The following is a 55,711-nucleotide window of genomic DNA, read 5'->3' as shown; positions in this document are numbered from 1 at the left end:
GTCGCAGCATGACGTTCAAGCCGACAGTCTTGGTCGCCACCCCCGGGCGCGAGCTGCGCTGGCTCGGCAAGCTCGGCTTCGGCGGCCTGTTCGACGGCGAGCACTTCTTCGTGTTGGACCGCGATCCCGATGGCGGCACCCGGATGACGCACGGCGAGAAGTTCAGCGGCATCCTCGTCAGCCTGATGGGAGGTGTCAAGAAGAACGCCGGCGATGGCTTCGACGCATTCAATCACGCTCTCCAGCACCGGGCGGAATCGGTCGTCTCGAGATGACCCCGCCGAGCGAGGCGACTCCCGCCGGTCGCGCAGACCGCAGCGACATGCGCCCCGCACCGGCGACGGGGATGCCCGTGGTGGAGAGGAGCTCCGCGCGCAAGGCTCAACTCGTCGCCGCTGCACGGCACCTCCTCGAGACGGAAGGTGTCGAAGCGGTCACCATCCGACGACTCGGAGCCGCCGTCGGTATGCGTGGCCCCTCCCTCTACAAGCATGTTCCCGACAAGTCAGCCATCGAGGCCGCCGTGGCCATCGAAGGGCTGACCGAGCTGTCCGAAGTCGTCCGAGGCGTACCCGCGACCTTCACCGACGTATCCCACGCGTACCGCACTTGGGCCTTGGCCCACCCCCACCTCTACCGCCTCCTCAACAAGCACCCCGTGGACCGCAGCCGCGTGCCCCCGGAACTGGAGGACCGCGCCGCCGATCCGCTCATCGTCGCCACCGGCGGCGACCGCGACCTCGCCCGCGCCGCCTGGGCGACCATCAACGGCCTGATCGAGCTCGAACTCGCTCGACGCTTCCCACCTGACACGGACGTCGACGCGGTGTATTCGGCCGCCGCTCGCGCCTTCGATACGGCTCGGGCCGACTGACCCGGAGATCGCAGGGTCCAACGCCGTTGGCGCACGACAAGCGATGCGCGTTCGCCGAGCCCCGCTAGCGATCAGTTCCAGCGTCGAACGACATCGTCCGAGCGCGCCATCCCCTAAAGGGGATCCCACGCCCGGCGTACGGGTTCTCTGTTCTGGAGGCAGGTTGCAGGTGGACGGCCTCAGGCGATGGCGTGGGTGTGGTCGGCTCTCTCAACCGCGCGGCGGGATGTTGTTGTTCATCCGGAACAGGTTGCCAGGATCGTACATCATCTTGGCCGCCACCAACCGGTCGTAGTTCGCACCGTACGAGGCGCGCACGAGCGCCTCCTTCTCTTCGCCGAAGCCGACGAAGTTCAGGTACGGACGGTCGGTGGCGAATCGCTCCTGCATCGCCGCCCAGGTCCTTCGGGTCCAGTCGATGCAGCGCTCGGTTGAGTCGGGATCGAACCACGAGGTGTCGAGGCTCAGCAGGTACTTGGCGTCGCGCTGGGCGAACGCCGTGGCATCCGGAGCGACCCGTTCGATCTCGCCGCCCAACTGCCAGAAGTTCACGATCGCGTCAGGCGACGGCCGGTCGGCAGCAGCTTCGACGACCGCGTCCAGCAGGTCGTCGCTCGGCTCGCCTACAAGCAGTGACTTCCAGTAGTAGTACCCGCCGAAGGGGAAGAACGCATCGAATGAACTCTGGGCGAGCGCCCAGGGCGAGCGCCCACTGAGGTCGAGAATCGGCGTCGCCCAGTCGAGAACCGGCGCCAGCAGCTGCTCCCCCTCGTCAGGGTCGCCCGAGTAGACGACCAAGGCGAGGACGATCGGCATCCCGTGCAGCTCCGCCGGGAAATCGTCGACCGCCGGCACGCTCCAGAACATCGCCTGCGGCCCGAACTCGTCGGGCGCGGTCGCGCAGAAGTCCCGGTACTTGCGCAGCACGGCCGGCGCATCGTCGAGCGAAAAGATCGGGGCCGCCTGGTAGATCTCGGGCCCGACCGGATGCAGCGCGAACTCGAACGACGTGACGACGCCGAAGTTGCTCCCGGCACCCCGCACCGCCCAGAAGAGCTCGGGGTTCACCGACTCGCTCGCCGTGCGCACCTGACCGTCGGCCGTGACGATCTCGACCGAGCGCAAGTTATCGAGCGCCAGCCCGTACTTGCGATGCAGCGAACCCAGACCGCCGTGCAGGGTCAGGCCTGCGACGCCGGTGGTGCTCACCTGGCCGCCCGGCGCGGCGAGACCCCACAGCTGCGTCTCACGGTCGACGTCGCCCCACGTCGCACCGCCCTGCACGCGCGCGACGCGGTGCTCGGGATCGACGTGCACGCTGCGCATCTCGGATAGGTCGATGACGATCCCTCCGTCGTTGACGGCGTTCCCGGCGACGTTGTGCGCGCCTCCGCGGATCGACACGAGCAGGCCGTGGTCACGGGCGAATCCGACAGCTTCGACCACGTCGGCCGTTCCATGGCACTGCACGATCAACGCCGGGCGCCGGTCGATCAGCCCGTTTCGTACGGCGCGGGCATCGTCGTAGGCGGCATCGTCCGACTGGAGGACGACACCGCGCACCCCCGCTGCGAACTGTTGGATCCGTTCCGCGTCGATCGACGCCGCTGATTCGGTGCTCATCTCAGGCTCCTCAGGCACTCGTCAGGACCTGTCCATACGACGGTTGAACCGGGCGGGGCGCCGTGAGCCAGTGCGTTTCCCGAGCGTGACCGCAAGGGCGCCGATCGCGGGATCCAACTCGTCGCCCATCATCCTCTTCCCCGGCCTGCGGAGTCCAGCTACCAGGAGAACTAAGCCTTGATGTCACCGACACCTGAACGTACATCCCGGTGCACCGAGCCGTGCGGTAACGCGTGTTCGGTGGGAGTGAGATCCCCTGGGACCCGCCCGCGATCGGGCTGATTTCGGTGTTTCCGGGTCGGCCTGCCAGGTCGGCGCTCTCGAAGCATCGTCCCCGAGCTTGACCTTGATGCGGTTCGTGACGCCGGGCCGCACCCCGCACCGACCGGGTGCGATCCTTCCAAATCATCACGGCTCCGGGCACGCCGGCGGGACTCAACCTGTCAAGTAGTCGAGCGGTGTCGCGCTCGTGCTGGTCGTTTCTCGTTCTCTTCGATTGAGGATGGCATGCGGTCTCCTGTTCGGATCAGGAGGTCGTGCCCGTTGTTCCGCCGACTTGATTGCCAGCGGCAATCTGCTCCTCGAGTTCCCTGATTCGCTCTCGCAGCGGGGCGAGCCGCTGTTCCACGTGTGCGAGCGTGAAACGCTGGGGTATGTGTTGTGGGCAGTTCCAGTCGAAGGCTGTCACGGTGACGACGATGGCGGCCTCGACAACCGCGTTGTAGCCGGGAACCGCTACAGAAGCGACGAGTGCCGGGTCATCTTGGATGCGAATGACTCGTGCCATTCCGAATAGCTTGAGTCGCTGGCGCCTCGGATAATCCACGGCGATGATCGCGACGCGACGGTCACCGACGAGGTTGCCTGTCGAAACGTGTTGCAGGTTGCCTCTGAAGTCTGCCCAGGCGATCGTGTGGTCGTCTCTCACGGTCAGAAAGCCTTGCGGCCCTCCGCGGAACTGAACGTACGGCCATCCCGTCTCGCTGACTGTCGCGAGGTAGAAGCCGTCTCGCTCGGTGAGGAACGCAGCTTCCCTGGGACCCAGGGCGTCGGACTGTTCCGAGCCATCGGCTCGGCGGCTCATCCTGTCGTAGAACGCGGCGCTGCCGTATTCGGCTTGGAGGCCGCGCACGTCGTCGGTGAAAGCGATGCACCCATACTGTCTGCTCATCTACTACCTTCCGATTCGGTCACGGCCCGACGTGCCTGACGGACTCCCTGCGACGCCTTCCGCGCCCAAGCTGTCACTGCTCCAGGGTTGCGATCGGCTGGCCCGTCTCGACGATCGGTCGTTCCTTTCGAGCTCCTTCCCGGTCGGTCAGGATTGGCGGCCGACAGGTGGCTTTCCGACATGTTCATGCGCCTCGCGCGCCAGTTCGGACCACAGTTGCAGGTCGCTCACTCTCACCCAGTTGCGGCTGGTTCGGCCGCCGCCATTGAAGGAACAGACGACGCCGCGGCTCAGGAGATCGCTCGCCCGGGTCGCCTGGACCTGCACGACGAGTTCTGTGCCGTCGAGGAATGCGAAGAGTCTGCCTCGAACCAGCAGACCGTCCGGCGTGAAGTCCACGTCGACATCCTCGTCCGCGAGGAGCTCACGGGTCACCCGGCGGTACATCCTCTGCGAGTCGTCATCGTTCACGATCGCCCTCGCCCTCGCCCTCGATTCGCTCATCGTCTCGTGCCAGCCGGCAGCAGTGCGATGCAGTCGATCTCGACCAGGTAGCCGGGAAGGTCTGCACCGACCGTTGTGCGTGCGGGCAGTCGTGAACCGAACCTGCTCGCGTACTCCTCGTTGAACTCGGAGATGGCGGTGAGGTCTCCCAGGAAGACTCCGCAGCGCACGACGTCGCCGAGTGTTGCGCCGGCGGAATCGAGAATCGCCACGATGTTGTCCATGACGGCTCGGGTCTGCTCACGCATGGTTCCAGCGATGAGCCTGCCGTCTCTCACCGGGATCTGGCCGGAGACGAAGACGAATCGCCCTTCGGCGACGACCGCCGCGGCGTAGGGCCGTCCCGGTACTGCCTCGTGTCGCACGACGTCCATGATGCGCTTGAGTCCGATCCGCAGTTCAGTCCGCGGTCGTCGAGGCTTCGACGGCTTCGCGGATGAGGTCGACGACCGCCGCGGCTTCGGGGATGCCGACAGTGTGCGAGCCGCCCTCGAGTTCGACGGTGTGGTGCGAGCCCGCGCGCTCGGCCATGTACCGGTGACTCTCGGCGGGGATGTTCTTGTCCTCCGAACCGAACAGGAACCACGACGGAAGCGACTTCCAGGCAGGAGCACCGGAAGGTTCGTTGAGGGCCGCCTCGACGATCGGGCGTTGCGTGACGGCCATGACCGCGGCGACGTCAGGGCTGGAGTCGGCCGCGAATTGCGCGTGGTACTTGGCCTGCTGGATGTAGAGATCAACGTCGTCGTCACCGAGCGGCACGGCGGCGAGCGTCTCGCCGAGTGTTCCGCCCTCATACTTGCCGGCCAGCTGCGCTGCGCTCTCGCCGGCATCGGGAGCGAACCCGCCGATGTAGACCAGCGCCGTCACGTTGTCGACGCCCGTCGCCGCGTTCGTGATGACCGTGCCCCCGTAGGAGTGTCCGACGAGCACGATGTCGCCGGTGACATCCGCCAGCACGCTTCGAAGATAGCCGGCGTCCTTGCTGACGCCGCGCAGGGGGTTCGCGACGGCGATGACCGGGTAGCCGACCTGCTGGAGCAGACGGATGACACCGTCCCAGCTGGATGACTCGGCGAACGCGCCGTGCACCAGCACGATGGTGGGTCGCCCGGGTACGGGCTCAGTGATGGACATGACGGTCCCTTCCTCGTCGTGCCGCTCGCCGCGGTTGCGGCGTCGGTACGGCCAATCATGGGCGCCGGCGCGTCCGGCCGCGACCCGTCCAGCGCCGCTCGGATGTACCAGCAGAGTCGCCACGAGACGTGGAGGCCAGTGTGGTGTGCACATACCCGCTGGTGTGGTCGCGCCGCGTCAGTGCGACCTCCGCGGATGGGCTCAAGGCGGGGATCTGCTGCACCCGTAGTGTCGCGGCGATCGGACTGCGTCGGACGAAGCCGCGGAGCGCACGGGCGAGACCGCCCTCGGAGACGATCGCGGGGTGGATGCCACGCGAGAGCTCTCGGAGGCTGTCCAGTGCGACTGACCGAGCTGCAAGCCGACCTGCTCGATGGCCGACCTGACGAGTTCGAGGTCAGGGGGCAGGAGGGCGTGGATCCGGGCGAGCTCGATCTGCTGTGCGACGAGCCGCTGCTGGATTCCGTCGTGCAGGTCTCGTTCGAGGCGGCGGCGCGTCTCGTCGACAGTCATCACGGTCGGATCGCCCGTCGCCGCCCAGGCGGCCCGGACTTCGACAAGGTCGCCGGGATGAGGCCTACAGTGTCAGGATTGGCAGGGAAAACCCGGGGAGACGGTATGGCGGGACGCAGGGTGGTCGTCGCCGACGACGACGTCCTCCTTCGCGAGGGTCTCGGATCGGTACTGGAACGTGCAGGTTTCGACGTGGTCGCGCTCGTGCCCGACGCGGAGGAACTTCTCGCCCTCATCGATGGCGACATCGATCTGGTCGTGGTTGACATCCGGATGCCCCCGACCCACACCACGGAAGGACTCGACGCGGCGCGCACGATTCGCCTTGCGTATCCAGAACTGGGCATCGTCGTGCTCTCCTCGTACATCGAAGTCGAGCATGCGCTCGACCTGCTCGCTACGGGATCGGGCATCGGCTACTTGCTGAAACAACGCGTCGCGGATCTCGACGAGTTCGCGGCGTCATTGCAGCGGGTCATGTCAGGCGAGTCGGTGATCGATCCCGCACTGGTGCAGGAGCTCATCCTCGCCCATCGCGCGACGGATCCCCTCGCGGGGCTCACAAGTCGGGAACGCGAGGTCCTGGCGCTCATGGCCCAGGGCCGTTCCAACGCCGGGATCGCGCATGCGCTCTTCCTCTCGGAAGCCACTATCGAGAAGCACGTCCACCGGCTGCTCGCCAAGCTCGGGTTGAACGAAGTCGATGGCGAGAGCCACCGCCGCGTCCTCGCAGTCCTCACCTACCTGGATCACGTCGGTCTTCAGGGGTGATTTCGCCTGCCGGTGCCGACAGGTTGCAGGTCGCAGGTTGGGATCAGCGACGCTGATCTGAACGAGCGAGGCTCCGGATCGGCCCCGGAGTGAGCGACCGGAGAAAGCAACCATCCTGCTGGCATGGCATCAACGGTCCGGAGAAGCGGGTGAAAGGGCGGCGGCCAGCAGGGTCGAGCTCTGACGGAGCTTCAGCGACACTGGTGCTCGGCCAACCGATCATTTCGGCCACCATCGCAGGCCCAGCTACGGCATCACGCCGGTCACGAAGTGAGACGAACCATGCACATGCCCATCCTCGAGCCGGACGCCCAGCAGATCGCCGACGCGACATCCAGGCCACCATTCCTGTACCAACTCGGCACCGACGGAGCACGGAAGGTTCTGGACGATCTGCAGGCCACGCCCAACCACCAGCACGACGTCGTCGAAGAATGGGCGACAATTCGGGCCGAGGTCGGCGACGTGCGGGTGCGCATCGTCCGGCCGGCGGGCGCCGACGGCACCCTCCCGGTCGTGCTCTACATCCACGGAGGAGGCTGGGTCCTCGGCAACGCCCGAACTCACGACCGCCTCGTCCGCGACCTCGCCGTCGGTGCGCACACCGCAGTGGTGTTCGTCGAATACGATCGCTCGCCCGAAGCCAAATACCCTGTCGCCATCGAACAGGCCTACGCCGCAGCGCGGTGGATCAGCAGCAACGCGGCCGAACATGGCATCGACGCGTCACGCCTTGCCATCGCCGGAGACTCCGTCGGTGGCAACATGAGCATCGCCGTCTGCTTGCTCGCCGCCGAGCGCGGCGACGTGACCTTCGTGCACCAGTCGCTGTACTACCCGGTGACCGACGCGGCACAGGACACCGACAGTTATCGTCAGTTCGCGGACGGACCGTACCTCACCGCGAAGGCGATGGCCTGGTTCTGGGACAGTTACCTTCCCGACCTCTCGCGCAGGGTGGAGGTCACGGCATCCCCGCTGCGTGCCACCCTCGATCAGCTCAGCGCACTGCCCGAGACCTTCCTGATCACCGACGAGAACGACGTTCTCCGCGATGAAGGCGAGGCGTTCGGGCGGCAGCTCACCAAGGCGGGTGTGCGCACCACCTCCGTCCGCTACAACGGCACACTGCATGACTTCATGCTTCTCAATCCGCTGCGCGCCACGGCAGCGACCACGGGCGCCGTCGAGCAGGCGGTATCCGTGCTGCGCACTGCGCTCGAGCGACGCGCGGTCGCCGTCGCGCCGGGCTGACGGGGTGCCAGATGTCCGACTGGTCAGCGGTTCGCACCGGGTTCGGGGAGGACGGTGTCACCCGCTGCGCATGGGCAGTCCCCGAGCATCCGGACCCGACGCTCCTCGACTACCACGACAACGAATGGGGCAAACCCGGCCGCGGGCCCGCTGCGGTGTTCGAGGCGCTCTCGCTGGGTGTGTTCCAAGCCGGGCTCGGATGGCTGACGGTCCTTCGCAAGCGCGCAGTGTTCCGCTCCGCGTTTCGCGACTTCGAACCCGCAGCCGTCGCGGCGATGGGTCTCGGCGCAGCGGACGATCTGCTCGCGCACCCCGGAATCATCCGGAATCGATCCAAGATCATCGCCACCATCCATAACGCGATCGTCATCGTCCGAGGCGGCATCGACCTCGAGAGCCTCGCCGCCGGATATCGCGACCCAGCCCGCCCCAGGATCGTCGATCACGTGTCGTCGCAGAGCGTCGAGTCCGCCGCCCTGAGCGCGATGCTCAAGTCGCTCGATTTTCGATTCGTCGGCCCGACCAGCATCTACGCATTCATGCAGTCGATCGGGACGGTCAATGATCACGTCGCCGGATGTCACCGCGGCGACCGGATCGATTTCGAGCACGACCGATCCAGCGCATCGTGAGAGCGGGATCCCGCGCGAGGAACCGCGAAGGTCACGGAACTCCCCCGGGAGTTGGAGCTTGCGACCGGGTGCGCTCCGCCAGATCTGCCGCCAGTTCGACGAAGGGGCAGGCATCCCGGCGGCCCGGCAGCACGGCCATCAATTCCTGGCGTGCGTCGACCAGCGGCGAGACTGCGGTCGTGCGTGGTGCCCCGGTCGAAGTAGCGCAGGGCGAGCGGCGCGCCGAAGACCAGCCGGATGCCCGCGATCTCGCCCCGGTGGAGGCGTTGGAGTCGCTACTCGGGTAGTCGTTCGGACGAACCCAGACCGATCTCGACGACGGCGCTCCGCCGCAAGTTCTACCCGCCGGCGCAACCACAAGCCCAGCGGTGCCGGCCGGCGACCCAATACTTGTTGGATCGAGCGGATCCTGCGGCTGCTCCGATCTTCCGGATGGCCGATCGGGTACGTCGCGTGGTTCGAAGTCATGAGATGAGATCCGTCATCCGGATACCAACGCCCGAGAAGGCGCCGCCCCGAGGGCGGCGCCTTCTCGGGTTCCGAAGCGGTACTCAGCGGGCGGTGTAGCCGCCATCGATGCTGAACGAGGCGCCCGTGACGAACGCCGACGCGTCAGAGGCGAGCCACGCGACGGTCTCAGCAATGGCACGCGGTGTGCCCAGTCGCCCGATCGGATGCACGCTGACGAGTCCATCGATGAAGCCGGGCTGCTGCCGCTCGATGTCCTGCACCATCGCGGTGTCGATGAGTCCCGGAAGGACGGCATTGACCCGGATGCCCTGCGGAGAGTACTCGAGAGCCGCGGCCTTGGTGAGCCCGATGACGCCGTGCTTGGAGGCGATGTATGCCGCTTGGCCGGGCAAGGCGGTGAGTCCCAGCGCGGATGACATGTTGATGTTCGAACCACCCCCTGTCTTGAGCATGGCGGGGATCTCCGCCTTCATCGAGAGGAACTCACCGGTGAGGTTGACCGCGATGACCTTGGTGAAGTCAGCGGGCTCGACATCCGCGATGTTGTGACCGGTGGACTCGATGCGTTGACATGTATTGGTTCTCCATTTCGATTGCGCTTCACGATCCGTGAAGTGGCTGCTGCGCGTTGCGTTTCAGCTGCGCTGGCGGAGGCTCGTCAGTAGGACCCCGCCGACGATCGCCGCGATACCGCCGGCGACCAGCGGCGCGGTGGGAGCGGCTCCGTCCACCAGAACACCGCCGACAACCGCACCGACGGCGACGGCGAGATTTGCCATCGTCACGATGACGCCGCCGATCTGCTCGAGACGCTTCGGCTCGACCCGAGCGCCCCAGCTCAGCGCGGTCGTCGGGATACCACCGAAGCCGAAGCCCCACAGGACGCCGGCGATGAAGAGGCCGACGGTCGAGCTTCCGGTCAGGAGCATGACCAACATCCCGATCCCCAGCACCGTCGGGAACAGGAGCACGCCCACCCGCGGTACGCGGTCAGCGAGGGGTCCGGCGAGTGCCGTACCGAGGAAGTTGGCCACACCGAACGCGAGCAGCAGCAGTGCGAAACCACCCGGATCGATGTCCGACAGCGCCTCAACCGCGGGACGGATATAGGTGAATCCGCCGAAGTGACCACTGAAGATCAGCAGGGTCGCGAGCAGGCCGGCGAGGACCAGGCCTGAACGCAGCACCGATCCGAGTGCCCGCAGTCCACTCCCTGCGGTTGGGGTCACGCGCGGTAGGGACGCAGCCTGCACGATCAGCGCGAGCAGTGCCACGCCGGCGGCGAGCACGAAGACTCCACGCCATCCCCAAACCTCGCCCAACCATGCCCCGAGCGGGACCGCCGCAACCGTGGCGAGTGCGACGCCGGAGTTGATGACGGTGAGCGCCCGCCCGACGTGGTCGGCGTGCACGAGGTGCGCAGCCATCGCGGTCGCCATCGCCCAGAACCCGCCCAGGGCGACGCCGAGCAGGAGTCGCGCGGCGAGCAGGATCCAGAGGTTGGGGGCGAATGCCACGATCAGGTTGGAAACGATGGCGAGCAGTGTGAGGCCGATCATCACGCGTCGGCGATCGGCGTGCGGTACGACCACTGAGATGAACAGCGCCGAGAGCGCGGCTGCGAAGGCCGTGACACTCACCGCTTGCCCCGCTGCGCCTTCCAGCACTCCCAGGTCGCCGGCGATGCGCGGGAGCAGGCTCGCGGGCATGAACTCGGACATGACGATGGCGAAGATTCCGAGGCCGAGGGAGACTACACCCGCCCAGGATCCGGGCTTGTGCACGTTCGGCGTGTCAATTTTTCGAATTGTGTCTGTCAAGAATCATCCTTGGGTTGCGGTTTTCGAGATTGGCCGTATTCAGAACCCGACCATGCGATGTGCAACGCGACGCTCTGCACACTGATGTCACCGCCCCAGGGCCCCCTTCAGCCTGAGTCCTGACAGGACCCCCTCTACTCAGCCCTCGTGGCCGATGGTGAGGAATTTGCCGCCCGACCGCATCGTTTCAAGACGCTATGCACCCTCAATCGCGCCGATCAGACCTCTCGACAGCCCTGGTTGCAACAGATCTCCCTGGTGATCGCTTCGATGCGACACACGTCGGCGTCGTGAACGAGACGACGAACCCCCTGGGTGCCTATCTGCGGGCACGTCGCGACCAGGTGACGCCCCAGCAGGCCGGTATCCCCGATGGAGGAGTGCGCCGTGTGCCGGGGTTACGGCGAGAGGAAGTCGCCATGCTCGCCGGTATCAGTGCCGACTACTACCTGCGGTTGGAGCGCGGCCGCGATCGGCACCCTTCCGTGCAGGTACTGGAGTCGATCGGTCGCGTGCTGCACCTCGACGACGATCACATGGCGCACCTGATGACGCTGGTCGCAGAGGTTCCCCGGCAGCGCAAACGCCGGTTCCGGAAGGAGACCGTGCCGTCGGGCGCACTCAAGCTCTTGGACTCGCTCGTCCAGCCCGCGTATATCGAGGGACGATACTTCGACGTCCTGGCCTCGAACGGGCTCGCCACGTCGCTCTCCCCCAGTCTCGCTGTCGGAGGCAACCAACTGAGGGACATGTTCCTGGACCAAGCCGAGCAGGAATTGCAGCCGGACTGGGAAGACGTCACGGAGTGCTTCATTGCGAGCCTGCGGCAGGCGGTGGGCACCGACATCGACGCCCCTCGCTTCATCGAGCTCACCGGAACGCTCTCTCTTGCCAGTCCGCGATTCCGTCAGCTTTGGGCGCGCCATGAAGTGAGACGCCAATGGGGCACGCGGATCCGGTTCAACCATCCGGAGGTCGGGGAGATGACGCTCAACCGTGAACGTCTGAGCATCGGCGGCGCCGAGGACCTGATGCTCGTCATCTACCACGCGGATGCGGGTTCCGGCGATGCGGAGAAGCTTGCCCTTCTGGCATCCGCGGCTCTTCCCACCCGAGGCGCCGCAGAAGTACTCGGTGTCACACCACCTCGTGAAGGACCACCGGCGTCGATGACCGCGACCCCTGCCTGATCGACCCACCATCAAGGAGAGACACATGACGACCATCGGAATCCTCGGCGCCGGCCAGGCAGGAAGCACGCTGGCGCGAGTTGCCATCGCGGCAGGCTACGACGTTGTGATCGCCAACTCGCGCGGGCCCGAGACGTTGAAAGGACTGGTCAGCGACCTGGGTCCGCGAGCGCGCGCCGCGTATGCAGCGGATGCCGCAGCTGCGGCCGACTTCGCAGTGACGGCGTTCCGCTACACCCCCGACGACAACCTTCCCGTCGAAGAACTCGCGGGGAAGGTGGTCATCGACAACAACAACTACATGGTCTGGCGGGATGGGAACTATGCCGAGGTCGACTCCGGCCTCAAGACGATTCACGAGTTGCGTCAGGAACGGCTGCCAACCTCAAAGGTCGTGAAAGCCTTCACGCACATCCAGTTCCACGAGCGCTTCCTGATCCGTGTCCCGAGCGACACGCTGCCTGCCGTGTCGCGGCTGGCCAGACCAGCTGGCGCACCCGACCGCAAGGCGCTGGTCGTCTCGAGCAACTACCCGGAGGCCGTCGAGCTGGTAACCCGGTTCTATGACGATCTCGGGTTCGACGCAGTCGACAACAGCCCCTTGAGCGAATCTTGGCGCAGTGCTCCAGGTACGCCGATGTGGCGCCTTCACGTCGACGGACAGAGCCGCGAAGACCTCATCCGCAACCTGCAGCGCGCACAACGCATCATCCTCTGAGCTTTGAGAGGTCTCGCCGACGCACGAGAACACAGCCGGGCGGGCATGGAGTCGGTGTTCGGTTTGCCCGCACTCGGAGGAGAAGCTCATGCACGGAGATCGCGCTGATCAGGCATTTCAAGAGTAAGGCGGACGGGACTTGAACCCTCGACCGATGGATGACGGCAGCGCCGATTCGATCCGCTACTCTGTGCTCGGAAGCCTCGACCCCTCTCCGCTGATCTCGATCTGATCAGGGATTCCTTGCCAGTTGTGCGCAAAGTCTACCTCGACACCTCGACCTGCCTCCGCCAGTCTCGAACGGATAAACGGTGAATAAACGTGCACGCATCAAGTCGCGAGCGCGCACGCCGGGGTCCCACCTACGGCTACCAACTGGTGGTGCCCCGCGTTGAAGCACAACAGGGACGGATGCCAGCTAAACGACAGGCGGCACTTCATTGACGAAGGCGCGCTGCCCGCCGACAGCTGGTGGCACAGCCCCCAGTGATGCGATGCGTGGCGAGTGGGAACGTTTAGAAACCGGTGAAGACGCGCCGATAGACCGGTCGATCCCGCACCGCCCTGTCCTTGAGTTCGACCGGGTCGAGGTCGACCGCGGTGATGTAGACGTCGAACACGTCGCCCTCGACCTGGCTGCCGAGCACCTCGCCGCGCGCACGATAGACCGGAACGAGGTATCGCTGGAATGCAGCAGGGCCTGCTGCGTAGAACGCCAGCGCGAACTCCTGGACTTCGACGATCATGCCGCTGTTCGGGACGCCGGCAAACCTGGGGTCGTCGGCCAGCCGCTGGACCGCCTGAGCCGGATCGATCAGGCGAATCGAGCCCGTCTCTTCCGGGCGTCGCCAGAATCGGGCGAACTCAGCGAGCTGCCCTCCCCCGGAGTACGTCGCCCGGATGCGTGCGCCGGGCCCGACGACCGGAAGGTCGGCGAGTGCGTACCCGAACGTCACGGTGACCGCCGTTGGCGTCAGCTCGCCGCGCTCTTCGGGTGATCCAACGGTCGCCGCGTTGACGGTGCTCACGCCCCGCGGACGGACAGCATCCTCCTGAACGTCCAGCTCCCGAAGCAGGCGACGAGCCAGTTCTTCCGCCTCGCCGGGCGACGGCAGAGGGTCGCTCGGCGGTGTCTCCGCGAACGCCGTCGTGCGGTCGCTCCACCAGATCGACTCGCTCGGCACGAACACCTCGAGCGAGGCGCGATCGTTCAGGTACAGGATCCGGTCGCCCAGCTCCCGCCGCTCGCCGTCGACAGGGAACGCGTTCGTCCACCGCTCGACGCGCTCCTCGAGCTCACGCTGGAAGTCCTCAGCGCGGCGGGACAGGGATCGGGTGTGGGTGACACGGAGCACGGGTACCGATTCGGGGATGCTCGGCGGCTCGGGCACCCGTAGGTCCTTGCCGATCGTGAGGCTCATGGTCGGACTCCCTTCAGCAAGTTCCGTCGAGGTAGAAGAATTGTGTAGCGGGTCTCGGGTCGTTGCTGACGCTCCCCTTACCCCACCAGTGGTCGCTGAACGTGTCGGCGCCGTCTCCGTTCGCGCGGAGGTAGGCCCACTTCACGTCTGCACCTTCGGACTCCACGCAGGCGCGGATCCAGGCATCCCGAACCGTCCAGCCTGCGTTGAGCCGGTCGGCGAGCTTCTCGCCACGGTCCTTCCTGTCGTAGCAGTTGGTCGAGAAGCCAAGGATGAAGTGCAACCCGGAGAACACTGGCCAACCCCAGCGATTCCAGATCGCACCGTTGTCCCAGGCCAATGCTTGGCAGCCGTCGAAGACGATCCACTCGAGATCTCCGTCCCCCAAGCGCATCTCGGTGTTCCTCGCCAGGCCGTCATCGAAACTCTTGTTGCCGAACGCTAGAGACGCCCTCGAGCCGTGCCCGGAGAAGAAGACGATGTCCACATCGTCCGCATAGAGTTGATCCGTCCCGGCCGGTGGGGAGCCGACTCCGCTCTGCTCGAAGTCGCGGTCCCACGCAAGGTCGTCCCCGTATTCGAACTGCCTCACCCCGTGCAGGCGGTTATAGAGGCCACGAGCGTTGTCGTCGTTATTGCTGAGATTCCCTGCTGCGCTGTGGTAATCGTTCACCCATTCGATACCCATGGACACGGGGCTCTCCCTTCTGGTCGCCATGCCGACGGCGTCGTCGCGCTCTCGAAGGGCGTCAGCGGGCCACGTCCGATTGCCTCGCGCCTCCCCCAAGGTGCGTGCGACGCTTCCTGCGGCAGTCTCCACCTGAGCAAGCCCACTGGGCAACCGGCACGAGACCTCGTCCCCTTCTTACTCCCCTCGCGAATGACTGACTAGTCCTCAGTTGTGAGGACTAGTCACGCGTGAGTGGGTGGGCGTGCTCGAAACCGACTTCTCGCAAAGGCGCTCACTGACTTTCCCTGGCTGTGCTCACACGCCACTGGCGGGCGGCGAAGGCGTCCTCTTTGGAGACCGTGTCGACGACGGTCGAAAACTGGACAGTAGCGGCGGTCGAAAAGTGAACACTCAACGATTGGAGAGTAATCACTTTGGAGCCCCCATCGTGGATGGCTTTGCCTATGAAAAGTCGGATGAGGCAGCAGTGGACGCGTTGCACCGGAACGCGTGTTGTGCGGTCGAAATCCAGACGAGGACATTGTCACGGATCGTCTGGGACGATCCCTATCCGGACTCTCGATTGTTCGGCCACAAACTCAGTCGGGATGAAGCACTCACCCACCCACTCTTACCGGAGTTCTGGATACTCGTCGACCACATCCTCGAGCATGACCCTGTTGTCCACGCGCACTTCTACGACTGACCGCGTCGCCTGGCCTTGGGGAGGGGGCCTCCGTCAGCCTGCAAGCGCCCGATGAGCGGTGCTCTCGAGGGAGCGCGTGTTCCGCGGACTCAACGTACGGTTTCTCCGTGGTTGAGATTCGCAGTTGCCCTGCACGCTAGAGAATCGCGTTCAGGTGCCTCTTGCGCAACATGCGTGCGAGGCTTTCGTGCACTCCGTGGGACTCGCACACCAGCATCTGTCGCAACGCCTTGCCAGCCATTCATCGTTTACCGCGATTCGCGTGTAGTTCCCGGCCACGTCCGATCCCGCTCTCCCAACTCGCTGGTTAGCTTCCTATGTCTGCGTCGTCACTGAAGTGAACTGAGCGTTGTGGGGTCGTCGCCGCAGCTTTGGCATCTTCAAGACGACGGGAGTGCTGATGTTCGAGGACGAGCGATGGATTCGAAATCGTCCTGCCAGGCCGAGGCGACTCGAGTCGAACCGCGCTGAATCGAGTACCTCGCGCGACCCTTCGCAAGCCCGGGATTCGGGTTCACATTCCCCGACTGGAATGCTCGTTCACTGGGAAAATACCTGATCAAGTGGTATTTGTAGGGCGGACGGGACTTGAACCCGTGACCGATGGATTATGAGTCCACTGCTCTGACCAGCTGAGCTACCGCCCCGCGCGCCGCATCACTCGGGAAGCGCCGCCGGCGCGACATAGGTGACCGGGTCGGTCACCGGCTTTCCACGATACAGGCTCTCGAACGTCGAGATCGTGCGCTGGATGTCGTGTGCACCGATCAACCTGATCGACCCCTCTTTGAGGGCGCGATACTCCTCGGGGGTGGCCTCGAGCACCTGACGCAGCTTCGCCGCAAGGTCTTCGGGGCTCGACGGCTCGAAGAGATAGCCGTTCTCGCCGTCGTGCACGAGGTGCGGCAGTGCCATGGCGTTCGCGGCGACGACCGGCAGCGCGGAGGCCATCGCCTCCATCGTCACGATGCTCTGCAGCTCGGCGATCGACGGCATGGCGAGCACCGAGGCGCGGTGGTATGCCTCACGCAACTCATCGTCGGTGACGTAGCCCGTGAAGTGCACGCGATCGGCGATGCCGAGTTCGAGGGCGAGGTGCTCGAGGTTGCGCTTCTGGTCGCCGCCGCCGACGATCTCGACCTTCGCGTCGAGTTCGGCGGGCAGCAGGGTGAGCGCACGCAGGAGCACGTCGATCTGCTTCTCGCCGGTGACTCGGCCGACGAAGAGGATGCGGTTCTCGCTTCGCGGCTCCCAATTGGGCGAGTACTTGTGCGCGTCGATGCCACACGAGATCGCATGTACACCGGGCAGGCCGGTGTGCTTCTCGAGGAACTGCGCAGCCTTGCGCGTCGGAGTCGTCACCGACTCGGCGCGCCCGAACGTACGTCGCGCCGCCTTCCATGCGAGCCCCACCGCCCAGTCCTGCCAGGCCTTGGGCAACAGGGTGAACTCGAGCATGTTCTCGGGCATGAAGTGATTGGTGCCGACGATGCGGATGCCCCGCTTCTCGGCCTCGATCGAGAGGCCACGGCCGGTGATGATGTGCGACTGGAAGTGCACCACGTCGGGCTTCACTGCGTCGATCACCCGGGCGCTGTTCTGCTTGATGCGCCAGGGCAGCGCGAAGCGCAGCCAGTCATGGGGGAACCAACGCCAGCTGTACAGCCGGTGCGCGGTGATCTCCTGTCCTTCGTGGATCTCCTTCCACGTGCCGTGCTTGCGGCTCGCAGCGGGTGCCATGACGTGCACTTCATGGCCGCGCTCGACGAGCCCTGCCGCGAGTCGCTCGGCGAATCGGGCAGCACCGTTCACGTTGGGGGCGAAGGTGTCGGCGCCGATCAGGATTCTCAGGGGGCGTTCTCCCGTCTCAGCGGCGCCGGCGGGCGTACTCGCACCGGGGGTGTCAGACACGTTGACGTCGTTCCTCACAGTTCTTGGGGGCGGGACGGTCGGTCCCGTCGAGCTCGGCGGCGCGCGGATGGGCGCTCGTCGGCTTCATCCGAAGATAGTCTACGCAGCGTAGTGCGGTGGTTCCTGACCTGCATGTCGCCGGTCAGGGGCGAATCGCGCGGCGAATCCGCACTACAGGCGGGTCTGGGGATGGTTCTTGGCCAGCAGGAACACTCCCCATACCGCGACGATGCCCGAGACGAGGAAGATCGGCACGGCCCAGGGCGGCGCCTGCGACGCCTCACCGAGCACGATGATGCCGATCGCGACCGCAACCATCGGGTCGACCACGGTGAGACCGGCGATGACGAGGTCGGGCGGGCCAGACGCGTAGGCGTTCTGCACGAAGTATGCGCCCAGCGCCGTTGCGAGCAGCAGGCCGAGGAGGCAGGTGAACGTGAGCCATTCGAACTCGCCCTGCTCGATGCGACCGAGCACGACCTTCGCGAGCGTGGCCACGAAACCGTAGACGATGCCCGCCATGATCACGTAGAAGATCGCCCTGATGCGTTGCCGGAGCAGTGCGAACGCAACTCCGGAGAGCGTCAGAACGACGGCGAGGATGATCAGGATCGTGATCAGTTGGTGATCGGTGACCGGCTTGTCGACCGCGGTGAAGGCGGCGACGCCGACGAACAGGAACACGCCGCCCACGCACATGACGATCGCGATGATCGACTTGCGGTTCAGCTGCACGTGGTTGATGCGCGAGTTGAGGATCGAGGTGATCACGAGTGCGATCGCCCCGAGCGGTTGCACCACGATGAGCGGCGCGAAGTACAGGCTCGAGAGTTGGAAGACGATCGCGAGCCCGAGCATGGCGGTGCCGAGCACCCACGATGGGCGCGCGAGCAGGAGGGCGAGCTGTCGGCCGTTCAGCCCCTTGCCGAGCGTGTCGGCGGTGTGCGCCTCGACCTTGACCACGCCGCGGTGCTGGAACTGCGCGCCGAGCGAGAGGAAGACCGCACCGATGAGGGCGAGCGGAATGCCGATGAACGTCGACGGGTCGAGCGGGATCTGCTCGGCGAGATCGGACAGCGGTTCCACGCAACGACCCTACCCGCTGACCGCCCGTTATCCTTTCCGAATGGCCGTGCTCCCCATACGAATCGCCGGTGACCCGGTGCTGCACTCCCCCGCCCTGCCCGTCGAGACCATCGACGATGAGTTGCGCACGCTCGTCGGCGACATGTTCGAGACGATGGATGCCGCTCCGGGAGTCGGCCTCGCTGCACCGCAGGTCGGCGTGGGGCTTCGCATCTTCACCTACGGATGGGTCGACGACGACGGAACGCGGTGGCGTGGCGTGGCGATCAACCCCGAACTGTGGATCACCCCGCCCCCGGCCGGTGAGGCCGATGTCGACGACGAATCCGAGGGTTGCCTGTCGTTCCCAGGCGAGCGCTTCGGCCTGCGACGAGCCGAGCGCGCGATCCTGCGCGCGACCGACCTCGACGGGGCACCGTTCGAGATCGAGGCCGAAGGCTGGCTCGCGCGCATCTTCCAGCATGAGTTCGACCACCTCGACGGCACCCTCTACGTCGACCGCCTGGGCGAACGCGATCAGAAGCTCGTGCAGAAGATCAGCCGCAAACTCGGCTGGGGCAAGCCCGGCGTGCAGTGGATGCCCGGCGTCGACGATCTCGAGGGCTGATCGCGCGCGCCGCAACAGCGGCGGTGATCGGATGCCCCGTGGCACGCAAGAGGCGGAGCCGGGACATCCGCTCAGCTGAAGGCCCTGATGCCCGCCGCGACCGCGGCGGCGACGATGACGACCACGACGAACGGCACCCGCAGGGCGTAGAGAGCCGCAGCGACGATGACCGCCGGGACCCGCGCATCGATGACGATCGACGACCCCGCCGCAAGGGTCTGCACCGCGATGAGGGCCGAGAGCAGGGCGACGGTGAGCAGATCCGCGATACGAGCGGGCCGCTCACGCTCGAGGAATCCGGCGGGCACGAGATGGCCCGCGAGCTTCAGCGCGAGCGTCGCGGCCGACGCGATGAGGATGATGTGCCAGGTCGTCATGACTCACTCCTGCGGCGGAACAGGTCGAACCAGCCGACGACGACGGCGACCACGGCGGCGACGAGCACCGGCAGCCCCGGCATGAGCACGGGCGTCGTGAGGGTTGCGACGACGGCGGCGCCGACCGCGACCGCCCCGGCCTGGACGCGCTTGAGTCGCGGCCAGAGCAGCCCCAGGAACGCCGCCGCTGCGGCGGCGTCGAGCCCCCAGGCCCGAGTGTCGCCCATCGCGTCGCCGATGAGTGCACCCACGAACGTCGTCAGGTTCCAGCCGACGAAGATGACGACTCCGGTCACCCAGAACCCGACGCGGGCTGCGCGGTCGTTCGACTGTGCGAGCGCGACCGCGGTCGACTCGTCGATCGTCACCCACGCCGCGGCGACCCGACGCCACACGGGTGTCGGGTGTCCGCTGGTGGGCGGACCCTCGACGATCGGCTTCATGCGCATGCCGTAGACGACATTCCGGATGCCGAGCATCGCCGCCGTCGCGATCGCCGAACCGCCCGCAGCGACACCGCCGCTCGCGAGCACGCCGACGAGGGCGAACTGCGACCCGCCCGTGAACATCACGAGGCTGAGGAAGCAGGTCTGCCAGATGTCGAGGCCCGCCGCGACCGCGAGAGCACCGAACGAGATGCCGTACACCGCGGTCGCGAGACCGACGGCCAGGCCGTCGCGAACGGCCTTATCGGGTACTCGGCCGCCGTCGCGCCAGGTCGCATCGGCGCGAACGGCATCAGCGCCCGGGCCTGCGTCGGTGCCCTGCGTCGACGGATCTGCGCCCGGCTCCGGGGCATCCGTCAGCTCGTTCACCGCGCCTCCTGAACTGCAGAGGGCCGCCCGGTTCGCCCGGACGGCCCTGATCGCTCCCCCACTTGGACTCGAACCAAGAACCTATCGGTTAACAGCCGATTGCTCTGCCAATTGAGCTATGGAGGATCGCTTGTTCAGCATCGATACTCTAGCAAAGGGTTGCCCCGAGTCCCAATTCGGCCACCGCCCGGGCGCCGCGGCGGCGTGAGCTCGCGACATATGCCCGGATCAGTATCCGACGGACGGGTCGATACGGCCGACGAAGTCGCCCTCACCGTGGAACGCACGCACGTTGAAGGCCACGCGTTCGGCGAACAGCGGCGCCGTCATCTCGTCGGTGTCGGCCACATGGGGCGTGATGATGCAGTCGGGCGCCGACCACAGCGGGTGTCCCGCGGGGAGCGGCTCGGGGTCGGTCACGTCGAGGCCGGCACCGCCGAGGCGCCCCGACTCGAGCGCCTCGAGCACTGCATCGGTGTCGACGAGTGCGCCGCGAGCGACGTTGACCAGAATGGCCCCTGGAGCGAGCGTGGCGAGTTCGGCCCGGCCGATGAGACGGTGAGACGCGTGCGTGAGCGCGGCCGCCACGAAGACGACCTCGGCACCGTAAAGCGCCTCGGCGAGGCGGGTGCTCGGCAGCGTCCTCGCGGCGCCCGACACCGCCGCGTGCTGCCGTCGCACGATCGTCGCATCGACGTCGAAGGGCATCAACAGGCGCAGCAGCTCGAGCGCGACACCGCCCGCTCCGACGATGACCACGCGTGCGCCGTAGAGGCTGCGACCGACCTCGTCGGCCTGCCAGCTCGTCGCGCGGATGCGGCGCGGCAGTGCCCGCATGAGCCCGAGTGCGAGCGTGAGCGCGTGCTCGGCGACAGGTTGCGCGTAGGCGCCCTTCGCACTCGTCCACACCCGGCCATCCTCATGGAAGGCCTGCAGCACACTCGAGAACGCGTCGACGCCGGCCCACGGCAGCTGCACCCAGCCGACCGACGGGTTCGCGTCGAGGGCCGCCGCGAGGTCGTCGGCACCGGATGACGCGACCCAGACGACCCCGCGAGTCGCAGGTGAGAGCGGGGCGACGGTGCCGCCGCCGCGGAGAACCGCATCGGCCACGACCGGGTCGGGTGACGGCAGGATGGCGATCGGACCCGGTTCCACCTGCGCACCCGGAGGCCTTGCGACACCGGGCGCACCCGCGACGGCGCGGTGTCGCGCGTGGGGTGCTGAACCCGGGTCGTTCGTCATGACGGGGTGTCGGACGCGAGGTCGTCGATGACCGCGTGCCCGTCGTCGAGTGCTCCGGCGAGAGCCTTGACGTACGGATGATGCGGGTCGTGGAACACGTCGTCGATCGTGCCGATCGCCGCGAGCTCGCCCCGGTCGAGCACGGCGATGCGGTCGGCGATGCTGCGCAGCACCGGCAGGTCGTGGCTGATGAGCATCGCCGAGAAGGCGTGCTGCTCGCGCAGTTCGCCGATGAGCTGCGCCACGACGTCGCGCACGCTGAGGTCGATGCCCGCCGTGGGCTCGTCGGCGATGAGCACCGATGGGCCGAGCACGAGCGCTTGCGCGAGCGCGACCCGCTGTCGCTGACCCGCGCTCAGCTCGTAGGGATAGCGCTCGAGCATGCTGAGGGGCAGCCGGACCCCGTCGAGCATCGTCGCCACGCGGGTCGTCAGCGCACGACGGTTGTAGCGGTGGTCGCGCTCGAGGATGGGCGCGGCGATGATCTCGGCGACGCTGCGGTCAGCCGGCAGCATCGACGAAGCACCCTGCGGAAGGTACCCCACTCGGAACCGGTACTCGGCCAGCCGGCGCTTCGGCATGCGCCGCAACGCCTGGCCGAGCACGGTCGCCTCGCCCCCCGTGATGACCGGGCGCACCTCGCCGCCGCGTGGCTCGAACGCGTCGCCCGAGAGCACCTTCGCGAGCGTGCTCTTGCCGCTGCCGGCGCTGCCGAGCACGCCGAGCACCTCGCCGGGCGCGATCGTGAGCGTCAACCCGTGCAGGGCGACATGGGCAGGACTCGGACCGTGCGGCGGATACTCGAGCGACAGGTCGCTCAACACCATCGGATATCCGTGTGCGGCCCGTTCCATCAGTCGCCCTCTCGCAACCGCCACAGGTGCTCCCGACGCTCTGCCTGTGCCACGGGGTCGGGCACCGGCAGGGAAGCGAGAAGCCGTTGCGTATAAGGATCTACTGGCGAGCCGAGCACCTCGACACCGGTGCCCTCTTCGACGAGCGAGCCGCGGTACATGACGGCGATGCGGTCGGCGAGCAGGTCGACGACCGCGAGGTCGTGGCTGATGAACAGCGACGCGAAGCCGAATTCGAGCTGCAACTCGGCGAACAGCTCGAGCACGCGAGCCTGCACCGAGACGTCGAGCGCCGACGTCGGCTCGTCAGCGATGAGCAGCTCGGGTTCGAGCGCGAGCGACCGCGCCAGGCTCGCGCGCTGTCGCTGACCGCCGCTCAGTTCGTGCGGGTAGCGGTCACCGTAGGCGCGCGGCAACTGCACCGCCTCGAGCAATTCGTCGACGCGCTTCCGCGCGGCCGAGGCATCTCTCGCCCGCCCGTGGATGACGAGGGGCTCGGCGACGCAGTCGGCGATCGTGAGCAGCGGGTTGAAGCTCGATGCCGGATCTTGGAAGACGAACCCGATGCGGCTGCGCGAGGGGCGGAAGTCGCGCTCTCGAATGCCGTTCATCTCGTGCCCGAGCACCGTGAGCGAACCGCCGGTCACCCCGGTGAGCCCCGCGATCGCACGGCCGATCGTGGTCTTGCCCGACCCCGACTCGCCGACGAGGCCGAGGACCTCGCCGGGGCGGATCACGAAGTCGACGCCGTTGACGGCGCGGAAGCCAGGGCGGCCGAAGCGGCCGGGGTAGACGATCTCGAGGCCCTTCGCCTCGACGACCGGCGGCTGCTCGGCCCAGTTCGTGGGGCGTGCGGCAGCGCGCTCGGCGGCGCGAACCGTGCCGTGACCGACATACGGCACGGCCGCGAGCAGTGCCTTGGTGTAGTCGGCCTGCGGCGACGCGAAGAGGGTCTGCGCGTCCGCCTCTTCGACCACCCTGCCCTGGTACATGACCACCACACGATCGGCGAGGTCGGCGACGACGCCCATGTTGTGCGTGATCAGCACGATGCCCATGCCGAACTCGTCACGGCAACGCCGCAGCAGGTCGAGGATCTCGGCCTGCACCGTGACGTCGAGCGCCGTCGTCGGCTCGTCGGCGACGATCAGGCCGGGATCGAGCACGAGCGCCATCGCGATGACGATGCGCTGCTTCTGCCCGCCTGAGAACTGGTGAGGGTAGTGGTCGATGCGCACTTCGGGATCGGGGATGCCGACGCGGCGGAGCGCATCGACGGCCTTGATCCGGGCATCTTTGCTCGAGATGTCGGTGTGCGCCTGCAGGCCCTCGATGATCTGCCACCCAACGGTGTACACCGGGTTCAGTGCCGTGGAGGGCTCTTGGAAGATCATCGCGACATCGGTGCCGCGCACGGATCGCAGCTGCTTCTTCGAGATGGAGATGACGTCATGCTCGGCCGTGCCGGCCTTGTTCGAGAGGATCACCGCACCGCGTGTCGTCGCCGTCTCGGGCAGCAGCCCGAGAATCGTCTTCGCCGTGACCGTCTTGCCGCTGCCCGACTCACCGACGACGGCGAGCACTTCGCCGCGCTCGACCGACAGCGACACATCATCGACTGCCTTCACCGCACCGGCGTCGGTCGCGAATGAGACGCCGAGTCCCTTGATATCGACCACCGTGCTCACGGCTTGACCTCGATTCCGTGCTCGTCGAACGTCTCTCCGTCTTCAAGTCCGCGGAGCCCGCCGGGCCCGGCGGTCAGCGTGCCGCCGGGAACCACCGACGTCTCAGCGACATCACCGGCAGACTGGGCCACCCTGCGTCGTCCGCGCAGTCGCGGGTCTGCGAGGTCGTTCAGGCTCTCGCCCACGAGCGTGATGCCGAGCACTGCGAACACGATCGCAAGACCCGGATAGAGGGCGGTCCACCAGATGCCGCTCGACACGTCGGCGAGCGATTTGTTCAGGTCGTACCCCCACTCGGCTCCTGACGTCGGCTCGATGCCGAATCCGAGGAAGCCGAGTCCGGCCAGGGTGAGGATCGCCTCGGACGAGTTGAGCGTGAAGATGAGCGGCAGCGTTCGCGTCGCGTTGCGCAACACGTGACGGAACATGATGCGGCTGCTCGGTGCACCAAGCACCTTCGCCGATTCGACATACGCCTCTGCCTTGATGCGCACCGTCTCTGCGCGGATCACCCTGAAGTACTGCGGGATGAAGATCACCGTGATCGAGATCGCCGCGGCCAGCACACCGCCCAGGAGGCTCGACTGCCCACCCGAGATGATGATCGCCATGAGGATCGCCAGCAGCAGAGCCGGGAACGCGTAGATCGCATCGCAGACGACGACGAGCACCCGGTCGAGCCACCCCCCGAAGTAGCCCGAGAAGAGACCCAGCAGCACGCCGACGAAGAGCGAGAGCACGACCGCGACGATGATGACGAGCAGCGCAGTCTGTGCGCCCCACAGCACCCGCGACAGCACGTCGTAACCGCCGACCGTCGTGCCCCACACATGTTCGGGCGACGGCGGCTGCGAGCTGCCGAACGACCCCTGGTCGTTGCGCAACTGCGCGAATCCGTACGGTGCGAGCCACGGCGCGAGGAGCGCGACCAGCACGAAGACCGCGGTGATCACGAGGCCGGCGACGAGCATGCCCCGCTGCAGCCCGACGCTCTGCCGCAGCTGGTGCACGACGGGCAAACGGTCGCGCAGCCGGCGCTTGGGGGCGCGGGAGGCGATGGTTTCGGTCGTCATCTCAGTACCTCACCCTCGGGTCGATGAGCGCCGCGATGATGTCGACGATGAAGTTCGTGATCGCCACGAGTACGGCGAGCAGCACGACGATGCCCTGCACGGCGACGAAGTCGCGCGCCTGCAGGTACTCGGTGAGCTGGAAGCCGAGGCCCTTCCATTCGAAGGTCGTCTCGGTGAGTACCGCACCGCCGAGAAGCAGTGCGATCTGCAGACCCATGACCGTGATGATGGGGATCAGTGCGGGGCGGTAGGCGTGCTTGCGCACGAGCCGGTACTCGCTGACGCCGCGCGAGCGAGCCGCGTCGACGTAGTCGGTCGACAGCGTGCCGATGACATTGGTGCGCACCAGCCGCAGGAACACGCCTGCGGTGAGCAGCCCGAGCGCGATGGCCGGCAGCACGGCGTGCGCGAGCACGTCGCCGAGCACAGCGGGATTGCCGGTCATGATCGCGTCGATCGTATAGAAGCCCGTCTTGTTCGGCAGGGTCTCCATCTCGATCGTGGCGCCGGTCGAGGCGCGGCCGGCGACGGGGAGCCAGCCCAGCCACACCGAGAAGATGAGCTTGAGCAGCAGGCCCGAGAAGAACACCGGCGTGGCGTAGCAGAGAATCGCGAAGACGCGCAGGCTCGCGTCCTGGCCCTTGTCGCGATGGTATGCCGCGAGGAGCCCGAAGGGGATGCCGATCGCGAACGCGACGATGAGCGCGTAGAACGCGAGCTCGAAGGTGGCGGTGCCGTAGGTGAGGAGGACTTCGATGACCGGGCGGTTGTCGCTCAGCGTGGTACCGAAGTTGCCCGTGAAGATCTGCCCGATGTACTCGAAGTACTGCACGATGACCGGGCGGTCGAAGCCGGCCTCCTGGATGCGCTCCTGCAGCTGATCTGCGCTGAGCCGGCCACCGAGCGCCGCGGTGATCGGGTCGCCGGTCGTTCGCATGAGCACGAACACCAGGGTGACGAGGATGAACACTGTCGGGATGATGAGCAGTGCGCGGATGAGGATGTAGCGGCCGAGGGTGCTGCCCGACGACGATCGTGATGGTCGTCGGGACTTTCCGCTTGTGGCGGGGGCCGTCGTCGTTGAGGTCAAGGTCAGCCAATCGGGGGTGGGCTCGAATGCGGGTGGCCCGCTCCGAGAGGAGCGGGCCACCCGTTCCGTGTAGAAGTGACTCTAGTGGCCGTTCAGACGGCTCAGCCCTTCGACAGCGCCGCGAACCGGAACTTGAACGAGGCGTCGAGCGTCTGGTCGACGCCCTCGACGTCGGTACCGGTGACCACGACCTGGGCACCCTGCAGGTAGGGCACCGTCGACAGGTCGACCGCCTCCTTCGCCTGGATCTCCTCGATCAGCGCCGTGCGGGCCGCCACGTCTTCGGTGACCGCCTGCTCGAGAATGAGGTCGTTGACCTCCTGGTTCTCGTAGTGGTTGCCGAGGAAGTTGTTGATCAGGAAGAACGGCGTCAGGTAGTTGTCGGCGTCGGAGTAGTCGGGGAACCAGCCGAGCTGGTACGCAGGATACACGTCGGCCGTGCGGTCCTCGGAGTACTGAACCCACTCGGTGGTCTGCAGGTTCACCGTGAACAGGCCGCTCGCCTCGAGCTGGTCCTTGATGAGCGCGTACTCATCGGCCGACGACGGGCCGTAGTGGTCGTTCGAGTACTGCAGGTTGAGCTCGACGGGGGTGGTGACACCGGCGGTCTCGAGACGCTCGGCGGCCTTGTCGGCGTCGGGCGCGCCCGCACCGTCGCCGTACAGCTCGATGAGCGGCTCGATGGCGCCGGCCATCCCACTGGGGACGTGAGAGTACAGCGGGGTGTAGGTGCCCTTGTAGACCTGCGTCGAAAGCTCGTCGCGGTCGATCAGGTCGGCCACTGCCTGACGCACGGCGAGCGCCTTGGCCGGGTCGGCCTCGGCAGTCGTCGCACCGTAGGGCTGGGTGTTGAAGTTGAAGACGATGTAGCGGATCTCGCCACCGGGGCCCTCGACGACGTTGACCGCGTCATTGCCCTTCAGGTCTTCGATGTCGGTCGACGACAGGCTGCGGGTGGCGACGTCGATGCCGCCCTCCTGCACGTCGAGCTTCAGGTTCGACGACTCGGCGTAGTACTTCAGGTTGACCGTGTCGGTCTTCGCCTCGGCGAGCAGACCCTGGTAGTCGGGGTTCTTCTTGAACGAGATGAGGTTGTTGAAGTCGTAGCTCGTGATGACGAACGGCCCGGCGAAGGCGTTCGCTTCGACGATGTCTTCATCGGGGGTCAGCGCGTCGGCCGCGAAGACCTCGTCATCGACGATCGCACCCGGGAAGCTCGTGAGGATGAGCGGGAACACCTGGTCGTTCTCGGCCTTGAGCTTGAACACGACGGTCGTGTCGTCGGGCGTCTCGACGCTGTCGAGGTTGTAGAGCAGGCTCGAGGCGCCGTTCGGGTCGGCGATCGCGAGGTTGCGGTCGAACGAGAACTTCACGTCGGACGAGGTGAGGTCGTTGCCGTTGGCCCACTTGAGCCCCTCGGGAAGCGTCACGGTGTACTCGGTGGGCGACGTGAACTCGGCGGTCTCGGCGAGATCGGGGACCACGTCGGTCGACTGGTAGTCGGTGTTGAGCAGGTAGGGGAAGACCTGCGTCTGCACGGCGAGCGAGCCGTTGTCGTACGAACCGGCCGGGTCGAGCGTCGTCACCTTGTCGGTCGTGCCGACCGTGATCGAGTCGCCCGCGGTGCTGCCGGTGTCGGTTCCGGCCGCGCAGCCCGCGAGTGCGAGGGCGGCGACCGAAACCCCGGCCGCCGCGATGAGGCCGCGACGCCGGTTCTTGGATGCGGATGTCATATCCGTCTACCTCTTCCTGATCAGGACTGAAGCGCGCCGCGTTGCTCGGGCGCGTTTCTCGTATCCCCAAGGACTAGCACACGGCCTCGAAAGGCTGCATGGGATGCCCGTTCGACGGCGCAATATTTACCGATCTGCAACCTTGCACGCAACCGATCCGCGTTTCGGGCGCGGATTTCGCGTCAGTCCTCGCGCAATGCCCGGCGCTCGGTCTCGAGCTCGACGAGGGCGCGCTGCAAGACGGCGAACGTCGCCTGGTCGGCCCGGTCGAGCCGTTGCAGCCGGCCGAGCAGTTCGGCCTTCTGTCGCAGGAGTTCGCGGTCGACGAGCGAACTCACCACGCCACGGGCGTACACCTCGAGCTCGGCCTCGCTGCGTTGCGGCACGGGCGCGACGGCGAGTTGCTGCACGACGCCGACGAACGGCTGCGGCACTTCGGCCATGACCCGGTCGACCCGCACGACCGGGTCGGGCGAGCCGAGCACTGACGCGATGCCATCGCGCACGACCGTGAGCGTGGGGTCGCCGAACCGGCTGTCGATCGCGTGCCTCAGCAGTTCGTCGCCGACGCGGTCGGGGTACTGCAGCATCACCTGCAACGCGTCGCGTTCGAGTCGCGTCGACGGGTCGTTCGGCAGCGCGGTGATCGAGAACGGTCGTTCTGGGACATCCGTCGCCTGCGCGGTCGTCGTCGGGCGTGCGGATGACCCGGGCTGGGCGCGCTGCGGGGAGCCCGGCCCTCCTCGTGGCGAGACACCGCGCACCGCGCGCGTCACCTCGCCGAGCTCGACGCCGAGCATGCGGGCGAGCTCGCGCGTGTACCCGGGGCGCATCGCAGGGTCGCGGATCTCGGCGACGACCGGTGCTGCCGCACGCAGAGCGGCGACGCGCCCCTCGACGGTCTCGAGGTCGTATCGGCCCACGATCTGCCGGATGACGAAATCGAACATCGGCGTGCGCGACTCCACGAGCGCGCGCACCGCGGCATCGCCCCGCGCCAGTCTCAGGTCGCAGGGGTCGAGCCCATCGGGCGCGACGGCCACGAACGTCTGCGCGGCGAACCGCTGCTCTTCGGCGAAGGCCCGCATCGCCGCCTGCTGCCCCGCGGCGTCGCCGTCGAAGGTGAACACGACTTCGCCGATACCCGAGTCGTCGCCGAGCACGCGTCGCAGCACCTTGATGTGGTCGACGCCGAACGCGGTCCCACAGGTGGCGATCGCGGTGGTCACGCCCGCGAGATGGCACGCCATGACGTCGGTGTACCCCTCGACGACGACGACGCGCCGACCCTTCGCGATGTCGCGTTTGGCGAGGTCGAGTCCGTACAGCACCTGCGACTTGTGGTAAACCGCCGTCTCGGGAGTGTTCAGGTACTTGGGACCCTTGTCGTCGTCGAGCAGGCGCCGGGCGCCGAATCCGACGGTCTGCCCGGTGACGTCGCGGATCGGCCAGACGAGCCGGCCGCGGAAGCGGTCGTAGATGCCGCGATCGCCTTGTGAGACGAGACCGGATGCCACGAGCTCGTCGATCGTGAACCCGCGACCCTTGAGGTGGCCGGTGAGCGCATCCCAGCTCTTCGGGGCGAATCCGACGCCGAAGCCCTTCGCCGCCGCGGCATCGAAGCCGCGCTCGCCGAGGAATCGCCGGCCCACCTCAGCCTCGGCGGTTCCCAGCCGCTCGACGAAGAACTCGGCGGCGGCCCGGTTCGCGGCGAGCAGGCGTGCTCGGTTGCCGTGGTCGGAGGCCTGGCCGCCGTCTTCGTAGTGCAGCTCGTAGCCGATGCGGCCCGCGAGGCGTTCGACGGCCTCGGTGAACGACACGTGGTCCATGCGCTGCAGGAAGGTGTAGACGTCGCCCGACTCACCGCAGCCGAAGCAGTGGTAGTAGCCAACACCCGGTCGAACGTTGAAGCTCGGGCTGCGCTCGTCGTGAAAGGGACAGAGCCCCTTGAGCGAACCCACTCCCGCGGACTTCAGGCTCACGTGGTCGCCGATGATGTCGGCGATGTTCGTGCGGGCCTTCACCTCGTCGACATCGCTCTGTCGAATTCGGCCCGCCATGGTCACATCCTATTGGTCGAGATCAGACGAAGGGCCCGACGTCAGTGCTGCACGAGGCGCTCGGACCAAGCGAGCGCCGATTGGTCGGTGAGGCTCGCGACCTGGTCGACGACGACGCGCTTGCGTGCAGCGTCGTCGGGCGCGGCGGCCCAGTCCTCGGCGAAGCCCTGGTCGAGATGCTGGTCGCCCGTCTTCAGCAGCACCTCGGCGAGCGAGGTGAGCACCTGCCGCTGCTGGTGGTAGATGGGCTGGCGGGTGTTCTTCGACATCACGAAGGCGGCCACGATGCCCTTGAGCACCGCGATCTCGGCCTGGATCTCTCGCGGCACGATCACGTCGGCGTCGAATCGGATGAGACTCGCGAGCGGGAACGCCGCACGGGTCGCCGCGGTCGCCGCATGCGAGAACCTGCCGATGAGCTGGCTCGTGAGGTTCTTCAGGCGCGCCTGGTCGCGACGGCTGCCGTCCCAGGCGTCCATCCAGACGTCGAGCGAGTCGAGTCGATCGAACGCCGCGATGAGCTCATCGTGCCCGATCGCCCCGCCGATCCACTCGTACATCGACGAGACGAGCTCGTCGTGGTCGACGCGGGCACCGAGGGCCTCGACGTCGATGTAGCCGTTGACGACCGCGTCTTCGAAGTCGTGCACCGAGTAGGCGATGTCGTCGGAGAGGTCCATGACCTGCGCCTCGATGCAGAGGCGGCGCTCGGGCGCGCCCGCGCGCAGCCACCGGAACACGGCGATGTCGTCGTGGTAGAACCCGAACTTCTGCCGGCCCGACGGGTCGGCGACACCCGACGCCTCGGCCCAGGGGTACTTGCAGCTCGCGTCGAGGCTTGCGCGGGTGAGGTTGAGGCCGTAGCCACGGCCATCGGGACCGAACACCTTGGGCTCGAGGCGCGTGAGCAGGCGCAGCGTCTGCGCGTTGCCCTCGAATCCGCCGATGTCGGCCGCCCAGGCGTTCAGCGCCTTCTCGCCGTTGTGCCCGAAGGGCGGGTGACCGAGGTCGTGCGCGAGGCACGCCGTGTCGACGATGTCGGGATCGAGCGCGAGGTTCGTGGCGAGCTCACGACCGATCTGGGCGACCTCGAGCGAGTGTGTGAGCCGGTTGCGGGCGAAGTCGAGGCCCGCGGTGGGGCTCAGCACCTGCGTCTTCGCGGCGAGACGGCGCAGCGCGCTCGAGTGCAGCAGCCGGGCCCGGTCGCGCGCGAAGTCGCTGCGCCGTGACGAGTGTTCTTCGGGGAGCCGCCGCTCGGCGTCGGCGGCCTCGTAGCCACCGAAGAGTCGCTCGCGCATCTCAGCCGCCGCTCGTGTCGAGCTCGGCCCCGACGAGGGTGTCGCGATCGTCGCCGACGAGCTCTTGCGAGGCGAGCCAGCCGTCGGGCAGTGCGGGGTTCTTCGGCGTGCCGGCCCGACCACGCGGCCCCTCGGCCCCTTCGCCCGGGTAGGGCATCGACCAGTCGAGCGTGCCGAGCAGCTCATCGAGCTGCGCGAGCGATTCGACCGTCGCGAGGCGCGCCCGCAGGTCGCCGCCGACGGGATACCCCTTGAAGTACCAGGCCACGTGCTTGCGGATGTCGCGGCACCCGCGCTCCTCGCTGTCGAAGAACTCGGTGAGCAGTTCGGCATGCCGGCGGAACGTCTGCGCCACTTCGCCGAGGCTCGGCCGGGCGGTGGCGTCCTCGCCGCGGAAGCCCGCCGCGAGATCGCCGAAGAGCCACGGCCGACCGAGGCAGCCGCGCCCGACGACGACGCCGTCGCACCCGGTCTCGGCGACCATGAGCAGCGCGTCGTCGGCCGACCAGATGTCGCCGTTGCCGAGCACCGGCACGCTCGTGACGGTCTCTTTGAGCTTGGTGATGGCCGACCAATCGGCCTGCCCCGAGTAGAACTCGGCGGCGGTGCGGGCGTGCAGCGCCACTGCAGCGACACCGGCGCCCTCGGCGATGCGACCCGCCTCGAGGTAGGTGAGGTGGTCGGCGTCGATGCCCTTGCGCATCTTGATCGTGAGCGGAATGTCGCCGGCCGCCTTCACCGCACTCTCGACGATGCCGCGGAACAACCCGGTCTTCCACGGGAGTGCCGCGCCCCCGCCCTTGCGGGTGACCTTTGGCACGGGGCATCCGAAATTCAGGTCGATGTGGTCGGCGCGGTCTTCGGCGACGAGCATGGTGACCGCCTCGGCGACCGTCTTCGGGTCGACGCCGTAGAGCTGGATGGAGCGCAGCGCCTCGGACTCGTGGTGCGTGATGAGGCGCATCGACTCGGGCGTGCGCTCGACGAGTGCGCGCGACGTGATCATCTCGCTGACGTAGAGACCGGCGCCGAACTCGCGACAGAGCAGGCGGAACGCCGTGTTCGTGATGCCGGCCATGGGCGCGAGCACGACCGGGACGTCGAGCTCGAGGCCGCCGATCGAGAGTGGGCCTGCCGGGAGCGTGGTGGTGGAGGACATCACCATCGATTCTCCCAGAGTTCGGACCTCGCTCGCCCGCGCGAGCGTCGCGCGCCTAGGATTCTCGGAGGACCGAGCGTGTGGAGGACGAGATGGCCGAGCTGACCGGTGCCGAACGGGTGCACGCCGATGCCGAAGCGCGCGGCCTCGAGATCGAGGTCATCGAGCGTCCCGCCGCCCGCAGTCTCGAAGAGGCCGCCGCGATGATGGGCATCACGCCGGGCGACATCGTGAAGTCGCTCGTCGTGAAACGCAGCGACGACACCTACGTGTTCGCGCTCGTACCCGGCGGCCGCAAGATCTCATGGCCCAAGCTGAGGGCGCTGCTCGGCGTGAACAAGCTGCAGCTGCCCGACGCCTCGCACGCGCTCGCAGCAACCGGGTACGAACGCGGCACCATCACGCCGCTCGGTTCGACGACCGCATGGCCCGTCGTCGTCGACGAGAGCGTCGTGGGCCGCCGAGTGTCGATGGGGGCCGGCGAACACGGTCGCAGCCTCTTCGTCGACGCTGACGCGCTCATCGCCGCCTTCGAGGCGACGGTGGCCGACATCAGCGATCCCGAGTAGCGGTCACTCACCCGCTCCCGGGATGAAGCAGACGTCGCCCTCGCACACCATCGCCGAGGCGTCGCCGTCGATCATCGCGAACGGGTTCGGCGCCGGGGCATCCGTGGCGACCGTCGCGGCGCCGTCGCTCACGCGGCCTTCTCGTCGGCCACCTGGGTGAGCGCGCGCGCGAAGACCTCGCGCGGCTGCGCCCCCGAGACGCCGTACTTTCCGTCGATGACGAAGAACGGCACGCCGTTGATGCCATAGGCCTGCGCCTGGGCGATGTCGGCCTGCACGGCCGGGGCGAAGCGACCCGACTCGAGCGCCTCACGGGCCGCACCGGTGTCGAGGCCGATCTCGGACGCGAGTTCGACGAGCTCGTCGATGCGGCCGACGTGGCGGCCCTCGGTGAAGTAGGCGCGGAACAGTCGCTCGGCGAGCTCGAGCTGGCGGCCCTGCTCCTTCGCGAAGTGCAGCAGTTCGTGCGCCTTCAGCGTCTTGGTGTGCTGCAGCGTGTCGAAGTGGTAGTCGAGCCCGGCGTTCGCGGCGACACCCGTGACGTGGTCGAGCATCTCGTGCACGCGCTCGGCCGGCAGCCCCTTGTGCTTCGCGAGGAAGTCGACCTCGGAACCCTCGAAGTCGACCGGCGTGTCGGGAGCGAGCTCGAACGAGTGGTACGTGATCTCGACCTCGGGTGCGTCGTCGCCCAGCGACGAGATGCCGCCCTCGAGGTTGCGCTTGCCGATGTAGCACCAGGGGCACGCGATGTCGGACCAGATGTCGATCTTGATGGGTTCACTCACGATCAATGCGAACGGATGCATCGGCCCCCGTATTCCCAGCAGCTCTGAGCTGCACGCAGAACGTCGGGACTCCCCGAGGTAGGTGGCGTACCGGTCGTCGGACGACACGGCCGACACGCCGGACGGGACCCGCCGAGATAGGCGTGTCGCGTCGACCATCCGACGACTCGCACACCTGGCGGGCACGACGTGCGACTGCGCCGACGGCGCGACGCCGACGCTGGCTCGCCAGGACACTCAGCTGCTGAAGTCATGCTGACAACTAGCCGACGGAATCCCGCCGTGACGCGATTCCAGATGACGGATCATGCCGAATCGAGAATCTGGCCACGCGATTTCTGACCAGATATCGATCGTGATGGGTTCACTCACGATCAATGCGAACGGATGCATCGGCTCGCGTGTCCCCCTGCGTCGCGGCAAGCTCCCGAATCTCGTTGCGCCGCGCGCCGAAGCGCGAGGCCCGCACGACGAGGATCGCCACGACCGTGAACGCCGCCGCGATGACGAGCACCCAGAACGTCACGCCGAGGAACCCGTTGTCCTGGCGTGCGGGGTTCAGGAACGGATACGGGTACCACGTCGAGACCTGCTTGACCTGATCGAACACGAGCGGGCCGCGCACGAGGGAGAACGTGACCCAGAGGATGGGGAACGAGATGATGACCCACACCCACCGCCACGCGAGTTCGAGGCGACCTGGTGTGAGCAGCCAGTCGAGCACGAGGAAGATCGGCGCGATCATGTGCATCACCTCGTTGGTCCACGGCGAGCTGTCGCCGCCGCCGGTCACCGCCAGTCCGCGCAGCAACAGGTTGTAGACCACCCCGGTGATCGCCATGTACGTCACGACCGAGCCCCGCAGCACCGTGAACCACATCGGATCGCTCGGGCGCCCGCCGAATGCGAACGCCGCGCCGATGACGAGCACGACCGCCGCCGCGAGATTCGACTCGATCGTGAAATACGCGAAGAAGTTCACGTTGAGAGTGACGAGGTCGGTGAACCCCTGCTCAGCCCAGAACACGGCCGATCCGCGATAGGTCTCGACGGTCGCGGCGATGATCGCGCCGGCCATGGCGATGCGCAGCACACCCCAGACGATCGCGAACCGCCGCCGAGCGGGAGTTGCCGTGGCGGGCGCAGCAATGGCGGTCTCAGTGGTCACGCGCAAAGCATATGGGGATCGCGATTCGCCGGGCCGTGCCCCGACCGCGTGGCGTCCGCTCACCTGCTGCGCCCCGGCCGTCGCGTCGACCGCGCCGCCAAGCGACGATTCTCAGTCTTGTGCTAATTTCGCGATACGAACATGTAGCAACCATTCAATACAAGATCGGAACGACTCGCGTGAGCGTGCAGCCATCTGGGCTCTTCCCTGAGGAATTCGGCACCGCGGCATGGATCTCCGAGCAGTTTCGCGGCTACATCGTCTCGGGTCGTCTCGGCCGCGGAGAGCGACTTCCGACGATCCGGCAGGCTGCGCGAGACCTCGGGGTCGCCCCTGGCACCGTCGCGAAGGCCTACAAGATGCTCGAACGCGACGGGCTCATCGTGACGCGCGGGGCTGCGGGCACGCGAGTCGCCGATTCGCCGTCCGTGCTCCCCGGCACGCTTGTCGCCGACATCCGGGCCCTCGTCGATCGGGCGCGCGGCGACGGCGTGAGCGAGGAAGACGTCGTCAGCGCGATCCGCAGCGTGTGGGCCACGAACGCCTGAGACGGCGGCTGACCTTACACGGTGGGCGCGTCGACCGCCCCGCCGAAGCGGCGGTTGCGACCCGCGTAGAGGTCGATGGCCTGCCACAGGTCGGTGCGCGAGAAGTCGGGCCAGAGCGTGTCGAGGAACACCATCTCGGCGTACGCCGACTGCCAGAGCAGGAAGTTCGAGGTGCGCTGCTCGCCCGAGCTGCGCACGAACAGATCGACGTCGGGCAGCTCGGGCACGTAGAGCCGCCGCTGGATGAGCTTCTCACTGACGGCCGACGGTTTCAGCCGACCCGCGGCCACGTCGTCGGCGATCGAACGCACCGCGTCGGTGAGCTCGTTGCGACCGCCGTAGTTCACGCACATCGTGAGCGTCAGCGTGTCGTTGCCCGCGGTGAGTCGCTCGGCGAACTGCAGCTCGTTGATGACCGACGCCCAGAGACGCGGTCGCCGCCCCGCCCAGCGGATGCGGACGCCCCACTCGTTCAGCTGGTCGCGACGGCGGTGCAGCACGTCGCGGTTGTACCCCATGAGGAAACGCACCTCGTCGGGCGACCGCTTCCAGTTCTCGGTCGAGAAGGCGTACACCGAGAGGTGCTTCACACCGGCCTGGATCGCGCCGGCGACGACATCGAGCAGCGCCGCCTCACCGGCCTTGTGGCCCTCGATGCGCGTGAGCCCGCGGAGATTCGCCCAGCGCCCGTTACCGTCCATCACGATCGCGACGTGCTCTGGCACGGCGCCCTTCGGATAGTCGGGCGGGTAGAGGCCGGTCCAGTCGACGGGCTTGTAGGGCACCGCGTCGCGATGCGTGTAGGGCTTCGGGCTCACGTGGTGGTCGTTTCTCTCGAGACGTGCGGCAGTGAGCGCAGTCCGCGCTCGAGGTGCCACTGCGTGTAGGCGGCGATGATGCCGCTCGCCTGATTGCGGTCGGTGGCGCTCGCCGCTTCGGCGAAAGGCCAGTCGCCGGCCAGCAGCGCACCGAGCAGCACGACCGTCGAGGCCGCGATACGCGGTGTTCCGGGCGGAGCGCAGCCGTCGCACACGACACCGCCGAGTTGCACGACGACGGCCGTGTGCGCGCCGACGCGGCCGCAGCGTGCGCAGTCCTGGAAGCTGGGCGCCCACCCGGCGAGGGCGAGCGCGCGCAGCAGGTACGAGTCGAGCGTCAGCCCGGCGCCGTGCTCACCGCGTGCGAGTGACCGCAACGCGCCCACGAGCAGCAGGTACTGCTGCAGCGACCCCTCGGCCTCGGTGAGCTTGTCGGCGGCCTCGACCATGGCGTTCGCCGCCGTGTAGGCCGCGTAGTCCTGCGAGATCTCGGCCCCGTACGAGCCGAGTGTCACGGCCTGGGTGACCACGTCGAGGCTGCGGCCCTCGTAGAGCTGCAGGTCGGCGACCATGAACGGCTCGAGTCGCGAACCGAACTTCGAACCGGTCCGGCGCACACCCTTGGCGACGGCGCGCACCTTGCCGTGCTGTCGTGTCAGCAGCGTGACGATGCGGTCGGCCTCGCCCAGCTTGTGGGTGCGCAGCACGACGGCTTCATCTCGGTATACGGGCACCCTTCGATTCTCCCATCGCGCGAAGCAGCGCGTCATCGAAGGCATGGGCGATCCGCCGACTCGGCAGAATGAAGGGGTGGAAACCGCGCAATTCGTCATCCCGCTCTGGCTCGACCTCACCGCCGTCGGACTGGGCGGCATCCAGGGTGCTCTCTTCGCCTCGGGCTTCAGGGGCGAGCGACGACTCGACCTGCTCGGCGTCGCCATCGTCGGGATCGTGATGGGGTTCGGCGGCGGCATCATCCGCGACCTGCTGCTCAACGTCCCGATCGGCGCCCTGCAGAGCAATTGGTACCTGACCACCGCGGTCGGCGCCTCACTCATCGGCATGCTCCTCGCCGCTCCGCTTCAGCGGCTCAACGCGGTCATCGTCGGCCTCGACGCGATCGTGATCGGCATGTTCGGCGCATTCGGCACGAGCAAGGCGCTCGCGCTCGGGCTTCCGCCGCTGCCCGCGATCTTCGTGGGCGTCGCCGCCGCGGTCGGCGGCGGAATCCTTCGTGACATGCTGATGAGCCTGCCCGTGGCGATCATGCACGTCGGCTCGCTGTACGCGGTGGCCGCCGGAGCCGGATGCATCGTGCTGGCGGTACTCGAACTCGCGGGCGTTCCGATCTTCATCGCCGGACTCGTCGGCCTCATCGTCACGGCCGTGATCCGCCTGCTCGCGGTGATCTTCGACCTCTCGCTCCCCGAGCAGCGCATGCTGAACCGCCGCAAGGTCGCGACCGAGACCGGCGTGCTGCCGACCGTCGGCCGCTGACCCCGGTCAGACGCTCGCGAGCTCGGCCACCACCGGAGCGTGGCGCAGCGCCCGGTTGACCGCCGAGACCACGGCCTTCAGCGACGCCGTCGAGATGTCGGCGTCGATGCCGACGCCCCACAGCACCCGGCCCTCGACCTCGAGTTCGACGTACGCGGCGGCCTGCGAGTCACCGCTCGCCGAGAGGGTGTGCTCGACGTAGTCGCGCAGCTTGACGTCGACCCCTTCGGCACCGAGCACGGCGAGGAAGGCCGAGATCGGGCCGTTGCCGCTCGCGTCGGCCTCGACGCGCTCATCGCCGTCGCGCAGGCCCACCCGCACGTTGACGACGCCGTTGAGGGCACTCTCGGTGCGCAGCGAGAGCAGCTCGAAGCGGCCCCACTTCTCGTCGGCGCGATCGGCCGCCGCCGGCAGGTACTCGTCGGTGAAGACGCGCCAGATCTCGTCGCTCGAGACCTCGCCGCCCTCGGCATCGGTCTTGGCCTGCACGACGCCCGAGAACTCGATCTGCAGGCGGCGAGGCAGGTCGAGCGCGTGGTCGGTCTTCAGCAGGTAGGCGACGCCGCCCTTGCCCGACTGCGAGTTGACGCGGATGACGGCCTCGTAGCTGCGGCCCAGGTCTTTCGGGTCGACCGGCAGGTAGGGCACCGCCCACTCGAGGTCGTCGACGGCGACACCGCGGCGCTCGGCCTCGGCCTCCATGGCCTCGAAGCCCTTCTTGATCGCGTCTTGGTGCGACCCCGAGAAGGCCGTGTAAACGAGGTCGCCTGCCCAGGGCTGGCGTTCGGGCACGGGCAGCTGGTTGCAGTATTCGACGGTGCGCTTGACCTCGTCGATGTCGGAGAAGTCGATCTGCGGGTCGATGCCCTGAGTGAACAGGTTCACGCCGAGTGCGACCAGGTCGACGTTGCCGGTGCGCTCGCCGTTGCCGAACAGGCATCCCTCGATGCGGTCGGCGCCGGCCATGTACCCGAGCTCGGCCGCGGCGATCGCAGTGCCGCGGTCGTTGTGGGGGTGCAGTGAGAGGATGACGTTCTCGCGATGGGCCAGATGACGGCTCATCCACTCGATCGAGTCGGCGTACACGTTGGGCGTCGCCATCTCGACCGTGGCCGGCAGGTTGATGATGACCTTGCGCTCGGGCGTGGGCTCGAAGACCTCGATCACCCGGTTGCAGACATCGACGGCGAACTCGAGCTCGGTGCCCGTGTAGCTCTCGGGCGAGTACTCGTAGTAGACGGTCGTGCCGGGGATCGTCGCCTCCTGCTCGCGGCACTTGCGAGCGCCGTGCAGGGCGATGTCGACGATGCCCTGCTTGTCGGTGCGGAACACCACCTCGCGCTGCAGGATGCTCGTCGAGTTGTAGAGGTGCACGATGGCCTGCTTTGCACCCGCGATGGCCTCGTAGGTGCGCTCGATGAGGTGGTCGCGCGCCTGGGTCAGCACCTGGATGGTGACGTCGTCGGGGATCGCTCCGTCGTCGATGAGGCTGCGCACGAAGTCGAAGTCGGTCTGGCTCGCCGACGGGAACCCGACTTCGATCTCTTTGTAGCCCATGCGCACGAGCAGGTCGAACATGATGCGCTTGCGCTCGGGGCTCATCGGGTCGATCAGGGCCTGGTTGCCGTCGCGCAGGTCGACGGCGCACCAGCGCGGCGCCTGCTCGATGCGCTTGGACGGCCACGTGCGATCGGGCAGCTCGACGCGGATCTGCTCGTGGAACGGGCGGTACCGGTGAACGGGCATCGCCGAGGGCTTCTGGGTGTTCTGCATGGGGTGCTCTTCTCGCTTTTGTTCGGATGTTTCAGCCGACGACGAACTCCGCAGCGAGGGAGGCCTGGATTAGGACTCGCTGCGGCAGCTAAGGAGAAGCAGGCCGTGAAGCACGGTTCAAGGCTAACACCGCGCGCGCTCGGGCGCGCAAACATGACGAGCGAGCGGATGCCTCCCCCGGGACATCCGCTCGCCCGACGGCCGTTCGCGGAACGCGCGCCGACCGGCCTATTCGACCGCGAGGGCGACGACCGGCGAGACCCGCATCGCGCGCCGCGCCGGCGCGATCGACGCGACGATCGTGAGCACGGCCGCCGCGACGAGCAGGCCGCCGAAGAGCGCCCACGGAATGCCCGGCACCACGAGTGCCGGCGTGCCCTGTGCGCTGCCGAGCAGCGCCTGCGCGCCCGCCCACCCGTACCCGAACCCGAGCACGACGCCCGTGAGGGTCGCCGCGAGCGTGAGCGCGGCGCTTTCGGCGACGATCATGCCGCGCAGCTGCCGGCGGTCGAAGCCGAGCGCCCGCAGCAGGCCGAGCTCGCGGGTGCGCTGCATGACGCTCAGTGACAACGTGTTCACCATGCCGATCGCCGCGATCAGGGCGCTGAAGCCGATGAGCACGGTGAAGACGGCGACGGTGACGTTCAGCATCTCGTCGACGCCCTGGTACACCTCGGGCTGGGCCCGCTGCGCCGCGAGGATGAGCTCGTGGTACGACGCCATCGTCACCGAGAACGTCGTCACGAGCGTCACGCCGATGACGAGGCCGATCGTCATCCGGGCGCTGCGCTCGGGATGGCGCACGGCGTTCTCGGCGGCGAGCCGAGCGGCCGGGGTACGGCCGAAGACCCGCCCCACGCGTCGCAGCACGGGCGGCATGACGACGTCGGCGCCGAGCACGATGCCCGTGAACGACACGATGCCTCCGACGAGCCCGATCAGCACGCCGAACGGCGACACGAGGCCCAGCGCAACGCCCAGGACGAGCAACGCGGTTCCGATCACGAAGAACACGAGCGCCGTGATGTTGCGGCCGCGGCGGCCGCCGAGCTCCTCGCGATCGTGCTCGTTCGCGTTGCCGATGGCCTGGATGGGGCGCACCTTCAGCACTCGGCGCGAGCCCACCCACGAGGCGAGCCAGGTCGTGAGCACGACCGCGACGGCGGGCAGCGCCACCCACGGGTTGGCGTACCCGTAGTCGGTGGCGGGCATCAGGTCGGTCGCCACGGCGACCCGGTCGAGCGCGAATGCCACCCCGGTGCCCACGACGACGCCGATGGCCGCGCCGGCGACGCCGACGAGGAGCCCTTCGCGGGCGATCTGCGCGCGCTGCGACCGGGCGCTCGACCCGATGAGCCGCAGCAGGGCGATGAGACGCGTGCGCCCCGCCACCACCGTCGAGACGGTGTTCGCGGTGACGACCGAGCTCACGTAGACCGCGATCACGATGAAGACCGTGGCGACGATGCCGAGCAGGAGGGCGACCGTGTCGCTCTCACCGGTCACGTCGTCGGCGGCGATCGCGACGGCGAGCACGCCGGTCACGTGCAGCAGTGCCGTGCCGAAGGTTCCCGCAAGCGCCGCCACGAGCAGTGTCGGCCACTGGCCGGCGAACGTGGCGCGCATCAGGCCGCACGCTCCATGCCCAGCATGAACGTCGAGATCTCCTCGGCGCTCGAGCGGCCGGCATCGCGCACGATGCGACCGTCGGCGAGGAACAGGATGCGATCGGCGTGGCTCGCCGCGACCGGGTCGTGCGTCACCATCGCGATCGACTGGCCGTAGCGCGCGCTCGCCGCGGCCAGCAGGCCCAGCACCTCGCGGCCGGTGCGGGAATCGAGGTTGCCGGTCGGCTCGTCGGCGAACACGAGGTCGGGCCGGGTCGCCAGTGCACGGGCGATCGCGACGCGCTGCTGCTGCCCGCCCGAGAGCTCATGCGGCCGATGGTCGATGCGGTCGCGCAGGCCGAGCGCGTCGACGAGCTCGTCGATCCACTCCTGCTCGTCCTGCGCCGGACGGCGACCGTCGAGCTCGAACGGGAGCATGATGTTGCCGCGCACGTCGAGCGTCGGCACGAGGTTGAACGACTGGAACACGAACCCGATACGCCGGCGGCGCAGCACGGTGAGCGCGCTGTCGGAGAGCTCGGTGATGTCGGTGTCGCCGAGCCAGGCGCGACCCGAGGTCGGCGAGTCGAGGCCCGCCATGATGTGCATGAGCGTGGACTTGCCCGAGCCCGACGGACCCATGATCGCCGTGAACTCGCCGCGGCGCAGGCCGAGCGACACGTCGTCGAGGGCGGTGACGGCGCCCGAGCCGCTTCCGTAACGCTTGCCGAGTTCGGCGACGCGGGCGATGAGGCCGAGGTCTGAGGGTTGGATCTGCATGCCTTCGACGCTACGGATGCACCGTGGCCCGGGTCATCCGACGGCCGGATGGTTCGCCGTCATCCTCTGGGATGACCCTGTTGCGGGTTGAGGAGCGAAGCGTCTCGAAACCCCTGGTTGCCCGGACATCGGTTTCGAGACGGCGCCGGCGCCCCTGCTCAACCCGCTCAGTCCGGGAGATCGTGCTCGTAGGCGAACACGACGAGCTGCACGCGATCGCGAAGGCCCAGCTTCGCGAGGATGCGGCTGACGTGGGTCTTCACGGTCGCCTCGCTGAGGAACTCGGATGCCGCGATCTCGGCGTTCGAGAGCCCCCGGGCCGCGAGCCCGAAGATCTCGCGCTCGCGCGGGGTGAGCTCGGTCCACGCGGCGGGGGCCGCACGACGCCCGTCGCCGCGACCGAAGCGGGCGAACAGTTCGCGGGTCGCGCTCGCGGCGATCACCTGGTTGCCCTGGTGCACGGTGCGGATCGCGGCGAGGAGGAACTCGGGGTCGGCGTCCTTCAGCACGAATCCGCTCGCCCCCGCACGGATCGCCCGGGCGGCGTTCTCGTCGAGGTCGAACGTGGTGAGCACGACGATGCGCGGCGCGGGTCGCCCGTCGCGGTCGGCGTCGGCGAGGATGCGCTCGGTCGCGTGGATGCCGTCCTGCAGCGGCATTCGCACGTCCATCAGCACGACGTCGGGACGCGAATCGGCGACCAGCGTCACCGCGGCGACGCCGTCGCCCGCCTCGCCGACCACCTCGAGGTCGGGCTGCGACTCCACGAGCATGCGAACGCCGGCGCGGAACAGCGCCTGGTCGTCGACGAGCGCGACGCTGATCGGACTCACGTGGAACTCCCCTGCTGGATCGGGATGCGGGCGCGCACGCGGAACATGCCGTCATCGCCCGCCTCGGCGAGCAGCGTGCCGCCCGCGAGGTGGGCGCGTTCGCGCATGCCGGGGATGCCGTGGCGGAAGGCATGCGACTCGGGCGGCGGCGCGTCGGCTCGCATGGAGTTCACAAGCGTCACGTCGAGGCCGAGCGCGTCCCACGCGAACTCGAGGTGCACGGGCTGCGTGGCGTCGCCGTGGCGGAGGGCATTGGTCATTCCCTCCTGCACGATGCGGTAGACCGCGATCTGATTTCCGGTACCGAGCGTCAGCGGTGCCCCCGACTCGGTGAATCGCACGTCGAGGCCCGCCGCACGCACCTGCTCGAGCAGCGCGTCGAGGTCGTCGAGCACCGGCTGCGGCGAATCCGACTCGGCGTGCCGGAGCTCGGCGAGCAGCAGGCGCACGTCGCCGAGCGCCCCGCGCGCGACCCCGGCGATGGTGCCGAGTCCCTTCGTCGCCGCCTCGGGATCGGAACGGGCGGCGAACCGCGCGCCGTCGGCCTGGGCGATCACGACCGCGAGCGAATGCGCGACGACGTCGTGCATGTCGCGCGCGATGCGGTTGCGCTCCTGCTCGACGACGTAGCGGTACTCCACGAGCTCGCGTTCGCGGTTCGCGACCTCTTCGCGGCGCCGGATCTCGCGGGTGTCGCGCACCGAACGCACCAGCAGCCCGGTCGTCCACGCCAGCACGAGCACCGCGATCGATGCGACGAAGAGGATCCCCGACATCGTGAGCATGCCGATGGCATCGCCGGGGCCGACGAATGCCGCGCCCGCGAGCGGCTTCACGATCGCGAGGTAGCCTGTGGCCACGAGCGCCCCGACGCCTGCCGAAGCCAGGCCGAGCCATTTGACGAGCGGCCGGCCGTGCGCGGCCGTCGAGTACAGCACGCCGAGCACCGCGGCATCGTATGGCTGCAGGTCGCGCAGCATCAGCATCTGCGCGAGCGCCGCACCCCAGGCGATGCCGAGCGACCACGCCGGCGACCGGCGGCGCACCGCCAGCGCCGCGGCGAACAGCACGAGCACGAGCACGTCGGGCGAGCCGCCGAGCACCGCGAAGGGCAGGCAGACGAGGGCGAAGACGCCGGCGAGCACGACGTCGGTCGTGAACTGCGCGCGGGTGGTCGTCGTGGGCACCGATCCACCGTACGCGCTCAGGCTGCCGACGACGGGGTGCAGGCGCGAGAATCATCCGATGGTCGTACGGCGGCGGACTCGGGGCGGCTGACACGGCGGTGCACGCTGCAGTGTGTTCGACGGCGTCAGACGATCATCCGGGTCCCGGCGTTGCGTCGCGCCGACGGTCTCGGGGGCGGACAATGTCAGTGGAGGCTGCCATGGATCGACAAACGATCGCGCGGGTCGCGCTCGCGGCAGGCGTCGCGGCGCTGCTCGGCGGATGCGCCGGCGCCGCCACGGACCCGGGTGGAAGCCCGCCGGCGTTCCCGTCGCCCTTCCCGGCTGCTCCGGTCGAGGTGCAGGGCCTCGGCACGGTGCTCGAGCAGGACGGCCGCCCCGAACTGTGCCTCGGCGCGGTCGCCGAATCGTACCCGCCGCAGTGCGGCGGCCCGTCGATCATCGGGTGGGACTGGGACGCCGTCGACGGTGAACAGACCGCGAGCGAGGTCACCTGGGGCGCCTACGCCGTCTGGGGCGAGTGGGACGGCGCGACGTTCACGCTCACGCGCGAGCCGGTGCTCGCTGCACTCTACGACCCCATGGCGACCCCGCTCGACCCCAACCCGTGGGACGAAGGACTCCACGCCGGCCCGCTGTCCGAAGCCGACGCGATCGCCCTGCAGGCGCAGCTGCCCGACGTCGTCCTCGGAATGCTCGCGACGACGCCCGTCAACGGGCGCCTCGTCGTGCAGGTCATGTTCGACGACGGAACCCTGCAGGCGGACTTCGACGAGCGCTACGGCGACGACGCCGTGGTCGTGATCTCGAGCCTGCAGCCCGTCGAGTAGCGGCAGCGGGCGCCGGACCGCATCAGAACCCCAGGCGACCCAGCTGCTTCGGGTCGCGCTGCCAGTCCTTCGCGACCTTGACATGCAGGGCGAGGTAGACCTTGCGGCCGAGCAGCTGCTCGATCTGCGTGCGCGCGGTGGCACCCACCTCGCGTAGGCGGGCACCGCCCTTGCCGATGATGATGCCCTTCTGGCTGTCGCGCTCGACGATGAGGTTCGCGTAGATCTCGACCAGGTCTTTGTCGTCGCGCTCGATCATGTCGTCGACGGTCACCGCGATCGAGTGCGGCAGCTCGTCGGAGACGCCCTCGAGCGCGGCCTCGCGCACGAATTCCGCGATGCGATCGGTGACGTCTTCATCGGTCAGGGTCTCGGCCGGGTACAGGGGCTGGTCGGACTCGGGCATCAGCGTCAGCAGCTCGTCGACGAGCACTTCGAGCTGCTCGCCGCGCGGAGCCGAGACGGGCACGATCGTGGCCCACTCGCGCAGCTGCGACACCGCGAGCAACTGCTCGGCGACCTTGGACTTCGACGTGGCATCGGTCTTCGTCACGATCGCGACCTTCTTGGCCCGGGGATATTGGTCGAGCTGCTCGTTGATGTAGCGGTCGCCCGGGCCGATCGGCTCGTTGGCGGGAACGCAGAACGCGATCACGTCGACATCGCCGAGGGTCGATTGCACGAGCGAATTCAGACGCTCGCCGAGCAGGGTGCGGGGCCGATGCAGCCCCGGCGTGTCGACGAGGATCAACTGGCCGTGGTCGCGATGCACGATGCCGCGGATCGCACGCCGGGTCGTCTGCGGCTTGGAGCTCGTGATCGCGACCTTCTCGCCGACGAGTGCGTTGGTCAGGGTCGACTTGCCGACGTTGGGCCGCCCCACGATCGAGACGAATCCGGCACGGTACTCAGCCACGGCTGTTCCTTTCCAGAGGGTCGACGTCGAACGCGGAGTGCGCGTCGATGAGGGCCTGATCGGCCTCGACGATGATCGTCGAGATGCGCTTGCGCCGCCCCTCGGTGCGTTCAGCCGAGAGGTGGAGGCCCGAGACGGTCGCCTGATCGCCCGGCTGCGGCAACCGGCCGAGCTCCTTGGCGAGCAGCCCGCCGGCCGAGTCGACGTCTTCGTCTTCGAGGTCGAGCCCGAACAGTTCGCCGAGCTCGTCGATCGGCAGTCGCGCGTTCACGCGGTAGCGCCCGTCGCCGAGCTCCTCGACCTGGGCCGCCTCGCGGTCGTACTCGTCGGAGATGTCGCCGACGAGCTCCTCGATGAGGTCTTCGAGGGTGACGAGACCGGCGATGCCGCCGTACTCGTCGACCACCATGGCGAGGTGGTTCGACTCGAGCTGCATCTGGCGCAGCAGGGCGTCGGCCTTCATCGAGTCGGGCACGAAGACCGCGGGCCGCACGAGCTCGCCCACCGTGAGCACCTCGGCGTCGATCGGGCGCTCGAAGCTGAGCCGTGCGATGTCGCGGAGGTAGAGGATTCCGATCACGTCGTCGGCGTCACGTGCGATCACGGGGATGCGCGAGTACCCGGCCTTCAGGAACAGCGCCATCGCCTGGGGCAGGTGGGCTGCGGAATCGATCGTGACCATGTCGGTGCGGGGCACCATGACCTCGCGAGCGACCGTGTCGTTGAACTCGAAGATCGAGTGGATGAGTTCGCGGTCGCCCTCCTCGAGCACCTCGAGCTCGGTCGCCTCATCGACCATGCTGAGCAGCTGCTCTTCGCTCGAGACGCCCGCGAATCGGATCCGCCCGGGGGTCACCCGGTTGCCGAGCGACACGAGCGCGTTCGCGAGCGGGCCGAGCAGCACGCGCAGGAAGTGCACGAGCGGAGCCGTGAGCGCGAGCACCTTGGCCGCGTGTGCACGCCCGACGCTGCGTGGGCTCGCACCGACGAGCACGAACGACGCAGCGGTCATGATGAGCGCTGCGTAGAGCAGCACCAGCCAGATGTTGTCGATGAAGAACGTGAACGCCAGCGTCACGAGCACGGCCGCCGTGGTCTCGGCGATGATGCGCACGAAGTTCACCGCGTTCACATGGGCGCCGGTGTCTTCGGCGATGGCGATCAGCGAACGCCGCGCCCGCGACTCGAGTGCGAGCTGGGCCAGGTCGGCGCGGGAGCTGACGCTGATCGCCGCGTCGACGGCCGCCATGAGACCGCCGAATGCGACGAGCACGAAGGCGGCCGCGAGGAAGAGCCAAGGCAGCATGGTCAGCGGCGGCGCTCCTGCATCGAGAAGCCCACGAGGATGTCGCGCTGGACGCCGAACATCTCTTTCTCCTCCTCGGGCTCGGCGTGGTCGAATCCGAGCAGGTGCAGGATTCCGTGCGTCGTCAGCAGCAGCAGTTCGTCGAGGAGCGGATGTCCCGCGGTGCGGGCCTGCGCCTCGGCGACCTGCGGGCACAGCACGACGTCGCCGAGCAGGCCCGCCGGTGTGGGCTGGTCTTCGGTTCCAGGGCGCAGCTCATCCATCGGGAAGCTCAGCACGTCGGTCGGTCCGGGCTCGTCCATCCACTGCACGTGGAGCTGCTCCATGGCGCCCTCGTCGACGAGCACGATCGCGAGCTCGGCGTCGGGATGCACGTGCATCGCGTCGAGGGCGTATACGGCGAGTCGCTGGATGGCGGCCTCGTCGACCTCGATGGCCGATTCGTTGTTGATCTCGATGCTCACGACTTGCCCTTCCTCGGCAGGTGGTCCCGGGGCCCGGCGTGGCCACGGCGCTCGGCGCGATTGGCGAACTCGCGCGCCTGGTCACGTTCGAAGCGCCGCGCCTGCGCGCGCTCGTCGTACTCGGTGTAGGCGTCGACGATGCGGCCGACGAGGGAGTGCCGCACGACGTCATCGCTCGTCAGCCACGCGAAGTCGATGTCGTCGACGTGGTCGAGAATTCGTGTCACGAGCCGAAGGCCGCTCGCTCCGGTGGGCAGGTCGATCTGCGTGATGTCGCCGGTGACGACCATCTTCGAGCCGAACCCGAGCCGGGTGAGGAACATCTTCATCTGCTCGGGGGTGGTGTTCTGCGCCTCGTCGAGCACGACGAATGAGTCGTTCAGGGTTCGGCCACGCATATACGCGAGCGGGGCGACCTCGACCGTTCCCGAGGCGAGCAGCTTCGGCACGAGCTCGGGATCCATCATCTCGTTGAGTGCGTCGTACAGCGGCCGCAGGTAGGGGTCGATCTTGTCGGTGAGGGTGCCAGGCAGGAATCCGAGCCGCTCTCCGGCCTCGACGGCAGGACGCGTCAGGATGATGCGGCTCACCTCTTTGCGCTGCAGGGCCTGTACGGCCTTCGCCATGGCGAGGTATGTCTTGCCCGTGCCAGCCGGTCCGATGCCGAAGACGATGGTGAACTCGTCGATGGCGTCGACGTAGGCGCGCTGGCCCTCGGTCTTCGGCCGGATGGACTTGCCACGGCTCGAGACGATGACCTGTCCGAGCAGTTCTGACGGCTTCGCGTTGGGGTCGGCTTCGAGCATGCGTGCCGAGCTCCTCACTTCGGTAGGGGTTGGATCTTGGCCGGAGCGTACGAGCTCGAGGAGCTCTTCGATGAGGCGACGTACCCGCAGCCGCGATTCGGCATCGCCGCGGATGGCGATCTCGTTGCTGCGCACGTGGACCTCGACGCCCGGGTACTCGTGCTGGATCGAGGTGAGCAGTCGGTCCTGCGGACCGAGCAGTCGCACCATCGCGATGCCGTCGATGCTGAGACGCTCTTCGTCGGGGGACGGCGACTCGGCGGGCTGACCGACCTGCTCAGGCTCCGGCAAGCGTGGCCTCCTCGAGACCGCCGGCGAGCAGGTGCGCGTGCACGTGGAAGATCGTCTGCCCGGCGCCCTCACCCGTGTTGAAGACGAGTCGGAACTGCCCGTCGGCGAGTTCGGACGCGATCGATCGGGACACCTCGACCAGTTCGGCCAGCAGCGCCGGGTCGCCGGCGGCGAGCTCGACGACGTTGCGATACTCGCCCGTCTTCGGAGTGACGACCACGTGCACCGGCGCCTTCGGCGCGATGTCGTGGAAGGCGATCACGCGGTCGGTCTCTGCGACGATGCGCGCGGGGATCTCACGAGCGGCGATGCGCTCGAAGAGGGTCGGCTCGGCGCGGGATGACGTCATGTCACCATCGTAGCGACGGATGTCTCACCACCGCCCGAGCCGCGCGTTCAGCACGGCGATCGCCGCGGGGCCGGCGGTCGAGGTGCGAAGCACGGACGCGCCCAGCCGCACCGATTCCGCACCCGCCGCGATGAGGCGCTCGAGCTCGGCCGGTGCGATGCCGCCCTCGGGGCCGACGACGAGTGCGAGGTCGCGCCCGTCGGGCCCGAGGTCGGTGAGCGCCGTCGCGGCGGTCGGCTCGAGGAGGAGCATCCGCACGCCTGCCAGGCGATCAGGCAGCTCGGCGGTCGTCGCCAGCGGCCCCACCCGCGGCAGCCATGCGCGCATCGACTGCTTCACCGCCTCGCGCACGATCGCGGCCCAGCGCTGCCTGCCCTTCTCGGCCTTCGGGCCCTCCCAGCGCGAGACCGAGCGGGCGGCCGCCCATGGCACGATCGCGTCGACGCCCAGCTCGGTCGCCGCCTGCACCGCGAGCTCGTCGCGGTCGCCCTTCGCGAGCGCCTGCACGAGGGTGATGTGCGGCGAAGGCCGCTCGTCGACGAACACCTCGTCGGCCTCGATCGCGAGTCGCTTCGGCCCCGTCTCGGTGACCGTGCCGCGCACGAGCACCCCGCGACCGTCGCCGATCGAGACCCGTTCGCCCGGGCGCACACGCGAGACGGTCACCGCGTGCCGCGCCTCGTCGCCCGAGAGTTCGACGATCGCGCCGGGGGCGAGTTCGACCAGGTCGAGCGACTCGTCGAGGTAGAGGTGGCTCATCGCGGTGCCGTGCTACCCGAGGAACCGATCGCGCAAGCGCGCGAAGATGCCCTGCTGGAAGTGGCTGAGCTCAGGCGCCGGCGACTTCTTCGACGAGGCGAACTGCTGGATGAGGTCGCGTTCCTTCGACGAGAGCTTGGTCGGAGTGATCACCTGGACGCCGATCTTCAGGTCTCCGCGGCCGGTGCCGCGGAGCTTCGTGACGCCGCGGTCGCGCACTGTGAGGATCTCGCCGCTCTGCACGCCCGGGCGCACCTCGACCGCGACGTCGCCGTCGAGCGCGGGGATCGTGGCGGTCGTGCCGAGCACCGCGTCGGTCATGGCGACCTCGAGCGTCGCGAGCAGGTCGTCCCCGTTGCGGCTGAAGACGTCGTGGTTCTTGACCTTGATCTCGAGGTACAGGTCGCCGTTCGGACCGCCCGCGGGGCCCGCCTCGCCCGAACCGGGCATCTGCAACCGCACGCCGGTGTCGACGCCCGCGGGGATGTCGACCGGCACCGTGCGGCGCGCGCGCACGCGGCCCTGGCCCTGGCAGGTGATGCAAGGCGTGGCGATGACCGTGCCGTACCCACGGCAGGTGCCGCAGGGGGTCGAGGTCATCACGTTGCCGAGCAGCGACCGCACCGAGCGCTGGATCGAGCCGGTGCCGCGGCAGATGTCGCAGGTCACCGGCGATGTGCCGGGCTGGCAGCAGGAGCCCTGGCAGGTGTCGCACCGCACCGCCGTGTCGACTTCGATATCGCGGTGCGTGCCGAAGATCACCTCGTCGAGGCCGACCTCGACGCGGATGAGCGCGTCCTGGCCGCGCTCACGGCGCGAGCGCGGCCCGCGAGTCTGCTGACCCGCACCGAAGAACGTCTCGAAGATGTCGCCGAACCCGCCGAATCCCTGGCCCCCGAAGCCACCCTGGCCGCCGCCGAGGTCGTATTGCTGGCGCTGTTTCGGGTCGGACAGCACGTCATACGCGTGGGTGACCTCTTTGAAGCGCTCGGATGCCTCGGCACCCGGATTCACGTCGGGGTGGAGTTCGCGGGCGAGGCGACGGTACGCCTTCTTGATCTCGTCGGGGGTGGCGTCGCGTGAGACGCCGAGGACCTCGTAATGGTCGGCCACGGAGGGCATGTCCTTTCGATCTGCCGGATGCCGGTCGGGATGCGACGGGCGGCTGAGTCAGCTCTCGCCGAGGGTGCGGGAGAGGTAGCGGGCCACGGCGCGCACTGCGGCCATGCTGGTCGAGTAGTCCATGCGGGTCGGCCCGACGATTCCGAGACGCGAGATGTCGCGCCCCGGGATCTCGAAGGCGCTCGACACGATCGAGGTCTCACCGAGGCCGAACGCGGCGTTCTCGCGGCCGATGCGCACCACGACCGCGTGCTCGTCGGCAGCCATCTCGCCGAAGAGCTTCAACAGCACGACCTGTTCTTCGATCGCCTCGATGACGCCGAGGATCGATCCTGCGAAATCCTGCTCGGTGCGCACGAGGTTCGCGGCGCCGGCCACGACGAGCCGGTCGGTGCGCTGCACCCGGGCCTGCTCGGCGAGCGTCGCCGCGAGGGTGTGCAGCAGCGCCGCATGCCGGCGGTCGGCCGCCTCGATCTCGCCTGAGAGCATGGTCACGGCCTCGAGCATGGTCGAGCCCGCGACGAGGTCGTTGAGTCGCACGCGGAGCTCGGCGAGGGTTCCGTCGTCGACGGCGTGATCGAGTTCGGCGAGTCGCTGCTCGACCTGGCCGGAATCGGCGATCAGGATGCAGAGCACGCGTGTCGGCGCGAGCGACACGAGTTCGACGTGGCGAACCCGCGCGCTCGAGAAGCTGGGATACTGCACGACCGCGAGCTGCTTGGTGAGCTGGGCGATGAGTCGCACAGTGCGCGCGAGCAGTTCGTCGAGATCGCTGGATTCGCCGAGGAACGTCTCGATGGCGTGCCGCTGCGCCGCAGTGAGGGGCCGCACATCGGTGAGCTGGTCGACGAAGACCCGGTAGCCCTTGTCGGTGGGAATGCGGCCCGACGACGTGTGCGGCGCGGCGATCAGCTCCTCTTCTTCGAGGAGCGCCATGTCGTTGCGGATGGTCGCGGCGGAGACGCCGAACGAGTGCCGCTCGACGATCGTCTTCGAGCCGACCGGCTCCCGCGACGCCACGTAGTCCTGCACGATCGCACGGAGTACGGCGAGACTGCGTTCGGAGACCATGTCCCTCGCTTCCTTCTGCCGCGCTTAGCACTCGTCTTGTCTGACTGCCAATCATATCGTCACTACACTCGGTCCAGCCCGTTGCCAGCCGTGAGTCGGCGACGCTAGCGTATGCATGATCCGCGAGTCACCCCTCGGCTGCACCACTCTCCCCGGCAGCCGCGGTTCATCCTGAGCCCACCCGAAAGGCACGCACATGACCGACCCCAACGCCCAGAATCCCGACGCGAACATCGCGCCGACCCGCCTCTCGCACGAGCAGGACGTGCAGTGGGGCTCGTTCGCCCACCTCGGCGGCGTGCTCGGCTTCCTGCCGTCCCTCATCATCTGGCTCGTGTTCAAGGACCGCGGCTCGTTCACCGACACCGAGGCCAAAGAGGCGCTGAACTTCCAGATCACGATCGCCTTCGGCTACATCCTGTCGTTCATCCTGCTCTTCGTGTTCATCGGCGCGCTCCTCTGGTGGGCGTTCTGGATCGTGAGCGTCGTGTTCTCGATCATCGCGTTCCTTCGCGCGAAGGACGGCAACCACTACCGCTACCCGTTCGCGATCCGTCTCATCAAGTAGGCGTTCGGCCGCGCCACGAGATTCCCTCACCGGGCGCAGCCGTCTGTGCCAGCATGAAGACAACAGTTCGCCTTCGAGCGACGTCACCAAGGAGACATCATGTCCGACGCACCTCCTCCTCCCCCGCCGCCGCAAGATCCCTACCAGCAGCCGCAGGATCCCTATCAGCAGCCGCAGCAGCTCAGCCCGGCAGATGAGAAGCTCTGGTCGACGCTGGTTCACGTGGCCGGCATCTTCTTCTACTTCGTCCCGGCGCTGATCGCGTACCTGCTGCTGAAAGACAAGGGTCCGTTCGTACGGGCCCACACGGCGACCGCGCTGAACTTCCAGATCACGATCGCGATCGCCCTGGTCGTGAGCTACGCGCTGATCGCCGTCTTCATCGGCATCCTGCTCGTGCTCGCGGTCGAGGTCGTGAAGATCGTGTTCTGCATCATCGCAGCGGTCAAGGCCAACCAGGGCCAGCCCTATACCTACCCGCTCGCGATCAAGTTCGTGAGCTGACGGTCTTTAGCCGTCGAGCAGGCGTCGCACCACGGCGTCGGCGAGCAGCCGCCCTCTTCGAGTGAGCACCAGCCCACCCGAGAGGGCGGTTTTCGCGTCGACGAGCTCGTCGGCGATGAGGCCCGCAACAGCGTGCCGTCCGCCGGTGTGGAGCGACTCGATGTCGATGCCCTCGCGAATGCGGGTGAGCAGCAGCACCCGTTCGATCTCTCGGGTCGACGCGTCGAGCACCTCGCGGCCGACCGCCGGCGAGACTCCCGCGGTCACCCGGTCGGCGTACGCCGAGGGGTGCTTGGCGTTCCACCAACGCACGCCCCCGACGTGGCTGTGCGCACCGGGCCCGACGCCCCACCAGTCATCGCCCCGCCAGTAGCCGAGGTTGTGACGCGACCGATGCGAGGCATCAGTTGCCCAGTTGCTGACCTCGTACCACTCGAAGCCCGCCCGACCCAGCAGGTCGTCGGCCAGCTCGTACATGTCGGCCTCGAGGTCGTCCGACGGCGTGCCGAGCTCCCCGCGCCTGATCTGGCGCGCGAGCTTCGTGCCCTCCTCGACGATGAGGGCGTACGCACTCAGGTGGTCGGGCCGCTGAGCGATGGCATGCTCGAGACTCCGTCGCCAGTCGTCGAGCGATTCCCCCGGGGTGCCGTAGATGAGGTCGAGGCTCACGTCGAGTCCGGCCTCGCGTGCCCAGCCCACGACGAGCGGCACACGCTCGGGGTCGTGCGTGCGGTCGAGCGCCGCGAGCACGTGCGGCATCGCCGACTGCATGCCGAACGAGACACGGGTGAAGCCGCCCTCGGCGAGTTCCATGAGGTCTTCGGGGCCGACCGAATCGGGGTTCGCCTCGGTGGTCACCTCGGCGCCGTCGGCGAGGCCGAACTCGTCGCGCACCGCTCCGAGCATCGCGACGAGGTCGGACGCCGGCAACAGCGTGGGTGTGCCGCCGCCGAAGAACACGGTCTGCGCCGGTCGGGGCGGCAGGCCGGATGCCTCGAGCACGCGCCGCGACATCCGCACCTCGCTGATCGCCTGGCCCGCGTAGTCGGACTGGCGCGCGCCGCGCAATTCGTCTGAGGTGTACGTGTTGAAGTCGCAGTACCCGCATCGCACGCGGCAGAAGGGCACGTGCAGGTACACGCCGAACGCGCGATGTCGGGCGCCGTCGGCGGCCGAGGCGGGCACCAACCCGTCAGCGGGCGCCGGCTCCCCGAGCGGCAGGGCGGAGCCCATGGTCAGCTCGGGAACGCGGGATGCAGCGCGCGCAGCTCGCGCGTGGTGAGCTCCCGGCGCTTGCGGCGCTGCCGCGGAGTCGTCAGGCGGTGGAGGCCGCCGCGGGCTCGGAGGAGCGACCGGATGGTGAGCCACACCGTGTCGTCGTCGCGGTGCTCGAGGATGAACGACTCCTCGCCGCTCTCGGGTCCGTCTGAGGTCGTGCCGTAGGCGAATCCGACCCGACCGGGCTCATCGATCACGTACACGACGAGGACATGGGTGTCAGCGCTGCGGAGGCGCCCGCGACGGCGCAGCGTCGCCGCGACGCCGGCCGTGATGTACGGCGTGCCGTCGGAACTGAAACGCTGCACGGCATGGGGCTCGGGCTGCTGGGCGAGCGGCGCTCCGTCGGCGTCGTAGACGATGCCCGGGTACTGCGCGCCGGTGCCCGCCGATACGTCGACGACCTCGAATCCGGCGCCCTGCTGGATGCCCCAGGTCATGAGCGACTCGGCGGCGCGCTCGAATCGCTCGGCGCCCGAACCGAGGCGCACCGAGTCTTCGGCGGGCCGGTACCCGTCGGGCGGGTAGCGCAGGAGATCAGGCGCGAGGGTCGCGCCGATCGCGCCATAGGTGACCGACTGGTCGGTGAATGTGCTTCGGCGGGTCATCCGTCGATTCTACGTAAATCGACGGGTTCCTCCGCTGTAGCCCGTTCACTCAGTGTCGGCCCGCAGCGCCGCGTAGTTCGGAGTCAGCGCCGAGAACGCACAACGCCAGCCGTCGGTTCGGCGAACGAAGATTTCGGTGACCCACTCATCGGCCGTGAATGGCGCGCCTTGCCAGCTGCCCGCGTTGGTGCCATGGGCCAGTACGACCGCGACATCGCCGTAGACCCTGGCCTCGAGCACCTCGAAGGCCATCTGGGAATGCGTGAGGTCTCCGGACTCGATGACGGCGAGGAACGGCTCCAACTCTCCCGGTCCGCCCTCGGGGCCGACGATCACCCAGTCCGGTTCGGCGAACGACCCGATACGCGGGGCGTCGTTGGCCACGATCGCTTCGGCCCACTGGTCGAGCAGAGTCTGGAAGCTCGCGAGATCGTCGGTCTCCATACCGCCAGTGTGGGCACACGCTGGAAGCGTGTCAACGCACGTGTCGCGTCCGTCGGGCGGCGCAGCATTCGCCGAGGTGCTCCATTCTCCGGAAGTCGCGAGCTGCGGATGCCGCGGGCGGCGGGTGTTGCTTGGGTGGCGACTCGTCCTCCACAGGCGGTTGGTTCGGCGAGTTCTCCACCGGACATTTCCCTGATCGAGGATAGAATCCGTCCAGATTCGAATGTCGGTGGGTGGGTGCAGAATCGAAGCATGGAACCCCCGCCGCACCCGCTCGCCGTGCTCGGGCGCGACCTCGACGCGCTGCGCGCGGCGTGGGCCGGCAGCCAGCCCGCGTTGGGCGGCACTGTCGGAGGGGT

General features: G+C 68.0%; 59 protein-coding genes and 2 tRNA genes (1 of these 61 cut by a window edge). 15 read left to right on the top strand and 46 right to left on the bottom strand.

Translation table 11 applies throughout. The features are described from left to right. Together LSF15_RS02875 and LSF15_RS02870 are read left to right on the top strand one after the other, a co-directional pair. Positions 1–275: the 3' portion of an SRPBCC domain-containing protein gene (locus LSF15_RS02875; protein WP_232497026.1), read on the top strand. Its footprint begins 169 nt before the window's first position; the window shows 275 of its 444 coding nt (coding positions 170–444); its start codon lies off the left edge, out of view; it ends in the stop codon at positions 273–275. A 71-nt stretch (positions 276–346) separates the two neighbouring features. Beyond that, positions 347–874 carry a TetR/AcrR family transcriptional regulator gene (locus LSF15_RS02870; protein ID WP_232497025.1) on the top strand — a complete coding sequence of 176 codons (528 nt, stop codon included), beginning with the start codon at positions 347–349 and terminating at the stop codon, positions 872–874. A 210-nt stretch (positions 875–1,084) separates the two neighbouring features. Here the strand turns inward: LSF15_RS02870 and LSF15_RS02865 are convergent, their stop codons facing one another. From LSF15_RS02865 to LSF15_RS19150, 6 genes are all read right to left on the bottom strand, one after another. Beyond that, complete coding sequence (locus tag LSF15_RS02865; protein ID WP_232497024.1) at positions 1,085–2,497, bottom strand: FAD-binding oxidoreductase; 1,413 nt, start codon at positions 2,495–2,497, stop codon at positions 1,085–1,087. A gap of 526 nt (positions 2,498–3,023) precedes the next feature. Continuing rightward, entirely contained in the window at positions 3,024–3,668 is a 645-nt protein-coding gene (locus tag LSF15_RS02860) for a pyridoxamine 5'-phosphate oxidase family protein (RefSeq protein WP_232497023.1), read from the bottom strand. 147 nt (positions 3,669–3,815) lie between these two features. Beyond that, a complete protein-coding gene (locus tag LSF15_RS02855) occupies positions 3,816–4,103 on the bottom strand; it encodes a hypothetical protein (protein WP_232497022.1) in 288 nt (95 codons plus the stop codon). A gap of 65 nt (positions 4,104–4,168) precedes the next feature. Continuing rightward, positions 4,169–4,537, bottom strand: coding sequence for a RidA family protein (locus tag LSF15_RS02850; RefSeq protein WP_232497021.1), 369 nt, complete (start codon positions 4,535–4,537; stop codon positions 4,169–4,171). A gap of 34 nt (positions 4,538–4,571) precedes the next feature. Next, on the bottom strand, positions 4,572–5,309 hold the full coding sequence (locus LSF15_RS02845) for an alpha/beta fold hydrolase (RefSeq protein WP_232497020.1): 738 nt from the start codon (positions 5,307–5,309) through the stop codon (positions 4,572–4,574). A 201-nt stretch (positions 5,310–5,510) separates the two neighbouring features. Further along, complete coding sequence (locus LSF15_RS19150; RefSeq protein WP_372459914.1) at positions 5,511–5,744, bottom strand: hypothetical protein; 234 nt, start codon at positions 5,742–5,744, stop codon at positions 5,511–5,513. On the opposite strand from LSF15_RS19150, the gene LSF15_RS02840 reads away from it, so the two are divergent. From LSF15_RS02840 to LSF15_RS02830, 3 genes are all read left to right on the top strand, one after another. Next, positions 5,649–6,593 (top strand): response regulator transcription factor, encoded by a 945-nt coding sequence (locus LSF15_RS02840; protein WP_308188411.1) that lies wholly within the window; start codon positions 5,649–5,651, stop codon positions 6,591–6,593. The two genes, LSF15_RS19150 and LSF15_RS02840, sit on opposite strands and share 96 nt — an antisense overlap. A 282-nt stretch (positions 6,594–6,875) precedes the next feature. Then, positions 6,876–7,847 carry an alpha/beta hydrolase gene (locus tag LSF15_RS02835; RefSeq protein ID WP_232497019.1) on the top strand — a complete coding sequence of 324 codons (972 nt, stop codon included), beginning with the start codon at positions 6,876–6,878 and terminating at the stop codon, positions 7,845–7,847. Positions 7,848–7,858: 11 nt separating this feature from the next. Further along, complete coding sequence (locus LSF15_RS02830) at positions 7,859–8,479, top strand: DNA-3-methyladenine glycosylase I (RefSeq protein WP_232497018.1); 621 nt, start codon at positions 7,859–7,861, stop codon at positions 8,477–8,479. A 551-nt stretch (positions 8,480–9,030) separates the two neighbouring features. On the opposite strand, the gene LSF15_RS02825 is transcribed toward LSF15_RS02830, so the two are convergent. Together LSF15_RS02825 and LSF15_RS02820 are read right to left on the bottom strand one after the other, a co-directional pair. Beyond that, a complete protein-coding gene (locus LSF15_RS02825) occupies positions 9,031–9,492 on the bottom strand; it encodes an SDR family NAD(P)-dependent oxidoreductase (protein ID WP_308188424.1) in 462 nt (153 codons plus the stop codon). A gap of 93 nt (positions 9,493–9,585) precedes the next feature. Next, positions 9,586–10,770, bottom strand: coding sequence for an MFS transporter (locus LSF15_RS02820; RefSeq protein WP_232497017.1), 1,185 nt, complete (start codon positions 10,768–10,770; stop codon positions 9,586–9,588). A gap of 290 nt (positions 10,771–11,060) precedes the next feature. On the opposite strand from LSF15_RS02820, the gene LSF15_RS02815 reads away from it, so the two are divergent. Together LSF15_RS02815 and LSF15_RS02810 are read left to right on the top strand one after the other, a co-directional pair. After that, complete coding sequence (locus LSF15_RS02815; RefSeq protein WP_232497016.1) at positions 11,061–11,960, top strand: helix-turn-helix transcriptional regulator; 900 nt, start codon at positions 11,061–11,063, stop codon at positions 11,958–11,960. 25 nt (positions 11,961–11,985) lie between these two features. Next, positions 11,986–12,678, top strand: coding sequence for an NADPH-dependent F420 reductase (locus LSF15_RS02810; RefSeq protein WP_232497015.1), 693 nt, complete (start codon positions 11,986–11,988; stop codon positions 12,676–12,678). 515 nt (positions 12,679–13,193) lie between these two features. Here LSF15_RS02810 and LSF15_RS02805 read toward each other — a convergent pair. Together LSF15_RS02805 and LSF15_RS02800 are read right to left on the bottom strand one after the other, a co-directional pair. After that, positions 13,194–14,099: a hypothetical protein gene (locus LSF15_RS02805; RefSeq protein WP_232497014.1), complete on the bottom strand. Its 906-nt coding sequence runs from the start codon at positions 14,097–14,099 to the stop codon at positions 13,194–13,196. A gap of 13 nt (positions 14,100–14,112) precedes the next feature. Continuing rightward, positions 14,113–14,787, bottom strand: a complete 675-nt coding sequence (locus tag LSF15_RS02800; RefSeq protein ID WP_232497461.1) for a DUF6345 domain-containing protein — start codon at positions 14,785–14,787, stop codon at positions 14,113–14,115. A 244-nt stretch (positions 14,788–15,031) separates the two neighbouring features. On the opposite strand from LSF15_RS02800, the gene LSF15_RS02795 reads away from it, so the two are divergent. Then, positions 15,032–15,475, top strand: a complete 444-nt coding sequence (locus LSF15_RS02795; protein ID WP_232497013.1) for a hypothetical protein — start codon at positions 15,032–15,034, stop codon at positions 15,473–15,475. A gap of 573 nt (positions 15,476–16,048) precedes the next feature. Here LSF15_RS02795 and LSF15_RS02790 read toward each other — a convergent pair. The 3 genes from LSF15_RS02790 to LSF15_RS02780 all read right to left on the bottom strand — a co-directional run bounded on the left by LSF15_RS02790 (position 16,049) and on the right by LSF15_RS02780 (position 18,472). Continuing rightward, positions 16,049–16,122 (bottom strand) — tRNA-Ile (locus tag LSF15_RS02790). A 10-nt stretch (positions 16,123–16,132) separates the two neighbouring features. Next, complete coding sequence (locus tag LSF15_RS02785) at positions 16,133–17,386, bottom strand: glycosyltransferase (RefSeq protein WP_232497012.1); 1,254 nt, start codon at positions 17,384–17,386, stop codon at positions 16,133–16,135. Between the two features lie 171 nt (positions 17,387–17,557). Further along, positions 17,558–18,472 carry a DMT family transporter gene (locus LSF15_RS02780; protein WP_232497011.1) on the bottom strand — a complete coding sequence of 305 codons (915 nt, stop codon included), beginning with the start codon at positions 18,470–18,472 and terminating at the stop codon, positions 17,558–17,560. Positions 18,473–18,512: 40 nt separating this feature from the next. Here LSF15_RS02780 and def point away from each other — a divergent pair, with 40 nt between their 5' ends. Beyond that, complete coding sequence (gene def, locus LSF15_RS02775; RefSeq protein WP_232497010.1) at positions 18,513–19,079, top strand: peptide deformylase; 567 nt, start codon at positions 18,513–18,515, stop codon at positions 19,077–19,079. A 71-nt stretch (positions 19,080–19,150) separates the two neighbouring features. Here def and LSF15_RS02770 read toward each other — a convergent pair whose 3' ends face one another. The 12 genes from LSF15_RS02770 to dusB all read right to left on the bottom strand — a co-directional run bounded on the left by LSF15_RS02770 (position 19,151) and on the right by dusB (position 32,471). Continuing rightward, the gene (locus LSF15_RS02770; protein WP_232497009.1) at positions 19,151–19,456 is read right to left on the bottom strand and encodes an AzlD domain-containing protein; all 306 of its coding nucleotides are present in this window, start codon (positions 19,454–19,456) and stop codon (positions 19,151–19,153) included. After that, positions 19,453–20,127, bottom strand: coding sequence for an AzlC family ABC transporter permease (locus LSF15_RS02765; RefSeq protein ID WP_232497460.1), 675 nt, complete (start codon positions 20,125–20,127; stop codon positions 19,453–19,455). The genes LSF15_RS02770 and LSF15_RS02765 overlap by 4 nt, the downstream gene beginning before the upstream one ends. Before the next feature lie 197 nt (positions 20,128–20,324). Then, positions 20,325–20,397: transfer RNA gene (locus LSF15_RS02760), tRNA-Asn, on the bottom strand. Between the two features lie 102 nt (positions 20,398–20,499). Continuing rightward, positions 20,500–21,429 carry a D-isomer specific 2-hydroxyacid dehydrogenase family protein gene (locus LSF15_RS02755; RefSeq protein ID WP_232497008.1) on the bottom strand — a complete coding sequence of 310 codons (930 nt, stop codon included), beginning with the start codon at positions 21,427–21,429 and terminating at the stop codon, positions 20,500–20,502. Between the two features lie 83 nt (positions 21,430–21,512). After that, positions 21,513–22,343, bottom strand: a complete 831-nt coding sequence (locus LSF15_RS02750) for an ABC transporter ATP-binding protein (RefSeq protein ID WP_232497007.1) — start codon at positions 22,341–22,343, stop codon at positions 21,513–21,515. Positions 22,344–22,369: 26 nt separating this feature from the next. Beyond that, positions 22,370–24,058, bottom strand: a complete 1,689-nt coding sequence (locus tag LSF15_RS02745; protein ID WP_232497006.1) for a dipeptide ABC transporter ATP-binding protein — start codon at positions 24,056–24,058, stop codon at positions 22,370–22,372. Then, positions 24,055–25,131, bottom strand: a complete 1,077-nt coding sequence (locus LSF15_RS02740; protein ID WP_232497005.1) for an ABC transporter permease — start codon at positions 25,129–25,131, stop codon at positions 24,055–24,057. The genes LSF15_RS02745 and LSF15_RS02740 overlap by 4 nt, the downstream gene beginning before the upstream one ends. Position 25,132: 1 nt before the next feature. Next, on the bottom strand, positions 25,133–26,134 hold the full coding sequence (locus tag LSF15_RS02735; RefSeq protein ID WP_372459913.1) for an ABC transporter permease: 1,002 nt from the start codon (positions 26,132–26,134) through the stop codon (positions 25,133–25,135). A gap of 188 nt (positions 26,135–26,322) precedes the next feature. After that, entirely contained in the window at positions 26,323–27,954 is a 1,632-nt protein-coding gene (locus tag LSF15_RS02730) for an ABC transporter substrate-binding protein (protein WP_232497003.1), read from the bottom strand. Positions 27,955–28,136: 182 nt separating this feature from the next. After that, entirely contained in the window at positions 28,137–30,014 is a 1,878-nt protein-coding gene (gene dnaG, locus LSF15_RS02725; RefSeq protein WP_232497002.1) for a DNA primase, read from the bottom strand. Between the two features lie 41 nt (positions 30,015–30,055). Next, entirely contained in the window at positions 30,056–31,312 is a 1,257-nt protein-coding gene (locus LSF15_RS02720; protein WP_232497001.1) for a deoxyguanosinetriphosphate triphosphohydrolase, read from the bottom strand. A gap of 1 nt (position 31,313) precedes the next feature. Further along, complete coding sequence (gene dusB / locus LSF15_RS02715; RefSeq protein ID WP_232497000.1) at positions 31,314–32,471, bottom strand: tRNA dihydrouridine synthase DusB; 1,158 nt, start codon at positions 32,469–32,471, stop codon at positions 31,314–31,316. 92 nt (positions 32,472–32,563) lie between these two features. On the opposite strand from dusB, the gene LSF15_RS02710 reads away from it, so the two are divergent. Next, positions 32,564–33,040 (top strand): aminoacyl-tRNA deacylase, encoded by a 477-nt coding sequence (locus LSF15_RS02710; RefSeq protein WP_232496999.1) that lies wholly within the window; start codon positions 32,564–32,566, stop codon positions 33,038–33,040. A 3-nt stretch (positions 33,041–33,043) separates the two neighbouring features. Here the strand turns inward: LSF15_RS02710 and LSF15_RS18720 are convergent, their stop codons facing one another. The 3 genes from LSF15_RS18720 to LSF15_RS02700 form a co-directional block, all read right to left on the bottom strand. After that, positions 33,044–33,172, bottom strand: coding sequence for a hypothetical protein (locus LSF15_RS18720; protein WP_269756145.1), 129 nt, complete (start codon positions 33,170–33,172; stop codon positions 33,044–33,046). Beyond that, entirely contained in the window at positions 33,169–33,825 is a 657-nt protein-coding gene (locus LSF15_RS02705) for a DsbA family oxidoreductase (RefSeq protein WP_232496998.1), read from the bottom strand. The genes LSF15_RS18720 and LSF15_RS02705 overlap by 4 nt, the downstream gene beginning before the upstream one ends. 364 nt (positions 33,826–34,189) lie before the next feature. Next, the gene (locus tag LSF15_RS02700; RefSeq protein ID WP_232496997.1) at positions 34,190–34,993 is read right to left on the bottom strand and encodes a Pr6Pr family membrane protein; all 804 of its coding nucleotides are present in this window, start codon (positions 34,991–34,993) and stop codon (positions 34,190–34,192) included. A gap of 179 nt (positions 34,994–35,172) precedes the next feature. Between LSF15_RS02700 and LSF15_RS02695 the strand changes: the two genes are divergently transcribed. Beyond that, positions 35,173–35,541, top strand: a complete 369-nt coding sequence (locus tag LSF15_RS02695) for a GntR family transcriptional regulator (RefSeq protein ID WP_232496996.1) — start codon at positions 35,173–35,175, stop codon at positions 35,539–35,541. 14 nt (positions 35,542–35,555) lie between these two features. Here LSF15_RS02695 and LSF15_RS02690 read toward each other — a convergent pair whose 3' ends face one another. Together LSF15_RS02690 and recO are read right to left on the bottom strand one after the other, a co-directional pair. Continuing rightward, complete coding sequence (locus LSF15_RS02690) at positions 35,556–36,359, bottom strand: isoprenyl transferase (protein ID WP_232496995.1); 804 nt, start codon at positions 36,357–36,359, stop codon at positions 35,556–35,558. Then, positions 36,356–37,093, bottom strand: coding sequence for a DNA repair protein RecO (gene recO / locus LSF15_RS02685; protein ID WP_232496994.1), 738 nt, complete (start codon positions 37,091–37,093; stop codon positions 36,356–36,358). Before recO ends, LSF15_RS02690 begins: the two co-directional genes overlap by 4 nt. A gap of 43 nt (positions 37,094–37,136) precedes the next feature. Between recO and LSF15_RS02680 the strand changes: the two genes are divergently transcribed. Further along, a complete protein-coding gene (locus LSF15_RS02680; protein ID WP_344256599.1) occupies positions 37,137–37,856 on the top strand; it encodes a trimeric intracellular cation channel family protein in 720 nt (239 codons plus the stop codon). 6 nt (positions 37,857–37,862) lie between these two features. Here the strand turns inward: LSF15_RS02680 and leuA are convergent, their stop codons facing one another. The 5 genes from leuA to LSF15_RS02655 all read right to left on the bottom strand — a co-directional run bounded on the left by leuA (position 37,863) and on the right by LSF15_RS02655 (position 44,036). Next, positions 37,863–39,629: a 2-isopropylmalate synthase gene (leuA, locus tag LSF15_RS02675; RefSeq protein WP_232496992.1), complete on the bottom strand. Its 1,767-nt coding sequence runs from the start codon at positions 39,627–39,629 to the stop codon at positions 37,863–37,865. A 228-nt stretch (positions 39,630–39,857) separates the two neighbouring features. Continuing rightward, positions 39,858–41,255, bottom strand: a complete 1,398-nt coding sequence (locus tag LSF15_RS02670) for an ABC transporter permease (RefSeq protein ID WP_232496991.1) — start codon at positions 41,253–41,255, stop codon at positions 39,858–39,860. Then, positions 41,255–42,016 (bottom strand): ABC transporter ATP-binding protein, encoded by a 762-nt coding sequence (locus tag LSF15_RS02665; RefSeq protein WP_232496990.1) that lies wholly within the window; start codon positions 42,014–42,016, stop codon positions 41,255–41,257. Before LSF15_RS02665 ends, LSF15_RS02670 begins: the two co-directional genes overlap by 1 nt. A 167-nt stretch (positions 42,017–42,183) precedes the next feature. Further along, on the bottom strand, positions 42,184–42,849 hold the full coding sequence (locus tag LSF15_RS02660; protein ID WP_308188410.1) for a response regulator: 666 nt from the start codon (positions 42,847–42,849) through the stop codon (positions 42,184–42,186). Continuing rightward, entirely contained in the window at positions 42,846–44,036 is a 1,191-nt protein-coding gene (locus LSF15_RS02655; protein WP_232496989.1) for a sensor histidine kinase, read from the bottom strand. The genes LSF15_RS02660 and LSF15_RS02655 overlap by 4 nt, the downstream gene beginning before the upstream one ends. A gap of 200 nt (positions 44,037–44,236) precedes the next feature. Here LSF15_RS02655 and LSF15_RS02650 point away from each other — a divergent pair, with 200 nt between their 5' ends. Further along, entirely contained in the window at positions 44,237–44,866 is a 630-nt protein-coding gene (locus tag LSF15_RS02650; protein ID WP_232496988.1) for a hypothetical protein, read from the top strand. A 22-nt stretch (positions 44,867–44,888) separates the two neighbouring features. Here the strand turns inward: LSF15_RS02650 and era are convergent, their stop codons facing one another. The 8 genes from era to hrcA all read right to left on the bottom strand — a co-directional run bounded on the left by era (position 44,889) and on the right by hrcA (position 51,950). Further along, on the bottom strand, positions 44,889–45,782 hold the full coding sequence (gene era / locus LSF15_RS02645) for a GTPase Era (protein WP_232496987.1): 894 nt from the start codon (positions 45,780–45,782) through the stop codon (positions 44,889–44,891). Continuing rightward, positions 45,775–47,088 carry a hemolysin family protein gene (locus tag LSF15_RS02640; protein ID WP_232496986.1) on the bottom strand — a complete coding sequence of 438 codons (1,314 nt, stop codon included), beginning with the start codon at positions 47,086–47,088 and terminating at the stop codon, positions 45,775–45,777. The genes era and LSF15_RS02640 overlap by 8 nt, the downstream gene beginning before the upstream one ends. A 2-nt stretch (positions 47,089–47,090) precedes the next feature. Next, complete coding sequence (ybeY, locus tag LSF15_RS02635) at positions 47,091–47,552, bottom strand: rRNA maturation RNase YbeY (RefSeq protein WP_232496985.1); 462 nt, start codon at positions 47,550–47,552, stop codon at positions 47,091–47,093. After that, positions 47,549–48,568 (bottom strand): PhoH family protein, encoded by a 1,020-nt coding sequence (locus LSF15_RS02630; RefSeq protein ID WP_232497458.1) that lies wholly within the window; start codon positions 48,566–48,568, stop codon positions 47,549–47,551. Before LSF15_RS02630 ends, ybeY begins: the two co-directional genes overlap by 4 nt. A gap of 67 nt (positions 48,569–48,635) precedes the next feature. After that, positions 48,636–48,998: an HIT domain-containing protein gene (locus LSF15_RS02625; protein WP_232496984.1), complete on the bottom strand. Its 363-nt coding sequence runs from the start codon at positions 48,996–48,998 to the stop codon at positions 48,636–48,638. A 24-nt stretch (positions 48,999–49,022) separates the two neighbouring features. Continuing rightward, the gene (locus tag LSF15_RS02620; protein WP_232496983.1) at positions 49,023–49,757 is read right to left on the bottom strand and encodes a 16S rRNA (uracil(1498)-N(3))-methyltransferase; all 735 of its coding nucleotides are present in this window, start codon (positions 49,755–49,757) and stop codon (positions 49,023–49,025) included. Positions 49,758–49,769: 12 nt separating this feature from the next. After that, positions 49,770–50,870 carry a molecular chaperone DnaJ gene (dnaJ, locus tag LSF15_RS02615; protein ID WP_308188408.1) on the bottom strand — a complete coding sequence of 367 codons (1,101 nt, stop codon included), beginning with the start codon at positions 50,868–50,870 and terminating at the stop codon, positions 49,770–49,772. A 57-nt stretch (positions 50,871–50,927) separates the two neighbouring features. Beyond that, positions 50,928–51,950, bottom strand: coding sequence for a heat-inducible transcriptional repressor HrcA (gene hrcA / locus LSF15_RS02610; RefSeq protein WP_232496981.1), 1,023 nt, complete (start codon positions 51,948–51,950; stop codon positions 50,928–50,930). Between the two features lie 196 nt (positions 51,951–52,146). Here hrcA and LSF15_RS02605 point away from each other — a divergent pair, with 196 nt between their 5' ends. Together LSF15_RS02605 and LSF15_RS02600 are read left to right on the top strand one after the other, a co-directional pair. Then, positions 52,147–52,518: a DUF4870 domain-containing protein gene (locus tag LSF15_RS02605; RefSeq protein ID WP_232496980.1), complete on the top strand. Its 372-nt coding sequence runs from the start codon at positions 52,147–52,149 to the stop codon at positions 52,516–52,518. A 99-nt stretch (positions 52,519–52,617) separates the two neighbouring features. After that, positions 52,618–53,022: a DUF4870 domain-containing protein gene (locus LSF15_RS02600; protein WP_232496979.1), complete on the top strand. Its 405-nt coding sequence runs from the start codon at positions 52,618–52,620 to the stop codon at positions 53,020–53,022. Between the two features lie 6 nt (positions 53,023–53,028). Here LSF15_RS02600 and hemW read toward each other — a convergent pair whose 3' ends face one another. From hemW to LSF15_RS02585, 3 genes are read right to left on the bottom strand one after another with little or no spacing between them, the layout of a single operon-like run. Beyond that, on the bottom strand, positions 53,029–54,255 hold the full coding sequence (gene hemW, locus LSF15_RS02595; RefSeq protein WP_232496978.1) for a radical SAM family heme chaperone HemW: 1,227 nt from the start codon (positions 54,253–54,255) through the stop codon (positions 53,029–53,031). 2 nt (positions 54,256–54,257) lie between these two features. Then, on the bottom strand, positions 54,258–54,908 hold the full coding sequence (locus LSF15_RS02590) for a DUF1990 domain-containing protein (protein ID WP_232496977.1): 651 nt from the start codon (positions 54,906–54,908) through the stop codon (positions 54,258–54,260). Positions 54,909–54,953: 45 nt separating this feature from the next. Further along, positions 54,954–55,352 (bottom strand): nuclear transport factor 2 family protein, encoded by a 399-nt coding sequence (locus tag LSF15_RS02585; protein WP_232496976.1) that lies wholly within the window; start codon positions 55,350–55,352, stop codon positions 54,954–54,956. Between the last annotated feature and the right edge of the window lie 359 nt (positions 55,353–55,711).

Origin of the sequence: Agromyces humatus (genome assembly GCF_021228295.1) — a bacterium.
GTDB lineage: Bacteria > Actinomycetota > Actinomycetes > Actinomycetales > Microbacteriaceae > Agromyces > Agromyces humatus.
This window is presented reverse-complemented; position numbering and strand designations above follow the sequence as displayed.

What these genes read in the sequence shown, in the direction of transcription:
- LSF15_RS02870 (WP_232497025.1), top strand. Translation starts at nt 347, where the DNA reads ATGCCCGTGGTGGAGAGGAGCTCCGCGCGCAAGGCTCAACTCGTCGCC.
- LSF15_RS02865 (WP_232497024.1), bottom strand. Translation starts at nt 2,497, where the DNA reads ATGAGCACCGAATCAGCGGCGTCGATCGACGCGGAACGGATCCAACAG.
- LSF15_RS02860 (WP_232497023.1), bottom strand. Translation starts at nt 3,668, where the DNA reads ATGAGCAGACAGTATGGGTGCATCGCTTTCACCGACGACGTGCGCGGC.
- LSF15_RS02845 (WP_232497020.1), bottom strand. Translation starts at nt 5,309, where the DNA reads ATGTCCATCACTGAGCCCGTACCCGGGCGACCCACCATCGTGCTGGTG.
- LSF15_RS02835 (WP_232497019.1), top strand. Translation starts at nt 6,876, where the DNA reads ATGCACATGCCCATCCTCGAGCCGGACGCCCAGCAGATCGCCGACGCG.
- LSF15_RS02830 (WP_232497018.1), top strand. Translation starts at nt 7,859, where the DNA reads ATGTCCGACTGGTCAGCGGTTCGCACCGGGTTCGGGGAGGACGGTGTC.
- LSF15_RS02810 (WP_232497015.1), top strand. Translation starts at nt 11,986, where the DNA reads ATGACGACCATCGGAATCCTCGGCGCCGGCCAGGCAGGAAGCACGCTG.
- LSF15_RS02805 (WP_232497014.1), bottom strand. Translation starts at nt 14,099, where the DNA reads ATGAGCCTCACGATCGGCAAGGACCTACGGGTGCCCGAGCCGCCGAGC.
- LSF15_RS02800 (WP_232497461.1), bottom strand. Translation starts at nt 14,787, where the DNA reads ATGGGTATCGAATGGGTGAACGATTACCACAGCGCAGCAGGGAATCTC.
- def (WP_232497010.1), top strand. Translation starts at nt 18,513, where the DNA reads ATGGCCGTGCTCCCCATACGAATCGCCGGTGACCCGGTGCTGCACTCC.
- LSF15_RS02770 (WP_232497009.1), bottom strand. Translation starts at nt 19,456, where the DNA reads ATGACGACCTGGCACATCATCCTCATCGCGTCGGCCGCGACGCTCGCG.
- LSF15_RS02750 (WP_232497007.1), bottom strand. Translation starts at nt 22,343, where the DNA reads ATGGTGTTGAGCGACCTGTCGCTCGAGTATCCGCCGCACGGTCCGAGT.
- LSF15_RS02740 (WP_232497005.1), bottom strand. Translation starts at nt 25,131, where the DNA reads ATGACGACCGAAACCATCGCCTCCCGCGCCCCCAAGCGCCGGCTGCGC.
- LSF15_RS02730 (WP_232497003.1), bottom strand. Translation starts at nt 27,954, where the DNA reads ATGACATCCGCATCCAAGAACCGGCGTCGCGGCCTCATCGCGGCGGCC.
- dnaG (WP_232497002.1), bottom strand. Translation starts at nt 30,014, where the DNA reads ATGGCGGGCCGAATTCGACAGAGCGATGTCGACGAGGTGAAGGCCCGC.
- LSF15_RS02720 (WP_232497001.1), bottom strand. Translation starts at nt 31,312, where the DNA reads ATGCGCGAGCGACTCTTCGGTGGCTACGAGGCCGCCGACGCCGAGCGG.
- dusB (WP_232497000.1), bottom strand. Translation starts at nt 32,471, where the DNA reads ATGTCCTCCACCACCACGCTCCCGGCAGGCCCACTCTCGATCGGCGGC.
- LSF15_RS02710 (WP_232496999.1), top strand. Translation starts at nt 32,564, where the DNA reads ATGGCCGAGCTGACCGGTGCCGAACGGGTGCACGCCGATGCCGAAGCG.
- LSF15_RS02680 (WP_344256599.1), top strand. Translation starts at nt 37,137, where the DNA reads ATGGGCGATCCGCCGACTCGGCAGAATGAAGGGGTGGAAACCGCGCAA.
- leuA (WP_232496992.1), bottom strand. Translation starts at nt 39,629, where the DNA reads ATGCAGAACACCCAGAAGCCCTCGGCGATGCCCGTTCACCGGTACCGC.
- LSF15_RS02670 (WP_232496991.1), bottom strand. Translation starts at nt 41,255, where the DNA reads ATGCGCGCCACGTTCGCCGGCCAGTGGCCGACACTGCTCGTGGCGGCG.
- LSF15_RS02665 (WP_232496990.1), bottom strand. Translation starts at nt 42,016, where the DNA reads ATGCAGATCCAACCCTCAGACCTCGGCCTCATCGCCCGCGTCGCCGAA.
- LSF15_RS02650 (WP_232496988.1), top strand. Translation starts at nt 44,237, where the DNA reads ATGGATCGACAAACGATCGCGCGGGTCGCGCTCGCGGCAGGCGTCGCG.
- LSF15_RS02640 (WP_232496986.1), bottom strand. Translation starts at nt 47,088, where the DNA reads ATGCTGCCTTGGCTCTTCCTCGCGGCCGCCTTCGTGCTCGTCGCATTC.
- LSF15_RS02630 (WP_232497458.1), bottom strand. Translation starts at nt 48,568, where the DNA reads ATGGTGCGACTGCTCGGTCCGCAGGACCGACTGCTCACCTCGATCCAG.
- LSF15_RS02625 (WP_232496984.1), bottom strand. Translation starts at nt 48,998, where the DNA reads ATGACGTCATCCCGCGCCGAGCCGACCCTCTTCGAGCGCATCGCCGCT.
- LSF15_RS02620 (WP_232496983.1), bottom strand. Translation starts at nt 49,757, where the DNA reads ATGAGCCACCTCTACCTCGACGAGTCGCTCGACCTGGTCGAACTCGCC.
- hrcA (WP_232496981.1), bottom strand. Translation starts at nt 51,950, where the DNA reads ATGGTCTCCGAACGCAGTCTCGCCGTACTCCGTGCGATCGTGCAGGAC.
- LSF15_RS02605 (WP_232496980.1), top strand. Translation starts at nt 52,147, where the DNA reads ATGACCGACCCCAACGCCCAGAATCCCGACGCGAACATCGCGCCGACC.
- LSF15_RS02600 (WP_232496979.1), top strand. Translation starts at nt 52,618, where the DNA reads ATGTCCGACGCACCTCCTCCTCCCCCGCCGCCGCAAGATCCCTACCAG.
- hemW (WP_232496978.1), bottom strand. Translation starts at nt 54,255, where the DNA reads ATGGGCTCCGCCCTGCCGCTCGGGGAGCCGGCGCCCGCTGACGGGTTG.
- LSF15_RS02590 (WP_232496977.1), bottom strand. Translation starts at nt 54,908, where the DNA reads ATGACCCGCCGAAGCACATTCACCGACCAGTCGGTCACCTATGGCGCG.
- LSF15_RS02585 (WP_232496976.1), bottom strand. Translation starts at nt 55,352, where the DNA reads ATGGAGACCGACGATCTCGCGAGCTTCCAGACTCTGCTCGACCAGTGG.